Here is a 57,671-nt window from a genome sequence, read left to right as displayed (position 1 = left end):
AAATACCCGTACGTATCCACGCTCACCGAGCAGATGATATTAGTTCTGCTCTACGCTTTGCAACAGAGTTCAATCTCGATTTACGTATTGAACATTGTACAGAAGGACACTTTATTGTTGAAGAACTTTCGAAACACAATTTGAAGGTTTCAGTTGGCCCCACTCTTACACGCCGTTCTAAAATCGAACTTAAAAACAAAACATGGGATACTTACCATATATTATCGAAAAATGGTGTGGAAGTTTCTATAACAACAGATCACCCTTATACACCAATTCAATATTTAAATATTTGTGCTGCTGTCGCAGTAAGAGAAGGATTAGACGAAAAAACTGCACTAGAAGGAATCACCATATTTCCAGCACGAAATTTACGTTTAGAGGATAGAATTGGAAGCATTGAGGTCGGAAAAGACGCTGATCTTGTGTTATGGACTCATCATCCTTTCCATTATTTAGCCAAGCCTGTACTAACCATGATTGATGGAAAAATAATTTACAAAAAAAATAAAAAAAACTAGTTTATTTTTTTGACTAGATAAAGTATTATACGATTATAAACTGAATGAAACCATAATCAATTTGTGTCGTGATTATCATTTTCAAATTGATGAATGGGGAAGGCAAATGGTGCGCCACCAGCGTTAGAAACTGGTTCTAGTGGGTTCGATTCCCACCCCGAAATTTTTTAAAGATTGATATAAAAATTTCGAGGGTGGGGTGTTTTTTCGTCATGCTACCCTCGTGTGAGGAGGAGTTAGTATGTTGAAAAAACGCGACTTACACGACAGCCACGTTCTATACGAGTTAATGGTGGACCCAGCTGTCTTCCCTTTTGTGCGTCAAAAGGCTTATTCTTATGAAGAGTATTTATTTTTAACGAAACAAACGATTGAAGCTGAAGAGCGTGGGGAATTAATTTCACGCACAATTTTAGATGAATGGGGTAACCCTATCGGAACAATTACTTTATTTGATGTGCAAGAAAAAGCCGGATTTCTCGGAACATGGCTTGGCAAACCCTATCATGGAAAAGGCTATAATAAATTGGCGAAAGATTCATTTTTTAGTGAACTTTTCTATGAATTAGATATTGAAACAATCTTTATGCGTATTCGTAAAATAAACATTCGTTCTATTAAAGCTGCCGAAAAACTACAATATGTAAATCTAGCAAACGAAACAAGAAAAGCCGTTTATGATGAAATTAACGCAAATGAAGAAGTATATAACTTATATGAAATCCCAAAAGATCAATATACACTTGCTACAATGCGAGATACAACGTTCCAAGATGCTCACCAATTAAAAGAAGCATAATCTAAATTTACAGAAAAAATAATTAATCATTAACATTTTACCATATACGTATATCACCCTATGTCTTTGGAAACGATAGATAGTGACTTTAGGACACGAGGTGATTTGTAATGGATAAAAAGAAACGTGACAAAACAAAAAACACATTATCTAGTACACAAGAAGTTCTTTACCAACGAGAATTTCGCAAAGCAGATCGCGCAGCGGGTTATCGCTCGAAAAGTATTTAAAGTGAGAATGAATAATTAGAAGTTTTCCCCCCTAATTATTCATTCTCATTACATATTTTTTCTACGTGATAGAATAGACAAAAAGGTTCCTTATTTATAAGGAACCTTTTTTGTGTGGATAACGTTATCCACACAATTTATAGAATTGTGAATAAATTCAACAAATCCTTCACAAGTTTATATGTTGTAACGCATAGTAAATGTTAGAATTGTGGATAGTTTTCTAAAAATTGTGGACAATGTGGATATAGTTGTTAATATTTCGACTTTACTGTTTAATGAAAACGTAATCTTCATGTGGATAAGTTACTACTTTATCTTATAAAACAATAAAGAACCCTCTTTAAACATATAAAAGAGGGTTTCATATTAAGTAAATAATTGTGCAAGAGCAGGTGATTTAATAGGTATATGATTCGGTTCTACATGATTTTCTGTCAAAATTGTATCCACAATATGACCAGCTGGCTCCGGACGATAAATGCTTTTCATCGCTTCTTTCATTTGAAGAAGCTTCATATCATCTTGTAATAACGCCTCTGTCTTTGCAAAAACCTCACTATCATCACGAATGACAACTGCAGCTCCTTTTCTTTCAAAGTACATCGCATTTTCATTTTCTTGCCCTGGAACAGGCTTATATAAAATGACAGGTACTTGCAATGCTGCCGCTTCACTTAACGTAATACCGCCTGGCTTCGTAATCATACAAGAAGTAACACGGAATAATTCATCAATATTTTCAACATAACCAAATACTTTTAATGCATCAGGATTTTTTTCCTGTACTCCTAATAAATCCTGTTTTAACGCTTCATTCTTTCCACAAACGACAACTACTTGTAAATCAGGTAATGACATAAATGATTGGCATAGTTCTTTTACACTTCCTAATACCCCATGAGCACCTGCTACAATTAGTAAAATCTTTTTATTCTTACATAACTGATATTTATTATATATAATGTCTGGATTGATCTTCAGCTCAAAACTACTACGAATCGGAATTCCAGTTTCAACAATTTGCTCCGAGGGCACACCAATATCAACCATAATTTTTTTCACGTGATCCGTTGCTACAAAATAACGATCTACTTCCCGATGAATCCATATTTTGTGCACACAAAAATCCGTTAATACGTTATAAACAGGAATTGAAATACCTGTTTGCTTTTTTAACTCTGGTACAGCTATGATCGGAAAAGTATTAATAACAATATCCGGTTTCTCTGCTTGTAAAAGTAATTTCAAACGTTTTCTTCCAAAGTTCGCATACCAAGATGCTATTTTTTTATCATAAATTTTTTCTACGCCATAATAAAACAAGCGGTATAATTCTTTTCCTATTGTATAACTTTTTAAATATAAATATTTTGTAATATCGGTTATAACTGGATGTGATTCTCCGAACAAATCGCATACAATTACATCTTTAATTCCTTTTTGGCGAAATGTTTGTTCTAATGTTTTCGCTACTTGCACATGACCATTACCGTAATGTGCAGTTAATATTAAAACCTTGGGGTTTTTTATCAAACAAATCCACTCCTAGCTTATTGTTTCTCCATATTGCATATACGACAATAGGAAAAACATTTTCCTTAAAAATTACATAAACAGATTCTAATACTTCTCTTTCAGCTATGTACCTGTCGTGGATATGCAAAGCATATAAGATTGACCCCTTAATCCTATCTGTGCTCATATCTTTACATTATACTTTCCTATAAGAGCTTTCGCAATAACTTACAAATGTTCTCTATTCCATGATACTCACTCTTTTACTTCTTAATTCTTTTTACTATTTTGATTTCCCTTTACAATTATGTAAATTTCTCCACTTATTCCTTACAAAAATATGGATATTCTATTTTTAGTATACTCTTTTCTATATACATACTCTAGGTTTTATTGTAAAGAAAGCAAAAAGCCTAATCCAATATTTGGATTAGACTGCTTGTAAAATATGTCTTGCTTGCTCTACATTTTTTTCAGTAGGTGGTTCTACATTCGCGAGTGGATATTTATGCCCAAGTGCCTCCCATTTATATACACCAAGCTTATGATATGGTAGCACTTCAACCTTCTGAACATTAGACAGGCTTTGAATAAAGCTAGATAATTTTTGTAGATCCTCTTCATTATCCGTAACACCAGGAACTAATACGTGTCTTACCCAAATTGGTTTATTTTTATCCGATAAATAACGAGCAAATTGTAAAATATGTTCATTTGGTTTCCCTGTTAATTTACGGTGTTTCTTTGAATCAATATGTTTCAAATCCAATAAAACTAAATCTGTGTAATCCATTAAAATATCTAGCTTATTTTGGAATTCTGGTTCTTCAGAATAACAACCACCCGAAGAATCAATTGTTGTATGAATTCCAACTTCCTTACATTTCTTAAATAATTCAATTAAGAAATCTAGCTGTAATAATGGTTCACCACCACTAACTGTTATACCGCCTCCAGAAGCTTCAATAAAAGGAAGGTAACATGTCACATCCTGCATTACTTCTTCAACTGTTATTTCTTTTCCTTTACCGATCTCCCACGTATCAGCATTATGACAGTATTGACAACGTAATAAACACCCTTGTGTAAATATGACATAACGAATTCCTGGGCCATCAACAGTACCACAAGACTCTACAGAATGAATTCTTCCTTTTATCATGTTACTTCCTCCTTTATTGAAGCAGCCCCCCTCTGCTATTTATAAAAAGCAGAGGGACACTTTTTCACTTACATACTTTCATGCATTGTACGATTAATTACATCGATTTGTTGTTCACGAGTTAATTTAATAAAGTTTACAGCGTAACCAGATACGCGAATTGTTAATTGTGGATATTTCTCAGGATGTTCCATCGCATCCATTAATGTTTCACGATTAAATACGTTAATATTTAAGTGATGGCCTTCTTTTACTGCATAACCATCAAGCATTGATACTAAGTTACGTACTTGTACATCATCTTCTTTACCAAGTGCTTTTGGAATAATAGAGAATGTATTAGAAATACCATCTTGTGCATCTTCATATGGTAATTTAGCTACAGATAATAATGAAGCTAATGCACCTTTTGTATCACGACCATGCATTGGGTTCGCACCTGGTGCAAATGGTTCTCCAGTACGGCGACCATCTGGAGTGTTACCAGTTTTCTTACCGTATACAACGTTAGATGTGATTGTTAAGATCGACATTGTATGAACAGAATTTCTGTATGTTTTATGTTTACGAAGTTTATTCATAAATGTTTTTACAAGATTTACAGCGATTTCATCTACACGGTCATCATTGTTACCGTATTTAGGGAAATCTCCTTCGATTTCAAAGTCAACTGCAATACCGTTTTCATCACGAATTGGTTTTACTTTTGCGTGTTTAATTGCACTTAAAGAGTCTGCTACTACAGATAGACCCGCGATACCTGTTGCCATTGTACGAAGAACATTTGTATCATGAAGTGCCATTTCAATACGTTCGTAGCTATATTTATCATGCATGTAATGAATAACATTTAATGTGTTTAAATATAGACCTGCTAACCATTCCATTGTCATATCAAACTTACGCATAACTTCTTCATAATCTAATACTTCAGAAGTAATCGGTGCGTACTCAGGACCAACTTGTGCTTTAGATTTTTCATCTTTACCACCGTTAATCGCATATAGTAATGCTTTTGCTAAGTTTGCACGTGCGCCGAAGAACTGCATTTGTTTACCAATTCTCATTGCAGATACACAACAAGCAATTCCGTAGTCATCGCCGTAGTCAGCACGCATAATGTCATCATTTTCATATTGAATTGCTGATGTTTTAATAGACATTTTCGCACAGTAGTTTTTAAAGTTCTGCGGTAATTGTTTAGACCAAAGAACTGTTAAGTTTGGTTCTGGAGCTGGTCCTAAATTATCTAATGTATGCAAGAAACGGAATGAGTTCTTTGTTACTAATGGACGACCATCTAATGCCATACCACCGATAGACTCAGTTACCCAAGTTGGGTCACCAGAGAATAATTCATTATAATCAGGTGTTCTTGCAAATTTCACAAGACGTAATTTCATAATGAAGTGATCCACAATTTCTTGTACTTCTTCTTCTGTTAAAGTACCATTTGCTAAATCTCTTTCAATATAAATATCTAAGAATGTAGAAGTACGTCCAAGACTCATTGCAGCTCCGTTTTGCTCTTTAATTGCTGCAAGATATGCGAAGTATAACCATTGGAATGCTTCTTGTGTGTTTGTTGCTGGCTTAGAAATATCAAAGCCATGAGAAGCAGCCATTTGTTTTAACTCTTGAAGTGCACGCATTTGCTCAGATAACTCTTCGCGTAAACGCATTGTATCTTCGCTCATTACACCGCCAGTTAAATTCAAATCAGCTTTTTTCGCTTCAATTAAATGATCAATACCATATAATGCTACGCGTCGGTAGTCACCGATAATACGTCCACGTCCGTATGCATCTGGAAGACCAGTAATTACACCTGATTTACGTGCATTTCTCATTTCTGGTGTATAAGCATCGAATACACCTTGGTTATGAGTTTTTCTCCAATCTCTAAAAATACGACTAAGCTCTTTATCCATTTCGTATCCATAAGATTCACAAGCTTGTTCCGCCATACGAATACCACCATATGGTTGTAAAGAACGTTTAAATGGTTTTTCAGTTTGGAAACCGACTACTTTTTCAATATCTTTATTTAAATATCCTGGTTCATGTGATGTAATAGAAGAAACAATTTTTGTATCCATATCAAGAACGCCACCGTTTTCACGTTCTTTCGTTGTTAAATCCATTACTTGATCCCAAAGTTGTTTCGTTGCTTCAGTTGCTCCCGCTAAGAAAGATTCGTCTCCTTCGAAAACGTTTACATTATTTAAAATGAAATCGCGAACATCAATCTCTGCTTTCCATTTTTCACCTTTAAAGTTTTCCCATGCGTTTTTAACATTTTCTAATACTTGAGTCATCCTAATCTCCTCCATTTTTGATTAGTACAGGACTAAGATTTTTTATATAACAGCTTACACACTTAGAATACTACTTTTTTGCTAAAGTGAACGAAATAGTTGTGACATGTTTGTGAAATGTTGAGCAAACTACTATATGCATAGTGTTAACTTCACTTAAAAGTCTTTATAATTAACCCTTTCCTTAATTGTATTTTTTTGGTATCCTTATATACGAGTCCTATTTTGTAATATAAGAACAATACCCATTGTAGAGCTGTAATACTCTTATCTCCTAATCTGTTATAGTTTTTATAACAGAACAAAAAAGTGTACATATGTTGTACACTTTTTTTGTTACTACTCTAAAACATCTCTTTTTCTATTCCCATCATAGAATCCACCACGGCTACCTTCTAATACAATTAATTGCTCTAATCCTTCTATATGATCACCTATAATTCGCAAGACAGCTGGAGGATGACCTATTTTTGTAAAATGTTCACTGGGACGAATGCGGTTCATCTTATCGACCTCTACACGACTTACACACGCAATTTCGAATCCTGAAAGAATAGCTTTCACTTGCGCTACGCAAGGTGACAATAAAGACCTATACCCAATTGATTTCAAACACTTCTGGCTAAACGCATTAGGTACAGCGATAAGAGATCCTACTCCTAAATCTTTTCTATCACAAGCTAAATTTAATGCATATTTAAATGCAGTTACAAGATGAAGCGGTACTCTTAAATCTAAATAATGATTTAGATCATTTAATGCGACATCCATTCCATCTGCAATAGCTTTTGCAAATGGATATAGCTCACTAGCTGGAATAACAAAATCACCGTCTATAAATAATACAATTTCTCCTTTGGCGAAATAAGTCCCAAGTGAACGTCCCACATCGTTGCCAAGTGCTTCTTTATATACAATTGTTGTTGCTCCCTTGTCTTTTGCAATCGTTGCTGTTTTATCAGACGAACCATTTACAACAACGATAATTTCAAAAGGTTCAATTTTGCGGAGCTCTTCTATAACGTTTCCAATCGTCTTCTCTTCATTTTGTACAGGAATGACGACCGATAATTGCTTTCCTTTATACAATTTAGATGTAACGCCCCATCCTTGATAAAAATCTTCGAAATCTAAAGTATGATAGACACTATCTCTTTTCCTATTTCCATCACAATACCCTCCGCGCTCATCGCTACCTACTATTCGCTCCGCTACAGCTTCTATATGATCACCTATCATCCGTTTTTCAGATTGCGAAAGACCCGTGCCGTACGCAGCATGCTCGGTCGGCCGAAATTTATTTGGCGTAATAACGTCAATTGCACAATGCCGACTAATTCTCCATTCACTTTGAACGAGGCGTAAATGAGCCAAAATAGGATTAACAAAACATTCATATCCGATGCTTTGAACGACCTCTTTCGTCAGCGCATGAGGTGCATCTAATAAGGAATCAATTTTTAATTCTTCACGCTCTAACATTGCATTTAATATTTGGCGCCATACTGTCACGGCGTGCGGTTTTTGTTTCTTTAAAAATAATGCGTCCAAATTATTTAAAACGATGTCGGCCTGATCATGTAAAATCGGATTAAGGAATAATTGTAATTTTGAAGTTTGAATAGCAAAATCTCCATCTATAAATAGTAATACATCACCTATCGCGTGTTTTGCGCCAATCGCGCGGCCAACATCGTTCCCTAGTAGCTCTATATACTTGATTACTTTACACCCTAAACGATCAGCAACCTCTTCTGTACCATCGTTACAACCGTTTGCTACTACAATAATCTCTATTGGATTTAATCCTTTTGCCGATTGGATAACATCTGAAATCGTTTCAGCTTCATTACATACAGGTATAATGACCGATAGTGACTTAGCCATTATTTTCTTCACGGAACCACTTAATAGTTTCTTTCAATCCTTCTTCCCATGTTACTTCTGCTTGAAACTGAACAAGTTCTCTTAATTTCGCAACATCTGGTCTTCTATTTGGAATTTCTTCAAAGCCATGTGGGTACACCTCTTCAAAAGGAACTTGAACAATCTTTGAAGAGGATTTCGTTAGCTTTTTAATTACTTCTGCCACTTCTTTTATACTCTTTTCATTGTCAGAACCTATGTTAATAATTTCACCATTTACCTTCTCATCCATCGCTCGAATCGTTGCCTCTACCGCATCACTTACATACGTAAAACAACGTGTCTGCTCTCCATCTCCATATACGAGAATGTCTTCTCCTTGCAAAGCCGCACTAATAAATCGTGGGATTACCCCTGCATACGGACCATCTTTCGCTCTTGGACCATAAATATTAAAATAACGAACAATCGTTACCGGTAAACCTTCTAATGCGTATCCTAAACATAATGTTTCTTCTAATGTTTTACACACTGCATAACTCCAGCGTATTTTAGAAGTTGCCCCGTATAATCGATCTCCCTCTTCAGAGAAGGGTGGCTTTGCCTTACCATATACTTCTGAAGTAGAAGCAAAGACCACTTTCTTCTTTTCTTTTAGCGCTGCTTGTAAAATGTTTCTCGTTCCATCAAAATTCGTTTCAATAAGCTCTATACTCTTTTCCATTGTCGTTTTCACGCCTAAAATTGCTGCTAAATGAAACACTACATCATGTTGGTTTACTAATTCATAAATAGAATTTTTATCTAAAACACTTATTGGAATAACTCGAATTTCTTTCATTAACTCATCATGATATTTATTTTTCCCTTTATAGAAGTTATCAACGATCGTAACCCCATACCCTCTTTTCACCAGCTCTTCAGCTAAATGTGAACCAATAAATCCTGCTCCACCTGTAATTAAACATTTCTTACTCATACACTCACCTTCTTTATAATTCCACGTGTATCTATTACTCGCTTCATACCTTTAAAAAGCTTCCAATCGATATTAGAGTGATCAGTTAAAATTAATATACAACCCGCTTGTTTAACGACATGTTCATCCAAAGAAACAGATTGGTACACCTTGCCTTCAAACTTTGCAGAAGAAATATATGGATCGTGATATTCGATTTCATATCCTTCTTTTAGTAACAATTCAATAATTGGTAAAGCCGGTGATTCTCTCAAATCATTTACATCTTTCTTATATGCAATTCCTACAATTAAAACTGATGCAGGTGATTGCACCATGCCTTTTACTTTCCGGACTATTTTCTCTGGCATTTCTTCATTAATCACATGTGCAGCCTCAATTAATTGACTAATTTCCCCATTCCTTTTTATTCTCCATTGGAAATATAAAGGATCTACTGGAATACAATGTCCTCCTATTCCTGGTCCTGGCCAATATGGAGTAAATCCAAACGGTTTTGTAGATGCGGCTTCAATCGCCTCATAAAAATCAATTCCTAAACTTTCACATAGTGTGTTTAACTCATTTACTAATGAAATATTGACTAGGCGCTGAATATTTTCAAATAACTTACACATTTCCGCTACTTTCGGAGAACTAACTGGAACAACGACATCAAATGTAGTGCTATACAACTCCTGAACTTTTTGTTTACACTTTTCTGTTTGTCCACTAATAACTTTTGGAATCGTTTGAACAGAATAGTGACTATTAGCCGGATCAATTCTCTCAGGGGAATATCCGATATAGAAATCTTCTCCTACCTTTTTACCTGTTTGAGAAATAATAGGAATGATAACTTCCTCGAGTGTACCTGGATATGTGGAGCTTTCAAAAATGAAGGTTTGTCCTTTTTGAAGGTTTTGTTGTATATAATGTGAGGCTGAAATGAGGGCACTTAAGTCTGGTTCTCTTTGTTCATTAATCGGAGTCGGGACAGTAACAATAACATAATCACTATTTTGAAAATCAGCAATGCCTTGATCCGGTGTGTTCACTATTAATTTTTTTTTCACCAATAAACTTTGTAACTCTTTAGAAGAAACATCTGGAATATAGCTTTCTCCTTTTATAATTGATTCTATTTTTCTAATATCTTTATCTAACCCAAGTACTGTATGCCCTCTCTCTGCAAAATGGACTGCTAAAGGAAGGCCAACATACCCTAAGCCAATAATAGCTACTTTACTACTATTCATTTGTATTCTCTTCTTCCCTTCTCAATTGTTGAATGATATCTCTCTCTCTATCTCCATCCGTAAAGCCACCGCGTTCGTCTGTACATTGTAATAAATACGCAATCGCCTCAATTTGATCACCGAAAATACGATCAAATGCTGAAATACGCCCATTTACAAATTCGTGTTGCTCTGGACGTACTCGATTTGTTTTTATAACATCTACTAACTCTACTGCTGTAATAGAGAATCCTTCTAAAATAGCTTTCACCTGAGCTAATGGAGGAATCACAAGAGAATCATAACCAATTTTCTCTATTACTTTTTTATGCATAGCGTGTGGTACTGCTGTTAATGAGTTATTCCATAAATCTGGTCGCTTCGCTATCAAATTCACAAAATATTTTCCCATGCTAATTGGATCTGCTGGATGAAACATATCTAATAAACACTGTAAATCATTTAATGCCACATCACTTCCATCTTCAATAGCACGCAAAAATAGAATTAAATTTGTTGCTGGAATAACAAAATCACTATCAACAAATAAACAAATATCTGCCGTAGCATACATGGCCCCTATCGCCCGTGCTACATTATGCCCAAGCACTTCATCCAACTCAACAACAATAACATTCTCTAGCTTTACTTGTTTAATGGTCTTTACGGCAGCTCCATTCACAACAACTATAATTTCATCTACACCTGCTTTTTTCACTTCTTGTATAACAGACCTTATAGTTGTTTTCTCTTCTGATACTGGGATAATGGCACTATATTTCGCTTTTTTCTTTTGTAATAAAACTGGTTTATACTTTCCTACAAACTCCCTATCTTTATTGCCCTCTGAAAAACCACCGCGATTACCGTATGTTTCGATTACGTATTGTAAAGCTCGCAAATGATCACCCATAATACGACTAGTCGCTTTCGGATAAGGAGAGCCAGGTGACGTGCCCGTATGGACAGGACGAACTTTATTTGTGTAAATGACATCAACTGAAGCCATATCAGAAATATCTACTCCTCTAGACATCGCCATCGCTTGAAATAGTGCTGGATCCGCTAAATTCCACCACCCTAGTTCTTCAATCACTTCACGACTTATCGCATGTGGTATCGCAATTAAAGATCCTACAACAAATTCTTTTTTGTTCAAATAACGGTTTAACATATATTTTCCAACCGTCGTATAATGCGGTCTCATCTTCAAATAAACGGACCATGTTAAATTATTTAAAACAATCTCATGTCCTTGCTGTATTCCTTTAATAAAATTGTATAATTCTTCACTTTTCATGACGATATCGCCATCTAAAAATAAAACAATTTCACCTTTTGCTTCTCTAGCACCAATTGCCCGTCCCACATCATTACCAAGAGAATATCTATAATAAATCACACGGCAATTATGCTGTAACGCTATTTCTTTCGTACCATCTGTCGATCCATTATCTACTATGATAATTTCATATGGTTCCAACTTCCTTACTTCTACTAAAACTTTTGATAAAGTACTTGCTTCATTATGCACTGGAATAACAACTGACACTCTCATACTTGTATCACGCTTACCCTTCCAAGCGAACATAAGCAATAATCGGAATACGTACAACTACATCTTCTGGTGGTCCATAAGAAGGAGAAGTACGAACAATTACTGCCCCATCCGTCACAGATAAAAGAACGCCTGCAATGATTTCTACAGCTGTCACAACTTGCACTAGTTCACCAACATGGTTACGTAATTCATCAGTAAATAACATATATAACTCTCCTTTCTTACGCTTCTTTAATTGATATAATACTTGTAAATGGTAATAAAACTTCTGTTCCTATTCCTTCTTGCAGTGTTAAGAAATCATCACCAACTGCTACAATCACACCCGTTAACTGTCCAACTGTCACAGTAATCTCTACGTTTTTACCCAAATACTGCTCTGCAATTTCTTTAAAAGGTGATGTATTACATTCTTTTAAAATGTTACAAATAATAGATTGAAATCTACTTGATTCAATAACTTCTTCCGTAGCTTGCTTAGAGTTTCTTTGAATAAATCTCGCGAAGTTTTGTGAAAATAAAAGTCTCTCCACAGCAGGCAATAACTTATTATCTAAAAAATAATCTAATTGTCTATTAAACAATCTCGATAGCTTTTTCCAATACTTACCGAACAAACACATACACTTCTCCTCCTATTATTTTTAAAGTATAAAAACACATCCATACATCTTAATGTATACAGAGCAGGCTTTTTTTGTGATAGGTAAGGCATACATTTTTCAAAGAAACCATCTTTTCTAGTCACACAAAAAAGATAGATGGTATCCCATCTATCTTTATGTATATTTTAATTTTTAATTGTAACAATGGCAGCTGCACTATAATAAACCGCTCGTGGTAATTCTGCCTGTTCACTTATAGAAGCTGTAACAAGTGAACCACCACTTGCCGAGAAATACTTAACAGCTTCTAAAGGAATACCATCTTCTTTTACATCAATATGCGTTCCATCTCGCCAATCTATTTTCTGCATTGTTGCTGAGAAATCGCCAGCCACTTTACCAATTTCTTCACCATCTATCCCTAAAAAGGTCCATTCCCACTTTGTTAAACTTAGTACTTGTTTCAACTCTCCAATTTTCTTTCCATCTATATTAGAAAAAGTATAGAAGTTTCGTACTCCCATCTCCTTTTGAACACGCAACAATCTTTCTCCCGAATGATTATATAAATAAAATTGTTGCTTATGTAGTCCCTTTAAAAGAAAAGAAAGTACAACTTGCCATACACGTTGAATAACAAAATCATACTCTTCTTTTAAAAAACCTAATGCACTGCCATCTAATCCAAAGTACGTTATTACTTGAAATATCCCTACCTCTTTACGAACAACAAATTTTTGTCGCTCAAATAATTCAGAATTCTCTATATTATAAATTTCCTTTTTAAGTATTTTTGATCTTCGTTTTTCCATAAAGCTATATATGAATAATCCAAATGCCGGTATTACAACACTTATTAATTTCAAATTTTCTTTCTCCGAAGTGAATAGCGTCCCTTTTTTATATTCCATCACTAATACAATTGTGACAATAACCCATACAATAATAGATACAAAAAAAATGCGTTTTGCATTACGTGCGTGATGCCTATCTATACTCATACTCCTCCTCCTTTTCCATTTATCCCGCTATTCGCCGGGCAGTAAGACCCCCACTTCAAAATTCAGCGAAAGCAAAGAAGTTAGGTGGGGGATCGACTGCCCGTAAAAGCCCGATTGGTGAGGGCTAATAATCAGTGAGGGATGAAGAATCCCCCACTGATTAAAGTTTCACTTTATTTCATTATCCCATTGCCCCTACACTTCCTCAATAAAAAAAGACTATCCAATAGGATAGCCTCTTACACTTCAATATTTCGCAACATCGTATAAATGTCGTTATTCACTTTACCAAACGATTTAATATTATTTTGAATGTTAGATAATAAAACGACATACACACTTCCGTTTTTGCTAAATCCATTTAAACAATTCCATCCTGGCATTACACCGTGATTCGAATAACTTCCCGGGTCTACATACCAACCAAATCCGTAATCCTTTTTCACAGCCGTAAACATTTGATTATAACTCTCTTTTGAAATCAGCTTTCCAGAGAAGAGTGCTTCATTAAATAAATATAAATCATGTGCACTTGTATATATATCACCACAACCATATAGTTGTGACATACTTGGAATATTAGGTGTTGTCATATTGTTATTTACTATTTTATAACCTGTTGATGGGAACCTTGTTTGCTCTAACGCTTTACCGAAACCAGAATGTTTCATACCCGCAGTAGCAAAAATATGTTGTTTAATATAGTCTTCTAACGGTTGTCCACTTACCTTCTCAGCGATATAGGCGAGTATCGAATAGTTCGAATCGGAATATTTCCATTTCTCTCCTGGGCTCCCAACACGCTTTTGCTTTCCTATTCGTTTTATCAGTTCTTCATGAGAAATATCCTCTGTTCCTTGCTCATACTCTGGAATTCCTGATGTATGTGTTAGTAAATGCTTTAACTGAATCCCATTACCTTGAGGGAAATCTGGAATATACTTTGCAACCGTATCCTCTACATTTAATTTATTTTGATCCTTTAATTGCATAATAGCAGTCGCTACAAATGCCTTTGAAATAGAACCAATATAAAAAGTTGTCTCTGAATTATTCGGTACTTGTTTCTCTTTGTTCGCCATACCGTATCCTTTATTCAAAAGAACTTTTCCGTTCTTCACAATAACAGCTGTCCCGCTAAATCCTGCGTTTTGTAAATATAGATCTAATTGAGCGTTTTCATTAATTTCTTGAGGTGGTCCCTCAGCAGGCTTTTCCACAGCTTGTGCTTGCTTCACTTGTTCTTCTTGTTCTTCCTGCTCTCTTTGTTTTTGTGCTTCTTGTTTCTTTTTTTCTTCTTCTTTCTTTTTCAGCTCTTCTTGTTTCTTCATTTCTGCCGCTGCTTTTAAAGTTTCTTCTTTCTTATTATGCGCAACAATTTTTGTATACATGAAATATACAAGTGAAAATAGTAAGACGAGAATGATTGTTCTTTTTATGTATACAATCGGCCGACGTGCTTTCCCATTCGCATTATTTTTTTCCAGATCCATGATTGCTTTTTTCCCCTTACTCACCAATAATTTACTTCCTCTACTAAAGATTTATTTTAGCAGATTATGGATAATCTATTCTATATCATCCCTACTTTATCACGCACTGCACATATTACCAACCTATATGTATAAAAAAGAAAAAGAAAATTTACAAAAGTAAGATTCCCGTTAAATCGTTAACATAAAAAAGAGGATATCCTCTAAAAAAATTGATGTTATCAACCTTTTGGGATATCCTCTTATCTCATTATTTATACGTGTTTTTTCATATCATCGGCAACAGATTCAACATTTGTACCTACGATAACTTGGACACTCGTGTTACTTAATTTCATAACACCTTTTGCACCAGCACGTTTTAATGCTGCTTCGTTTACTTGACCAGCATCTTTCACTTGTAAGCGTAGACGTGTTGCACAATTATCAATAACTGTTAAGTTTTCTTTTCCACCTAAAGCTGCTACGTAAGTTTCACCAATTGAACCTGCAACAGGTGCGTCCCCCTCTTCAGCTAGCTCGTCGTCATCTTCGCGACCAGGAGTTTTTAGATCGAACTTCTTAATTAAGAAGTAAAATACAACGAAATAAATTACTGCGTAAATTAAACCGACTCCCGCCAGTAATACTGGTTTTGTTGCAATACCGAAGTTTAAGAAGTAATCGATTGCACCGGCACTAAATGTGAAACCATCGTGAATGCCAAGAGTTGTTGTAATAAATAGAGACAGACCTGTTAATACAGCATGAATACCATATAATACTGGTGATAAGAACATGAATGAGAATTCAATTGGTTCTGTAATACCAGTTAAGAATGAAGTTAATGCTAGACCACCTAACATACCTGTAACCATTTTACGTTTTTCTGGTTTAGCAGCCGCAATCATTGCGAAACATGCTGCTGGTAAACCGAACATCATAACTGGGAAGAAACCAGTCATAAACATACCCGCTGTTTTATCTCCTGCAAGGAAGCGAGCAATATCACCATTTACAACATTACCTGCTGCATTTGTAAAGTCACCAAGTACGAACCAGAAGTATGTGTTCATTACGTGGTGTAAACCGATTGGAATTAATAGACGGTTTAATAAACCAAATAGACCTGAACCAACTGCCCCTAAATTAACAATTCCATGAGCTAATGCATCGATAGCATTTTGAATTGCTGGCCAAATTTGTGCGAATAGAATTCCTAATAGTAACATCACAACCGATGTAACAATCGGAACGAAACGTTTTCCAGCAAAGAACCCTAACCATTCTGGAAGTTTAATCTTATGGAATTTATTATAAAGAAGTCCTGCTATAACACCGACAATAATACCACCTAAAACTTTCATATCCACTTTAGTCGATAATTCGGCTGCCTTAGATACCTGTGTCATTGTATCTGCAAGCTTAGATGGATCTACATTAGCGCTATTACCTATTAAATCTTGAACTTTGCCTAATTTATCTTGTAATTCTACAGTAGAATATCCCTTACTAAGTGCATCAATACTGTTTTTCATAACTAGATAACCAATTGCACCTGCAAGACCTGCTGCACCACTACCATCAACAGACAAACCGATTGCAATACCAATTGCAAAAATAAGTGCTAAATTATCAAAAACTGCTGCACCGGCCTGTGCCATAACAGGAATATCAAATACATCTGGTTGTCCTAGACGAAGCAATAATCCTGCTGCTGGTAGCACTGCGATTGGAAGCATTAACGCTTTACCAATACGTTGTAGAAACTGCAACATTTTAATTCCCCCTAATTCAATTTATGAAATCGTTATCATTATAAGTACGCCTTAGAAAACGCTTTCTATTTACATAACCATAATAACATATAGTTGTATAGATGTGTAGTTTTTATTTTTGAATTTTTTATGGATAAATCTCCTATTTCCAAACTGTTATATAAAAGGAAAATTCTCCTTTTTTAATATAGAATACTCGAAACGAAATACCTACTATAGAACATGTAACTTTCGTTTTATCATTCCACCTTTTCATGTTATTATTTATTTCCGAGCATATCGGGAAAAGTAAACGTAGTTAATTCGAAATAGGAGCGTTGGTACTATGCAGTGCATTGAAACAAACAACTTACAACAGTTGTTAGAACAAGTAAAACCATATACGAAAAAAGGAAAGCTCGCTACTTATATCCCCGAACTAGGAAATGCAAATCCAGACGATTTAGGGATTGCCATTTTCCATAAAGAAACAGAATATATCCATGCTGGCAACTCACAAACACTATTTACTCTTCAAAGTATTTCAAAAGTAATTACACTTGCACTTGCCCTTTTAGATCGTGGTGAAGAATATGTATTTTCTAAAGTTGGAATGGAACCAACTGGTGATCCATTCAACTCTATTATTAAGTTAGAAACAACAAGTCCATCCAAACCACTTAATCCAATGATTAATGCGGGAGCACTAGCTATTACAAGCATGTTAACAGGAAAAGATAATGAAAAAAAAATGGAGCGCATCCTTCATTTTTTACGTGAAATAACAGATAATCCTACCATTAATTATTCTTCTAAAGTTGCCAATTCAGAATTAGAGACAGCTTACTTAAACCGTTCACTTTGTTACTACATGAAACAAAACGGAATTATCGATTGTGACATCGAAGAACTTATGGATTTATACACTCGACAATGTGCAGTTGAAGTAAACTGTATCGATTTAGCACGTATCGGCTTAATTTTTGCGATGGATGGATATGATCCATATAAGAAAAAACAAATTATCCCTAAACATATTACAAAAATCTGTAAAACATTTATGGTTACATGTGGTATGTATAACGAGTCTGGTGAATTTGCGATCCGCGTTGGTATCCCCGCAAAAAGCGGCGTAGCTGGTGGCATTTTCGGCTGCGTAAAAGGAGAAATGGGAATTGGCATTTTCGGACCGGCTTTAGATGCAAACGGAAATAGTATCGCTGGTTTTAAAATTCTTGAACTTCTTTCTGCTCAAGAAGGTTGGAGCATTTTTTAATTCAGAGTTATCCTGCTATACTAGCAGGATTTTTTTCATTTCATAAAAACCTCAACTTTATCCGCTATCCATCCCCTTACAAAACAGTACTAAAAGTTTCTCTATATCATGCATATTTGCTCCCCCCTCCTGAATAATATAGTACAACCTAGCGCTATATGTGGAGGTGTGAAAGATGAAACTAATATTTCAAATGGAAAAACAGCCTGTTCTTGAAAAAACGATTCTTCTTTTTATATTGAGTATTGTAGAAAGCTTGAAGTTAAAAGTGGTTTCACTCGATGAAGCTCACCGATACATATTCAATTTAGAAGTACTTGAACTACTAATGGATCGGAACATCGATGATCAAGTACTTGAACTTATTCATTTCGGAATGGGACTTGAAGACATTCATCATGTGCTTCCTGAAGAACTTGAACATACTATCGAAGAATTAAAGTGGCTCTGTATTCAAGTTTTAAGTGAGTACAGTATGCATGAAGAATCGGAACAACTAATTGAAGATATACGTTGAAAAAGCACCTATGTAGGTGCTTTTAATGTTTTTTTAAACTATTTTTATACGCCTCAATATTTACTGGTAGCTCTTCCTCTTCTAAAGTATGTTCATTTACATCTTTATGAATAAACGCACCTTTAGGCGGTTGATGGTCATGCCCTTTTTTCTTATGATCAAATGCTTTTCCGCGTCCCATACGGATCACCCTTTCTTTAAAAGAAATCCGTATTAGTATGGAGAAAAGTACGTCGATATATGCAATCCTTTGCCATATTTCCAAGGAAATACTCGAACATTGTTTTCTATTCTCCTCACAATAACTGATCTATCCCAATAAGAATTAATAGCACGCCCGCAATAACAGTAGCCCATTTCCCTAAGTATTCTGCTAAAAATCGTTTTCCTACATAAGCAAAACCACTAATACAAATAAAACTAAACACCCCAGAAATAGTTGCTGTAAGCCACAGATTCAAGTTTGTGACCCCAGCGTCAAATCCACCTGCAATATTATTAATAGACAACGCAACCCCTAAAACAATTGCTTCTGAAAAACTAATTGTTTTAGAACCATCAAAATCTGCTTTTTCTGGATCACGTAAAATGCCCATAAGTACATTACCATCTTTAGAACCTACAGTATTTCTTTGCCCCAAGAAAGGCTGGCACAAAATAAACACACCGATTATACCTAAAACGATTGCTCCAATTAGGTTTGCAGTAAACTCTGAAATAAATAACGCTATCCAGTTCCCAAAAAAGCCAGCTAATAAAGTAAATAAAAAACCAAAAAATGCGATGATAAAATTGTTAAGCCACGAAATTCGAATTTTACGAATGCCATATGCAATCCCAACACCTGCATTATCTAAATTAGAAGCAATACCGATTAAAAAAATTGAAAATAGACCTGCCGTACTCATAAACAGCCACTCCTTTTTCTCACTTTTCAATGCATATTATGAAAATGTTGAGCAACTGTGCCTGTCTGTTTCATATACATGTAAGAAATGCTCAACATTTTTTCAACAATAAAAAAGGAGTGCCTTCACTATGCCTAAAGAAAACCCAAATGAGCGGCTTAGTACACTAATAAAAAAACTTTTAAAAGAACGTGCCTTATCCATGCGTCAATTAGGAATGCATACAAATATTGATCCCGCAACAATCTCAAGAATTATGAATGGTAAACAACCGCCAAAACAAAAACATCTACAAAAATTTGCAGAATGTTTGCAAGTTCCACCCCAATTGTTATTTGATGAAATGTATCCTGATTCTCCTCACATTAATAAAGAAAAGACGGATATGTACACATCTCTTGATACAATTCAGCAAACGCTGCAATCCTCTAACTTATTCGATTTTGACTATACAACAACTCGCGTAAAACAAGAACTTGAAAACTATGAACGCTATGCTCAGACAACAGAAGGTGAAAAACGTATTCATGAAAGTTTCGCGAGTAAATTAGAACAAATTGATAGCGCTGGTCCTTTTATTGAACAATTAACCGATATGTATCAACAATTTTGCAATGAAACTATCTCAAAAGAAGAGCGTGCAGTTCTTGGAGGCGCATTACTGTATTTCATTTTATCGACAGATATTATTCCCGACTATCTCTTTCCAATTGGCTATTTAGATGATGCAATTGCTGTTGAATTAGCGAAAGAAAAATTAATCGAACTAAAACGAAAAACATAGAAAAATAAAGAACTATTTCAGTTGTTTCTGTTCAACTCTGAAATAGTTCACTAAAAAATCGTACAAGTATACATACCTGTACGATTTCAACACACTAATCTATTTTTTCGTGTGACACCATTCATATATAAATGCTGTTATTACTTTTGTAAATTTAATTAACTGTTCTACTTCAACTTTCTCATTTATTGAATGAGCTTCTTCTAATGTACCTGGTCCGTAAATAACAGCTGGAATATGAAATTCACTAAACCAACCACCATCCGTTACCGTTGCAGACATATCTAAAATTGCATTTTTAGATAGAATTGATTCGTGTACTGAGCTAAGAGTTTTTACTGCTTCATGTTCACTATCTACTTCTAAAGAAGGGAAAATTTCGCCACGATCCACAATCATTGATTCTCCGCCCCACTTAAATTGTGGTGGATTTTCACTTAACCATGGATCGGCAGCCGCTACTTTCTCAATATACTCTTCAATTTCTTTTATTATTTGTTCATGTGTTTCATTCGGATAGAAGTGCACCGTTATCCATAACCGGCACTCATCCGCAATAAATGCTGCATGCCGTCCGCCTTCAATAACAGCTGGGTTAATTGTTGTTGTTCCAGATGGATAACCTTCATATGTTTTCATAACTGCCCAATGACGCTCTAATTCTTGTAAACTTTGCACAATTTTCATCATTTTTTCAATCGCACTCGCTCCGAATAAACGTCCTCCAGCATGAATCATTTGCCTGCGTGTTGCATCATGAAACGTCTGGGGGCTTTTCACAGTAATCCATCCAGTAATTACGCCGCCCTGTCCTTGCATATGTAAATCACTTGTATCCACTACGACTGCAAAATCAGCATCATAACCTCTTTTGCAGCATTGAAGTGTACCTGCTTCTCCAACTTCTTCCCCAATTACTGATTGAAAGATTAAATCTCCAGGTAATTCAATTCCAGCTTCTTGTAACAGTTGAATAGCAAATAGTGCTCCAGCCAGTCCTCCTTTCATATCCGCCGCACCACGTCCAACTAACCAACCATCTTTTATAAATGGCTCAAACGGATTGGTTTCCCACGCTTCATCTACCGATACTTCTGCTACATCCACATGTCCATTAATAATAAGACTTTTATGTGTGTCACTTTCTAGCCCTTTTCTCACCCCAACAACGTTCGGATCATTCGGATATACATCCCATTTATCAACACTAAAATTTCGTTTTTTTAGAAAATCTGCAACAAATTCTTGCGCCTCATTTGTGTTTCTCGCCGGCGGTGCTGGTGTTTCAAAACGAATTAAAATCTTTGTAAGCTCTAGTAACTCATCTTTTCGTAAATCAATCTGTTCTAATAGCTGTGAAACTTCTTGATTCATCGCTAGTTCCCCTTTGCATACATAGTATGTTTCCAGCTTTATTGTCACAAAAAAAGAGACTGTTTACAATTTTACAGTCTCTTTTTTTAGCATAAGTTTCTAATATATTTACAAACTTTCTGCCTCTGTTGTATTTGTTTTTTCAATATGTTCTACCTTACGTGCCTTATTTCTTGTCGCACGGTAAAACAGTAAACAAACAATCATAAATGGAATACCACAATATAATGCCATTCTTTGTTCTGGAATAAAAGCCATACCAACAATTACTGTTACATTTAATACTAACGCAAGCAGTGGTACGAATGGATACAGCGGTGTTTTAAATTTCAAGTCCTTCACATCCCCGCCCTGCTTAATGTATGACCTTCTAGCCAACAAGTTAGATAGAGCAATAGATGCCCAAACTAATATCGCCCCGAACCCGGCAATAGAAAGTAGCCATAAATAAACTGTATCTTCCGCATAAATACCTGATAGTAATGAAAGGCAACCTACAATTGTACTTACAATCAATGCATAAATAGGAACACCATTTTTAGATAACTTACCGAAAATTGGACTAATCATTCCTTGATTAGACATAGACCATAGCATACGAGAAGTTGCATATAATCCTGAATTCGCAACGGATAGAACCGCTGTAATAATAACGAAATTTATAATATCGGCTGCATAAGGAATACCAATTTTATCAAATACAACTACGAATGGACTTTCTATCACTCCCGCTTGCTGCCAAGGGAATAAGCCTGCAAGAATGAAAATAGATAATACAAAGAACACAAGTATACGCCAAACTGTATTATTAATTGCCTTCGGAATCGTTTTCTCTGGATTTTCACTCTCTCCAGCTGCAATACCAACTAGTTCCGTTCCTTGGAAGGAAAAATTAACTGCAATCATCGTAATTAAAATGGCTGATAATCCATTTGGAAACAACCCACCATAATCAGTAAAGCTAGAGAACATCGGTGCTGGTTCATTTCCTTTCATATCTAGAAAACCAAACATTGCTGCCCCGCCTAAAATAATAAATGCAATGATTGTAATTACTTTAATACTTGCAAACCAAAATTCAACTTCTGCAAAACTTCTTGAAGATAACGCATTGATAGCAAAGAGAAGCACCGCAAACGCTACACACCAAATCCATGACGGTACATCAGGAAACCATCGTTTCATTAAAATACTAACTGCAATCAGTTCAATACCTATCGTAGCAGACCAGTTTAGCCATGACATCCAGCCGACTACATAACCCGCTGCAGGGGAAATGTGCTTTGTAGCATACGTTTGATAAGATCCTGCGTCAGGCATCGCAACAGCTAACTCTCCAAGACAGAGCATCGTTAAATACATAACAAATCCTCCAACAAGATACGCTACAATCGCTCCTCCAGGCCCAGCTTCATGAATTGTATACCCAGATCCTAAAAAAAGACCGGTACCAATAACTCCTCCAAGTGCAATCATAAAGATGTGCCTGCTTTTCAATTCCCTTTTTAACCCTTGGTTTTGATCCATCATATAAATCCCCCCTTTTCACTTTGGAAACCCATTTCATGTAAGCGTTTTTAAAAATGTTCATAATAAGAATAATTATTGAAAAGAGCAAAATACATAGTATCAATCACTACCTGTTATTAAAAGATCATCCCTCACTGTTATTAATAACTTTTTATCAGCGATAGCTTGTCCTTCTACTACTTCTAATGATTCGATATATCCACTGATTCCTACTTTAATTTCTACTTTCTGTTTATCTATTGTTTCAATTAACGCTAATTTCTCCCACTCGTATACGTAAGAACTTTCCGTAACAAATAACTTCTCTACTTTCCCGTAACAAGGACTATACACGCCTTCTATAACCATCTTCACTTTATAAACTCCTCCTTCTTATTAATCGGTACTGAAACGTTGCATATCCCTCCTTTAGAGATTTCAACTATTATTTATGCAAAATGCGTACCAATCTCCAATTCCTATTTAAAATGAAGGTTTCTCAAAAAAAAATCTTCATAACCGCAAAATTTTTCTATCATTTGAGAAGTTTTAAAGGGAAAATAGCAAAAAAATTTTGCGATTTTATAAGAATTTTAATAAAATTATAAAAAGTCAGTCTTCATAGGGTGAAATGAGGAGAAGATAATCTATGCGTACAGAAGAAATTAATTTTAAACAGATCATTGAAATGAATATGCTATATGAAACTTTACTCAATGAGCTCGATATCGGGATTCATATTATTAATGAGGAAAGTAAAACGATTATCTATAACCGCAAAATGATGGAAATTGAATCAATGGAACGCTCAGATGTGCTATATAAAAGTCCTTTAGAAGTATTCGCATTTGAAGAAAATAAAAATAGTACTCTAATAGAGGCATTAAAATTAGGAAAAACAAACAAAAATATAAAACAAACGTATTTTAACAATAAAGGGCAAGAAATTACAACAATTAACAATACTTTCCCTATAATAGAAAACGGAAAAATTAAAGGCGCTATTGAAATTTCAACAGAGATTAGCCATTTCAAACAAACAATGAAAACGAACCTTTCTCGAAAACAAAATAATAAGTTTACCTTTGATCACATAATCGGTGATTCTAATGCTATTCAATCTGTCATTACAGAAGCAAAGAGAGTAATTCGTACATCCTCATCCATACTTCTCGTAGGAGAAACAGGGACCGGTAAAGAACTATTTGCACAAAGTATCCATAATGAAAGTCAACGTTCAACAAAACCATTTATTTCACAAAACTGTGCCGCTATACCTGATACACTCATGGAAAGCTTATTATTTGGTACGAACCGAGGTGCATTTACAGGAGCTATCGATAAAGCTGGTTTATTTGAAGAAGCAAATGGAGGAACTTTGTTATTAGATGAGATCAACTCATTAAGTCCAGCACTTCAAGCGAAGTTACTACGAGCTATACAAGAAAAAACAATACGAAGAATCGGAGGCACACAAGAAAAAGAAATTGATGTTCGTATTATAGCAACTATTAATGAAGATCCTCTTGAAGCTATTACACATAATCGATTACGGGAAGACTTATATTACCGATTAAGCGTCGTTACTTTATGTCTCCCGCCTTTACGTGAACGAAAAGAAGATATTCCTGATCTTGTGCAGCACTTTATCGAAAAGTACAACATTCAATTTGGACTTGGCGTAACGGATCTAGATGTACATGTAAGAGAATTCTTGTATGCATATGATTGGCCTGGAAACGTACGAGAATTGGAACATATCATTGAAGGTTCGATGAATTTAGTTGAAGATGAAAATATCATTACAGCGTTTCATCTTCCCGCTCGCTTTCGTGAACAAATAAAAAAAGAATTCAATATGCAACCTTCCCTAACTAATAACGAGGATGATGCACCTAAAACGTTAAAGCACACAATAGAGACAATGGAGAAGAACTACATCAATCAAATTCTGACAGAGTATCACGGTAATATCTCACAGGCTGCAAAGTTTTTAGGATTAAGTAGGCAAAACTTACAATATCGAATTAAAAAATTGCATTTACACATATGAAATGAAACTTTAATCAAATGTAGGATGAATCCGCTTCCAAGCGCAAATGAAAATTGGGAAAATATGCTGCAATAAACATATAACATACTAGAAAGGAACGATATATATGAGTAATGATAACAAATTAAAGTTATTACAATACTTAGCCTTCTTCCCTACCCTTGTATGTATGATGTTACTAGTTGATATGAATGCTTATCCTTATGCAAAACTATTAGCAACAATTAGCGGCTCCTTTGCAGCTATTATGCTTGCTGCTTTTTGGAATTTGAAGATACGTATGAAGAAAGAAAAATCTTCTTAATGCCAAAACAATAAAAAAATCGAGCTTACAAAGCTCGATTTTTTTATTGTTTATTAAAATTCAACATTGCTCGATTTTTTTATTGTTTATTAAAATTCAACATTCTCCAAATACAAACCACTCGCCTCAGCAAGACAATTAATTTGATTACGTTGTTTTTCCTCTAAAATATTTGGGATTGCGTCCGCATCTAATTGTCCTAATCCAACTTCAATTAATGCTCCAACAATTTTTCGTACCATGTTATGAAGGAATCCGTTACCACTTACTCTAATTTGTACAAATCCTGCTTCTTCCATCACTTCAAGTGTATATACTTCTCGAACCATAGACTTTTTCTTTGATTTCGCATTTGAAAAAGCAGTAAAGTCATGTGAACCAACTAAATGTTTCGCAGCTTCTTTCATGCTTTTCACATTTAATTTTTTATTCACATGCATGCTGTATTTACGCATAAATGGATTTGTATGCTCTTCATTCCAAATTTTATAAAGATATGTTTTTGCTTTAGAATTATAACGGGCATGGAAGCGATCTTGTACTTCTTCTACATTCGTAATGCTAATATCGTTGGGTAAATATTGATTTAAATATTTTTTCACTTTATGTTCCACTAACTTCTCATCACTTTGAAAGTTAGCAACTTGATTCAAAGCATGTACACCCGCATCTGTTCTACTACAACCGATAATTTCAATTTCTTTTCCGATCATTTCAGATATGACACTCTCGATTTTTCCTTGAATTGTATTATCGTTATTACCGAGACGTTGCCATCCTTTAAAACGTGCACCATCGTACTGAATCGTTAATTTATAATTATTCATTTTACTCTCCTTCATAGAAAATATTCCCTCATATCGTGAGGGAATATGAATACACTTTACTTTCTAACAAGCTTCACTACATTTTCTACATGGGCTGTATGTGGGAACATATCAACTGGTTGTACATATTCCACTTCATAACTCTTCATTAATGCTTGTACATCACGTGCTAATGAAGAAGGATTACAAGATACGTAAACAACTTGTTTTGGTTTCACTTTTAAAATTGTTTCCAGTAATTTATCATCGCAACCTGTACGAGGTGGATCGACAACAATTACATCTGGACGCCATCCTTCTTTTACCCATTTCGGTAACCATTGTTCAGCTTTACCTGCTTCATATTTCGTATTTGTAAATCCGTGACGCTTCGCATTTTTTCTTGCATCTTCAATCGCTTCTGGAATTACATCCATACCACGTACTTCCGCTGCATCATTTGCAAGCCAAAGACCGATTGTACCAACACCACAATAAGCATCTACAATTTTCTCATCGCCTGTTAAAGCAGCTGCTTTTTTCGCTTCATCGTATAAAACAACTGTTTGTTCTGGATTTAACTGGAAGAATGCACGTGCTGATAATTCAAATGATAAATCACCTAGTGTTTCTTGAATTACTTCTTTTCCAGCTAATTTAAATGTTTTATCACCGAAAATAACAGATGTTTTACGCCAGTTTACGTTTTGCATAATTGATTTAACAGCTGGCATCTGTTTTTGTACTTCTGCGATAAATTGATCTTTATTTGGTAATTCTTCTTTTGTTGTAATAAGTGTAACTTGTACTTCCCCTGTTTGAACTGCAGTACGTGTCACAATTGTGCGTACTAAACCTTTTTGTTTTTTCTCATTGTAAATAGAAACATTTAATTTTTCTAATATACGTCTTACAACTTTTGTCGCTTCATTCGTTGCTTTATGTTGAATCATACAGTGAGCAATATCAATTAACTGATGTGAATTTTGCTTATACAGCCCTGTAATAACCTTTTCGTCTTTACGTCCCACTTGTAATTGACTCTTATTACGATAATGCCATGGTTTTTCCATACCAAGCGTTGGACGAATTTTTTCTTCCAAGCTGTTGTTCATATACTTCTCGAATGCTTGTACGACGATATCACGCTTTTGATTTAATTGTTCTTTATAATCTAAATGTTGCAGCTGACAACCGCCACACTCTTCATATACCGGACATGGTGCTTTCACACGATGTGGTGAAGCTTTACGAACTTTTTTCACTTTCGCTTCAGCGAAGCCACGCTGAATTTTCGTTGTTTCAGCAACAACTTCTTCTCCTGGTAATGCCCCTGGAATGAAAACAACTTGTCTCTTAAAATAACCAACGCCTTCTCCGTTAATCCCAAGACGTTTAATTGTCACAGGAAACGTTTGACCAACTTCCAACTTACTCTCATGTTGCTTTTGTATCATTATTACACCTCTACTCTATACTTTTCCATAAATATAACGCTGCATAACTGCAGTATGGTTCACACTCTTGTTTCACTTTTTCTAAAAATGCATCATCAGGTTTATCATCTAATTGAAATACACCTTGCACTGCACGCTGAATCCCAATGTCCGCTTTCGGAAACATATTTTTCCGTCCAAGCCCGAACATTAAAAAATTTTGCACTGTCCATGTACCAATCCCCCTAATTGGTAACAATTGTGCGGAAACCTCTTCATCCGCCCTGGTTTCTATACTCGCTAAATTTAATGTACCGCTGACAATACTTCGACCTAACCCTACTATATATTCAGCCTTTCGCTGACTAAACTTCTGCTCCCTCAATTCTTCTATTGAAATATTTGCTACTATTTCTGGAGTGGGGAAAAAGAATACACCGTTCTTCTCTGTTCCATATCGTTTCACAAACTGTTCTGTTAACACAGTAGCAAATTTCAAATTTATTTGTTGATGAATGATACAGCGAAGAAGACAAGCAAAATAATCAAACTCTAAAATAATTGGAGTATAAGCATATGTTTCAAATAGTGGACGTAATGATGTGTTTAAAAAATGATTTTGTATATCTTGAAACGTTTCATTCCAATGAAAAATGGCCCTCATTCGTTTCATGACTTTCTCTTGATCTCCTGCCTGACTAGAGATCCAAAACTGTGGATTTTGAACAGTACCAATCCCTTGCAAGCGAACAACAATCTGTTCCTCTTCTATACAAAGCGGGACATAAATGACTTTCTCATCTAATTGAATGACGTTAAGAGGATCAAAAGATAAACGTTTTAATACCTCTTCAAAATGATACGGATACTCTAACGTAACATGTTCGCTCCACATACGTTTCCCCATCCTTTTTACACATCATTATAGCATGAGAAAACCGCAAGCATACATGCTTACGGTTGATTGCTTTTTACTAAGTCATCTAGACTTTTAAAATGATACCCTTTCTCGCGCAAATCATCAATGATTTTCGCAAGTGCTTCTGCATTATCTTTTGATATTGCATGAAGTAATAAAACAGATCCTGGATGAATCATCGTCATTACATTATTATGTGCATATTGCCATCCTCTTTGCTCGTCCACTTTCCAATCCAAAAATGCAAGTGACCAAAATACATTATAATAGCCCATTTCTTTCGTAAGAGCCAACGTTCTTTCACTAAATACGCCGCGCGGCGGACGTACATATTTTACTTCTTTTTGCCCAGTTACTTTTTTAATCTCTTCCGTTACACTCGTTAATTCTTCACGAAGTTTCGCATCATTTACCGTTGTAAAATCAGGATGACTCCACGAATGATTTCCAATAATATGTCCTTCATTCTTCATTCTTAATAACAAATCTTTTTGGGTTTTAATATAATGACCCGTTACAAAGAAAGTTGCCGGTACTTTTTTCTCTTTTAATACATCTAAGATTTTCCCTGTGTATCCATTCTCGTACCCATTATCGAATGTTAAATAAATATCTTTTTTCTTTGCATCCCCTAAATAAAACCCACCATTTTTTTGTAGTAAATCTGTGTATAACTTTCCTGCATCTGGTACTGTTTCATTTTTAGGACGCGGGATTCCCCAGTTATGTGGAGTATTTGTATAAGCTAATGCTGAAACTGGAACAAGTGCCATCATAATTGAAAAAATGAGACCGATATATAACCATTTATATTTCATAAATAGTCTCCTTTCCATATATAATCGTACTTGTAGTTTCTGTTGCCGTGCATTCTTTCATGCTGAACATGTTTTTCTATATATACCAAAAAAATGCATCTCGAATCATTCGAGATGCATTTTTGTTTACTTAAATACTGGCTCTTTAAAGCTAGCTAATTTTTCAAGTGATGTTTTATCAACATCTGCATGTAAGCTATTACCATGAGAATCCATCGTTACAACTGCTTTAAATCCTTCGATACGTAAATGCCACATTGCCTCTGGAATACCAAATTGTAAGAAATCAACATCTTTTACTTCTTTAATACATTCGGCATAATATTGCGCTGCACCGCCAATTGCATTTAAATATACACCACCGTGCTCTTCTAAAGCCGCTAATGTTTTTGCACCCATACCACCTTTTCCAATGACAGCGCGAATACCGAATTTCTTCATAATATCGCCTTGGTACGGTTCTTCACGAATACTTGTCGTTGGACCTGCCGCTTTAATTTGCCAGTTTTCATTTTCATCTTTCACGACAACTGGACCACAGTGATAAATAACTTGTCCTTTTAAATCTACTGGACAATCGTTATCCATTAAATGCTTATGGATTGCGTCACGACCTGTATACATCATGCCATTAATTGTTACAACATCACCAACGCGAAGTTCACGAATTTGCTCTTCTGTAATTGGTGCTTGTAATACAATCTCACGTTGCTCTGTTTTTTCTTGCGCTTCTTGCTGAAGTGTATCCTCACCTTCTTGATATAGCCAATCCATAATTTCACCTGTTTCAGGATGGATTGTTACGCCAAGGCGGCGATATGCCCAGCAATTATACGCAACAGATACGTAGAAACTAGCTGGCAGACGATTATACACGCCAATTTTACAACCAAGTAAAGTTGTTTCTCCGCCAAATCCCATCGTACCAATGCCCAGCTTATTCGCATTTTCTAATACGTACTCTTCAAGTTTTTGTAACTCTGGTACTGGATTGACATCATCTAATGTACGGAATAATTGATTTTTTGCTAATTCGTAACCTGATGTGCGGTCTCCCCCGATACCAACACCAATTACACCTGCACTACAGCCTTGACCTTGCGCTTGATATACAGCATGAAGAAGGCATTTACGAATCCCTTCTAAATCACGGCCAGCGCGTCCAAGTCCTTCTAATTCACACGGTAAGCTATACTGAATATTTTTATTCTCACAGCCACCACCCTTTAGGATTAAGCGTGCATCAATATAATCTTTTTCCCATTGTTCAAACTTAATAACCGGTGTACCTGGTCCTAAATTATTTCCACTATTGTCTCCAAAAAGAGAATCAACAGAATTGGGACGAAGTTTACCATCTTTTGTCGCCCGCTCAAGCGCATTATAGATCGCTTCCTTCAAATGTAATTGATTCACACCAACTGGTGTATAAATTTTAAACGTTGGCATCCCTGTATCTTGGCAAATTGGCGAGATGTTATCATCAGCCATTTTAATATTATTCGTAATTGTGCCAAGTGCCATCGCAGAACGAGTCCCTGCATTTTCTCGTTCTTTCGCTTGTTGAATCGCACGACGAACATCTTTCGGTAAGTTCGTTGACGTTTCAACAATTAGTTGATACATGCTTTCTTGAAGCTTTTCCATTGTTACTTCCCCCTCAATTGTGAACGCTACCAAAACGTTATGAGCTGAAAATTCCATCGTTATGCTCTTCAGCTTTTTATTTGTTTCACGCTATTAAAGCATAAATGAAATTTTTCACAACTTGATTATACCTTTTTTTCTACCGTCCTTCTATTATCCATACAGAAAAAGGCTGCCAATTTTGCATTGGCAGCCTTTTTAATATATTATTCGTCTTTTTTAAATTGCTCACATTTTAATTCTAATTCATCTAACATCGCAAGAAGACGATCTACATCTTCTAACTCTACTTCTTCAGGTTCAATTGTATCAATTACTTCAATGAACATATTTAAACGTTCTTTTAAATATACTAGTTGTGAATCTTTATCTTCAATTGCTTTTCCCATGAAGGCACTCTCCTTTTAATTCGAGATGCTTTTATTATACCGCAAAAATGATTGCTATGGGCATGAAATTTCATCAATTTTGTCACAGCCATTCATTCAAATGTAAGCCCTCTCTCTTTTTTCACAAAAAAGTTTCACTTTATAAAAAGTACATATTCTTCTATTATAGAGAATGGACAAATTGTTATTTCAATAGTCAAAGGAGTATTTCATATGACGATATCACAAAAAATGAAGCCGATTACTCCTTCTTACGATCCATGGGAAGCGTATATGGACCTTGAAGAGTACGGCAAACTACTATTAACAAACGTTGAGTTTACAACGACAACGTTATGCAATATGCGTTGCGAGCATTGTGCTGTTGGTTACACATTACAGCCGAAAGATCCAAATCCGCTTCCTATGGAACTTTTATTAAAACGATTAGATGAGATTCCTCATTTACGTTCTTTAAGTATTACTGGCGGAGAACCAATGCTTTCAAAGAAATCCGTCGACAACTATGTAACACCACTCTTAAAATACGCTCATGAACGAGGCGTTCGCACTCAAATCAACTCAAACTTAACTATAGATTTAGCACGTTACGAACAAATTATTCCTTATTTAGACGTATTGCATATATCTCATAACTGGGGAACAATTGATGACTTCGTTGAAGGTGGATTTGCAATGATGGAACGTAAACCTACTTATGAACAACGTGCAAAATTATTTGAACGAATGATTACAAATAGTAAAGCTCTATCAGATGCAGGTGTACTCGTATCAGCCGAAACGATGTTAAACAAAAGGACTCTACCGCATATTGAACATATTCATCGTCAAATTGTCGAAGAGATGGGCTGTAAACGTCATGAAGTTCATCCAATGTATCCAAGTGACTTCGCGAGTAATCTAGAGATCTTAACAAAAGCTGAAATTCGAGATGCAATTGAGCATTTACTAGAAATTCGCGATGAAAATGTATGGATGTTATTTGGAACTTTACCTTTCTACGCTTGTAGCGATGACGAGCGAGACATCGCCACATTTAAGAAATTACAAGAAAGCAAAAATGTAACAGTTCGTAACGATCCAGATGGTCGTTCTCGTTTAAACGTCAACATTTTCGATGGAAATATTATTGTAACTGATTTCGGTGACGTTCCTCTTCTAGGTAACGTACAAACAAACACACTACAAGAAGCGTATGACAAATGGAGTGCTTCAAAAACAGCACAATCATTAAGCTGTCATTGTCCTGCAGTAAAATGCCTTGGACCAAATGTTCTTGTAAAAAATAGCTACTATCCGACAGAAAACTTCTTATCAAAAACAGCAAACATAACATTTTAAAGTTCAACTTTAATCAGTGGGGGTTTTGTTCATTCCCCACTGATTATTAGTTGAACCAATTGCCCACAAATAGCGGGATAAATAAAAACGTCAGCTTATAAGCTGACGTTTTTTCATATTATTGCGAGTGAGAAGAAGAAATGAATTTAAAATACAAATGATCGTGAATTGGAATAGCAGCTCCGATTCCTTGTGAGGTAATATTTTTTACTACAAGCCTCTTTTGATTTCCTTTTAACACAAGGTACACTTCTCCAAATGTTACTTTTCCTTTTTCATTTACTGCTGGTGTATAAGCGTATAAATATCCAAGTTGACTCGGACTAATATTATACACACGCTCATGTCCAGTACCATAACCAATGGTCGTTTTAAATGAAAGTGGCAATTGTACTTTTTCAAGTGCTTTGAGAAGCATCATTTTTTTCACATCCGCAGTATTTTTCATATCTGCTGTTAAATCACCTTCAACCGTCTTTTGCGTTTCTTGCTTATAGCGTAGCGGATATAAGCGATCTCCTCCGCGATTATCGTACACATTGCGATTTACTTGTTTATATTCCCAATTAATCGACGTATCAACCGATTCATAATTTAAAGCCCATTGACCTAGATAAATCTTCGCTCGGTACCCTACCGCAAGCGGCGCATTCGAAATTGTCGTTTCATTAAACATTCGAATTAAGTCCGGATTTTCAATTTTAATATTTGCTGTTTTCAATAGTTCTTGAGCAAACTTACTCGGTTGTAAGCGCGGCAAATCTTGCGCATCATTTGGAAACGTATTGTCTTTAGAAATATTTAAAACAGATGAAGGCATTTTTGTTTCTACCGTTGTCTTTGCAAAACTCATGTTAGGAAATAATAGAATAAACGAGACCATAGTTGAAAGACATATGCTGTATACTCGTTTCACCTGTCTGGCTCCTTCCTATGTAAAGGTATATATACTACTTTGTTTATTGTTTTCTCTCAATACAATTGTTATGCCTATTTTTCATAATAAATAAAAACCAATTCCCATAATGACATACGCCGCTAATAAAGTACCGCCTTCAAACCAATTTGTATCTCCATCATTTGAAATCGCAATCGTTAAGAAAACAGCTGTAATCATAGAAACAAGTTCTGGTATTGTAAATACTAAAGGCATCCTTTGTGCAAAGAACATAGAAAGCAGTACTAATACAGGAGCAACAAACATGGCAATTTGCAACGTAGAACCGACTGCAATTTCAACTGCAATATTTACTTTATTTTTATACGCCATAATAATTGCAGATGCATGTTCCGCTGCATTCCCAACAATTGCAACGATAATAACCCCTATAAATAACTCTGACCAACCAAATGACTTTGCAACGGTCTCAAATGTATGCACAAGCGCCTCTGACACATAAGCTACCGCAATTGTCGCTATTGCTAAAATGAGTAGCGCTTTACCTTTCGACCACTCTGGTTCTTCCTCATGAGCTACTTCATCCGTTTTATGCTGATATACACCACGATGCGTAACGAGCTTAAATAGCAGTGCAGCAAGGTACATAATAATCATAATGATAGAAACACCGATACTTAATTGATACGTCTTTCCAGCATCCATCTTCATTGAAAAAATCTCTGGAATAACAAAAGCTACTACTACCGCAAAGATTAATAAAGCTGAATTATGCCTTGCATCATATACATTAAAACTTTGTCTTTTGTATTTAAGCCCTCCTATAAAGAAGGATAGCCCTCCTACTAATAATAAATTCCCAAGTACAGAACCCGTTAAAGAGGCTAATACAACCTCAATTAATCCCGCCTGAAGTGCAAAAATCGAAATAATTAGTTCAACAGCATTACCAAAAGTAGCATTTAATAATCCGCCTATTCTAGGTCCAGAGACAATTGCCAAACTTTCTGTCGCTCTCCCCATAAAACCCGCTAAGGCGATAATAGTAATGCAATACACAGCGAACATAATTGTTTGAGGCCAATGAAGCATTTTTCCAAGTACAGAAAGTGGTACCCCGATCAGCGCTACTATAAGAAATATTTTATTAAACATGCTTTTCATCCTTCCATCGTATGTATTTCTCCTCGATATTATTATTATTCTTCTCCTAACTTGTCCGATTTCATCACAATTACGTTTAAAAAATCGGATTGAAGAAAACAGTATAAAAGATATTTAAATTATCTTGTTTAAACGGAGAAAACAATAAATTATGAACAGGGGTTAAAAGCATGCATTTAAAAGAAAAAATTGAAACTATTATTTGCGGTCAACGAACTGGTGTATTATCTACTGTACGTGAAAATAAACCTCATAGTACCTTTATGATGTTTTTCCACGAAGATTTTGTGTTATATGTTGCAACAGATCGGAAATCAAAAAAGATAACAGATATCGAAAACAATCCAAATGTACATGTACTACTTGGACGTGAAGGAAAAAAATTAGATGAAGATTATATTGAAGTTGAAGGCTTAGCCTCCATCGAGGAAGACTCCACATTAAAAAACAAGTTTTGGAATAATAGCTTAAAACGCTGGTTACTTGGTCCTGAAGACCCTAATTACGTATTAATAAAAATCAATCCCGACACAATTTATTACATCGATGGTGCTGGTACGACGGAGCCCGAGTTTTTACGACTATAAAATAAAACAAGCCCCCTTTAGGTGGGCTTGTTTTGTCGAAAAGTTCTTCTGAAAAAAACAATAAAATAGGTGGAACTTTCTAAAGATTCTGTTATATAATAGCAGTAACTTAAATAAACTGTATTAAAACAGATTGAGAGGAGAAATCAAATTGATGAAAAGAGAAGAACGCAAAAACATGATTGAGTTTATTGAAAAGAAAAAAGGGATTGAGCGTGATGAATTATTGTTTATGACAGACGATGAAGTAGAACATATTTATAATGTAACGTACTTTTTGTATGAAGAAATTGCAGAGTAGTATAATAATCCCCACCTTATTAGAAATATAAGGTGGGGATTATTTCGTTATTTGCGGAGCGGTAAAATCCCACTGATTAAAGTTTCGCTTTATACGTGAGAATGGTTTTCATGTATAATAATGTAAGATTGGAGGAATTTTACTATGAGTTCATGGCTCTTATTCGCACTATTATCAGCAATCGCTGCTGCCCTTGTATCTATTTTCGGAAAGATTGGTTTAGATGGAATCGATGCCAATGTTGCAACAACGGTTCGTTCTATTATTATGGCATTATTTATGGTGGGCGTTATTATTATCCAAGGTAAATTTCAAAATATCGGCGACGTACTGCTAAATAAAAAAGCACTGCTCTTTATCACATTAAGTGGGGTTGCAGGTGCTTCGTCATGGCTATTTTATTTTCTTGCCCTCAAAACAGGGAAAGTCTCACAAGTGGCTCCTATCGATAAATTAAGCGTCGTATTTTCTATCATCCTCGCGATGATTATACTCGGTGAAAAGTTAAACTTTATGACTGGCGTTGGTGTAGTCTTTATTACAGCTGGTGTATTATTTATTGCTTTCAGCTAAAAAAACCGCTAATAGCGGTTTTTCTTTTTCTTTATATAAAACCATACAATACATGTAACAACTACTGAAATGAATAAAATCCATACTCCGTAATGATGTAGGCTATACTCAACGAAACGCCACTTCTCTCCTAACTTCCAGCCAAGTCCAATAAAAACACTTATCCAAATAAGCGCACCACCGTAAGCGTACAAACAAAAACGCCAAAGTGTTAAATTCGACATCCCAGCAAAATATGCTGTTAAATGACGTACTCCCGGGATAAAGTAACCAATCATTAAAAGAAATGGTCCATATTTTTCAAATAAAATATGCGTTTTTTCAATGTGATGTTCTTTAATTCTAATCTTCGGTCCATATTTTTTTAAAACAGGGAGTCCAAGTTTTAAACCTAATATGTAGCTTAGTGTAATACCTAACATCGCACCAGCCATCCCGCTTAAAAAAGCAGCAGTTCCTGACATAACTCCTTTAGAAACATTATAACCAACGAAGGTCAATAAAAACTCGTCTGGTATCGGTAATCCAACAATTCCACCGGCCAACGCTATAATAATTCCAAAATACCCATAATGCGCGATTAACTCGCCAATATGTTGTTCCATTCGGAAAACACATCCTATGCACGATCGTTATTCCACATTGTGCCCTTTCTATCTTTCAGACAAACATGGTATACATATTCACTATACATTGTTTTTATAATGAACTCTACTTCTATCCATTCCTTTAGCAGGAAGAAAGTGAACCATTAATCAGTGGTGATTTGTTCATCCTCACTAATTTTTAGCACACACCAATTGTGCGCCCGACTCCCTCCTACTTCCCTTGTATTCACCGCTTTTTAAAGTGCTAGTCTTATTATCTGTAAATAGTGGGATTAAAAAATAAAAATTCATATGCTTGTTTTTTTGTTACAATAAAGGAAAGTTACTTTTCGCAACGGTTTAACTCTCAGGAAAAATGATATATCTAGCAAAAACATAGTTTGGTCGATATAATGCAACTTCTACCTATTAAAAGAACATACACCCTTTACATACAACATCATTTTTCTAAATTATACAGGGGGAACGAACATGACCATTGAAAATCAATTTATCCAAAAGGTTTACTATAAAACATTTTTAACAGAAGAAACTTCTACTCCAGTATCAGAAGTACTCGGTGAAGCATATATAAATGAATCTACAAATGAATTCTCCAACATTTCTAATATCCGCTTTGCTCAAGGTGAATTTTATTACCAAAATAAAGACTTTGAAGCAGCGATATTTAAATGGGAGAAAGTAAATAACGAACTTGCACTTTGGGCAACCAAAAATATTGCAGATTCTTATTTTGAACTAGGATTCTTGCCAAAAGCAGAAGAGATTTATCAATCTATTCAAACGGAAGATACAACTCTTACAATGGAAGTTTCCTTACAACTTCTTTCTCTGTACATCGAACAAGATCGTTTAGGTCTAGCATTTAAGACGATTAGTGAGGCCGTTGCATTTCAACCTGACTATCCTAATATTACTGCAATTGCTCGCTCATTCTATGAAAAACAAGAAGATTGGAATAATGCTATTGAACTTGCCGTTCAAGAAGGAATTCGAACAAAATCGTTACACTGGTTCGATACTTTAATCAATTATGTGAATCAAGGATTCACGAAACAAATCAAACCAGAATATTTCTATGAATCTTTAAAAGCATTATATGCAATTGATCAAGTCCAATTTAAAGAACTTGTTATTGCGCTTTGGAACAGCTATCAAAATGAAAACTTGCATCTACCTTGGATTCAAACAATAAATCATTTATTCTTACATATTGAAACAGACAACAATGACGATTGGCATGAAATTGTTGAACGCTATCAAGATACGTACTTTGAGTTAATTACTGGTGAGCATTTCATGCATGAAATGCAGGGACTTGTACCAGATTTATTAACCAATTGGTTTAGTTTAACGAAAGCAAAAGATGCCCTATTTGTCTCTGCTGCAGTGTTAGCATGGAATGAAGTTTCACCTACAACTTTAGAGTCATTACTCGTAAAAAGTGCGGGAGCCCTACTTTCTAATTCAACAGCTGAAACAAATGTAAATATGGAAACAGTTTCTCATTTATTCGAAACAATTGCTGTATGGGCTGAAAAAAACGATGTGGATTTAAGTCATCAATTTACGTTACTCGTTCACGAACTGTGTGATTTAAATGTTACACAATTACTAATAGCGGGAACTAGTGACCAGGATAAATCATCATTCATCAATTCTATACTAGGAGAGAACATCTTAACTGAGACTGTAACAACTCCTATTCTATTTAAAGATGATAGCCAAACTGAAATAACAGAATTCACTGCGTTAGATGTACACAATATACCTAGCTTTGATGAATTCCATCAAAGAATGGCTACACCTTCCGAATCAGAACTTGAGAAAAAATGTATAGAAATTAAGTTACCAAGTAGATTTTTAAGAAAAAATAAATTTGCATTTCTTGTTACGCCACCTGTTCAAGGGCAAGTGGATAAAAACAGCTCATATTTTGAATACTTACAAGCAGCAGATAGCCTTATTTACGTATTAAATTCTTCTTCACCATTACATGGTGAAGAACTTGATACATTACTTTATTTACGTGAACAAGTGCCAAATTTACAAATTCATTTCGTATTACACACAAATAATACGACCAATAACGAAAAACTAATGAGTAAAATTAAAGTCCATTTCCCAAATGCACAGTTCTTCCCATACTCTCCTTCACAAGAGAGTAGCCAGCAACTTGGAGACGTGACAGAGTCTATTCTTTCTAATCTAGCAGAACGTAACATGGAACAAGAACGTATAGAAAAACTAATATGGTTTACTCAAAAGACAATCGCATACCTTGTAAATGAACGTGTGGAGTTAGAAAATACATTAGTGAAATCCGTACGCTGGAATAAACATATCTCAGTTAAATTAAATGGATTTATTAACAACCTTACTGCTCTTGAAAAAGATAAAATTCGTTCTATTACAGAATCTTATCTTTTAACAAAAGAAGAAATCACACGAGATATCCATTCTCAAATTCCTGAATTATTACAGAGTTGTTCTGACCTCGTTCAAGAAGATAGCGACTTCAAATTAGTTCATGAAGAATTAAATACTGCGATGAACGAACGAGTTCAAAAACATGTACAACAAGTGCTTCTTCCTAAATTTACTGGTTCTATTCAGGAATGGATTGAAACAGCTCATAATGAATTTATTCAAGCTCAATCTTATTTAGATGAAATGAGTGAAACGTTTAATAAATTATATAAAGAAGAACGCATGAAACTTCCTTGTGATTTCAAATTACTAGATGACTGGCATCGAGATGTTGTACGCATGACAAATAGAATTACAGTAACGAACATCAATATTTTATTACGCTTTACACCGATACAATTTTTCTTAAAAAGTGCGGGAAAACTATTTGGTAACATGCAAAAAAATCAGTCTATGCTCGCAAACAAATATAAACAATACATTGAAACGGAAGACTATACGGAAATTGCTCAAACAATCTCAAAACAATTCTTCCTTCAATTTGAAGTATTTGAAGGCGCATTAGAACGAGATATCATGATGTTCTTTAAAGATCCACTTAGCATATTGAAACAAAATGTAGAAGCAGCTCAACTTGAAATACAGGAAGACGAGCAAACATTAGCAACATTAAGAAGCAACCCAGAAACTTATCACGATCCGTTAGCATTCTTTAAACTGCAACTATTGCAACACAAATTCGTTTTAAGTACAAACAAAAACAATGAAGACGTCTATGAATTTAATGAGTCTCCTACGATTTAACATAAAAAACCAAGCAAATTTCAGTTTGCTTGGTTTTTTACTTTAATTCATTATTTTCATATGTTCAAATGGATAATAAATTGCCGCTAATTCTCCTAATACATCTTCTCTATCAATAAGTCCTAAACCATTTCTACTATCTCTGCTTATTAAGCGATTATCTCCCATAACAAAAATCTTATTTTTAGGAATTGTAATCGGTCCAAAGTCCTCTGTTAAATTCATAAGTTTTTTTTCAGCTTGTTTTTTATTACTATACAAATACGCTTCCTGTGTCACTTCATGATTCACATATAATTGATCATTTCTCACCTCGATTACATCGCCAGGCAAACCAATAACCCTTTTCACATAAAAATTATCCGTCTTCACAACAATAATATCTTCTCTCCCATAACTTTCAAACTGCTTTGCTAACTTATTAACAATCAGCTTATCCCCATCTTGTAACGTCGGCTTCATGGACGCTCCTTTTACAGTCGTAGGAAAAAACACAAAAATTTTCGCTAAAAACACTAACAAACATGCAATTGCAATTGTTCCAAAGAATTCACGCAAACGTTTTTTCTTTTGCATCATTCCACCATCTCATCATCTTTTTACTTTTATTATAAGGAATTCAACTGTAAAATTTCCACAAAATTCTTAATTATAAAATTGTAATATTACAAACTTAAAAATAACATCCTCATAAATTTATTATTTTTATATACCATAATCTATATTTATCTCACTATTTGCGAACCGTAAAAAAGATACCCTCAAAATAGTCTATCCACTATTTTGAGAGTATCTTTTTATATTCCCACATATACAATACACATTTGAGCCGCTACATATGTAAACCAAATCCAAAGTGGTTCATACTTTAATTTGCGTCCTCCAATATCTGTCACGCCTATAATAAAATCAGAAATCACAAATAGTAAACCACCAAAAGCCGGTATCCACCATATTCCTATATTCTCATAGTATAGGGCGAATGCAAAGCAAGCCATTCCTCCAACCCACAATCCGTAAATTAGAGCTCCTATCGTAAACAATTTATCTTGTTTATCATTTCGTATAAAAAAGAACCATCCTATAATTAGAAAGAGTCCGTATACGAGTAAACCAATCCAAAAACCATTCCATGAGATGCCTGTTTGCAAAAATGCTTTTACATAAAAACAATGCGCAAGGGCAAAAGTAATCATACCTCCAATTAATCGATGACCAATTGGAATCAAACCTGCCATAAATAAATCTCCTACAGTTGATAACGTCATACCTAGTGCAACCCACGTACTATACTCTACTGATGGATCTTGTAACCATATCCAAATTGCACTTGCTGTTAAAGAAAAACTAAGAATAAGACGCACCGCTAAAGGTAACGGCATATTATTTCTTGTTTTTTTTGTCTGTCCTATTGCGTACATTGCACCAATTAAAAAAAGAATGATTTGTCCAATTAACACCATGTAAAATAGATTCATAACATGTTCTCCTCAATAAATGCTTTTTGTATCTTTTTTCGTTACACCTAGTCTATTATCCTTTTTCTATATAAAAAAAGAAGAACAGTACTGTTCTTCCATTGTAATCGTTTTCCTGTTATCTATGCTACTTGTTTTTCGTTCGCCCTTTTCTGCTTAGCTGTCGTTCGATTCACCACGATAATTCCCGCGGCTACACATGCTAAACCGAATAATACAAATGAATGAATTGCTTCTCCTAAAATCATGCTCGATAATAACACACCAAATACGGGTATAAAGAACATGTACATTGATACTTTTCCAACCTTGTTATACTTCATAATTATATTCCAAATGCAAAAGCCTGCTGCGGATAAGAAAGATAAGTAGAGAAGCATAAGTATTGCATGTACACTAAATGTAAATGGCATGGCTCCAACTTGCAAAGCCCCTATACATAATAGCCCGATAGAACCAAAAATCATTTGGTATGCTGTCATATAGCCAACATCTAATGTTTTGCTACCTTCTTTCGCCAATATGTTTCCATATGAATACAACATTGCTGCACTAAGAAGTAATAAGCTACCGATTCCGAAATGGAATGACAAACTACCATCACTCGGTACATTTACTAAAATGACACCACAAAAGCCGATAGAGACCCCAATTATTTTTCTCATATTGAGAGCGTCATCTTTATATAAAAAATGAGCGAGTAAAATTTGAAAGAATGATGATGTTCCTGAAATGATAGCTCCTTCAATGCCAGAACTATAACTCATTCCAATATAAAAACATATATATTGAAGAAATGTTTGAAATAAACCAATTTGTACTAACTGTTTCCCCGTTCCTTTTTTGAAGCTCATATCTTTTCCTAATACTTTAAAGAATAATAAGAGCATGACTCCAGATAAAAAGAAACGATAACCAGCAAATAATATTTGCTCCCCAACTTCTTGTGGCTGAATTCCAAGTTCAGCATAACTTAATTTAATAAATGGGAATGCGCTCCCCCATAAAAAGGTCGCTACTATTGCAGCAATAAATACGCCAATCGGATGGGTAAAAAATTTCTCTGTCTTCACTTGTTGTCTTCCTTTCCGATCTTTTTATGAACAATATTCATATATACCAAAGGTATTGCGAAAACACAAGTTTTCCGTTTATACTTGAAACAAAACTGTGCCATCTTATAAAAAGATATGATATACTATAGAATAATTACAACATAATAACTATTAAAATCAGATTCAACAGAAATGCTGCTATCCATTATGGATGGCAGCTTTCGTCGTTTTATAGGGGTTTCGATTTTGATTCTTTTTCTCAATAAGAATTTGGAAGGAGCGAGTAGAATGAACTCAGAAGTAAAAACATTACAAGTACAAAAGTCTATTTCTCATCCCTCTTTATGGGATACATTAAAGAAACATTATGAACTTATATTTGCAATCGCATCTGGTATTTTCATTTTAGCTGGTTGGTTATTCACAAAGAACGATGCAGTGAATGTAGGCATTACTTGCTATATCCTTGCTTATATAGTTGGTGGATATGCAAAAGCGAAAGAAGGTATTGAAGATACAATTGAAGAGAAAGAGCTAAATGTCGAAATGCTCATGCTCTTTGCTGCTATCGGTGCTGCAATCATTGGCTACTGGGCAGAAGGCGCGATTTTAATCTTTATCTTTGCACTGAGCGGTGCGATGGAGTCTTATACATTAAGTAAAAGTCAAAAAGAAATTTCAGCGCTTCTTGATTTACAACCTGAAGAAGCATTACGTATTTCAAATGGAACCGAAGAACGTGTTCCTGTTGGACGATTACAAATTAACGACATTATTTTAATTAAGCCAGGTGAGCGCGTTCCTGCTGACGGTACGATTCATAACGGTGAAACAAATATCGATGAAGCAGCAATTACTGGAGAACCTATTCCAAATGAAAAAAAATATGGCGATGAAGTATTTGCCGGTACTGTAAATTTACGCGGTGCTATCGAAGTTAAAATTACGAAGCCGAGCGATCAAACATTATTCCAAAAGATTATCCGTCTCGTCCAAAGTGCACAAAGTGAAAAATCACCATCACAACTATTTATCGAAAAGTTTGAAGGAACATACGTAAAAGGTGTACTACTCGTTGTTGCGCTTATGATGTTCGTCCCTCATTTCTTACTTGACTGGAGCTGGAATGAAACGTTTTATCGCGCTATGATCTTACTTGTAGTCGCATCTCCTTGTGCACTCGTTGCTGCCATTACACCAGCAACATTATCTGCAATTTCTAACGGAGCAAGAAATGGAATTCTCTTTAAAGGTGGCATACATTTAGAACGCCTCGCTTCAGTAAAAGCGATCGCCTTTGATAAAACAGGAACATTAACACAAGGAAAACCTACCGTAACAGATGTATATGTTCGAGAAAGTATGACAGAAAAAGAAGTACTTTCTATTACAGCATCAATTGAAAGTCACTCTACACACCCTTTAGCTGAATCTATTGTTAAATATGCACAACATGCGTATGACATTGCATTAAAAAAACCAGAAAATGTTGAAGATGTAACTGGTTTTGGACTCAAAGGAATATTTGAAAACAAAGCTTATAAAATAGGTAAAGCTGACTTTATCGGTGAAGAAACAAAGACATTTCATAATGGTATTTCTGCCTCACTTGAAAAAGAAGGTAAAACTGTCGTTTATATTAGTGATGAAGAAGGCATTCTTGGACTTATCGCTTTAAAAGATACACTTCGCCAAGAAACTATAGCTGCTATTCGCGAATTACAAAGCATCGGTGTCGAGGCAATTATGATTACTGGAGATAATGAAGAAACGGCAAAAGCTATTGCCTCTGAAAGTAATATAAAAGAATATTACGCATCATGCTTACCAGAAACAAAAGTTGAAACGATTAAAAAGCTAAAGGAAAAATACGGGACAGTAGCAATGGTCGGAGATGGTATAAATGATGCCCCTGCACTCGCTACTGCTAGCATTGGTGTAGCAATGGGAGAAGGAACAGACGTAGCTTTAGAAACTGCAGACGTTGTACTTATGAAAAACGAATTATCTCGACTTTCTCAAGCGATCCGCTTATCAAAACGAATGAATCGTATTGTAAAGCAAAACGTAATCTTTTCACTAGCTGTAATTGCAATGCTGATTTGTTCAAACTTCTTGCAATTTTTAGCTCTTCCATTCGGTGTTATTGGGCATGAAGGAAGTACAATTCTTGTCATTTTGAATGGCTTACGATTATTAAAAGGAAACAAATAAGAAACGGGTCCCTCATAGAGGACCCGTTTCTTTTAATGGTAGCTATTATGCCCGTTCGCACTCCCACTCGTTTTATGCTTTGGATGCGAACTACTCTTTTGTTTATTGTTATTTTTATTGTTGTGATTCTTTTTATTATTACTCATGAAATATCCCCCCTGTTCCCTATTATTATGGAACAAGAGCTCACTTTTCATTACGGGAATTATTGTCACCCGTCCTATAATGATGGAGTAAACCATTAATTTCACCGCCAAGTAAAATGACCCATCCAGTCAAATAAAACCATAACATTAAAATAATAATACCACCGAGACCACCATATGTATTGGCGTAATTCGCAAACTTATCTACATAATAAGCAAATGAGTACGATACCACAATCCATCCTACAGTAGCAAATGTTGCTCCTGAAATGACTTCTCTTCTTTTTAACTTTCGATCTGGTGCAAATGTATATAAAAAACTAAACAATGCAAATAGCACGAAAAAACTCGCTACTAATCGCGTAATACTCCACACGTAAGAAAAACTATCCGATAACCCAATTGCTTTAAATACCGCTGCTCCAATGACTTGTCCAAACACTGGAACAATTAGCGCAAACACAATCATAAAAATAATCGCTAATGTAAACACAATGGATAAAGCTCTCGTTTTAATAAAGGAACGTGTTTCTGTTACATCATACGCACGATTAAAAGCATTCATAACCGCATTTACCCCGTTTGAAGCAAACCATAGCATTGATAATAAACCAAATGATAATAAACCACCATTTTGCTCATTTACAACTTTATCAACGTTTACTTCAATTAAAGACATTGCATCTTCGGGTACGTACGGTTCTAATAAGTTGAGCACACTTTCTGTTTGAAGGTCAATGAATCCAAGAAGCGTAATTAAGAAAACAAGCCCAGGAAAAATCGCAAGCAAGAAGAAATAAGCGAGCTGTGCTGCCAAGCCCGCTACATCATCGCGCATCGTCCGGTCATACAAATCTTTACCAAACGAATAAGTACGATTTCTTCTCACCTTTTCTAAAATTTTTCTCATATATGTTTAAACGCTTTTCTTCTCTTCTTTATCTTGCTTCAACTCAATGTACGCTTCAGTTTTTTTTTCCTCTACATTTGAGTCTTTCATAAATAGTTCACGCGCTTCTTTCATACCGCCCTCTTCAGCAACTATTGGCTCTTCTTCTGCTTTCAACTCATCTACCTTTGAAGATACAGCTTGAATTTCAATCGTTTCTGGCTTCTCTGCTGGCTCAACCTTTTTCTTACTAAAAATTTCTTTCGTTTCTTTTAACGTCTCTACAACAGACGGCGTCAATTTTTTAATTTCTGCTACTTTCGCTTTTACTACATTGAAGTCAGCGAGTTCGCGTCCTTTATCTGTAACAGTTTGCATTTTTTCTTTTATCTTCGCATTTTCACCGATTTCAATCATCTTTGTTTTTGCTTTTTCCGCAGTATTTTTTACTTTTTCACGGTTTTCCTTCTTCAACATAGATACAGCCACACCTGCAGCTACACCAATCGCAATGTTTCGAGCAATATTATTTTTCTTTGCCATATTCCTTCACCCTTTCATTTCTTATGTTAGAAAGTATTTCTTTCTAAGCTTCCTCATATTCCTTGTTCATTTCGAATGAAAGCTAATAGCTTTGCACACCCTTCTGTTACAAGGTCATATACTTCTTGGAAATTCCCTGTATAGTAAGGGTCAGGAACGTCTGTCCAGCCACCGTCTGGAACAAAATCGGACAGTCTACCAATATAGCCTCCAGTTTTACCTAAACTTTTTAAATCTGCTATATTCTTGTTGTCCATGGCAATAATATAATCGAACTTTGTTAAGTCTTCTTTTTCTACTTGCCTTGCTTTAATTCCTTCAAAAGTGACTGCATTTTCTTTTAAAATTTTTTGTGTTCCTTTATGTGGCGGATGGCCAACATGCCAATCTCCAGTTCCTGCAGAATCAATGACAATTTTCTCCTCGAGTCCCTCTTTTACGACAAGATCTCGAAAAATTGCTTCTGCCATCGGTGAACGGCAAATGTTCCCAAGACAAACAAACAATACTTGAACCATATTTTTGTTCTTCCCTTCTTGGTGCATTTCTTTATATATACTTATAGTATAAACAACCAATTATTAATTATAAAGGAAATCCCTACTAATTTAATAGGATTGAAAAGATTCATTAACGAAAATGATAAAAAATGTTAAGATATCCTTATGTTATTTTAAAGGGGGACACTTCGGTGGATTTATCCGTAAAGTCAGAAGAAAACGTTGAATATATGGTCGAAGCTATTAAAGAAAAATTACGTATGGTTAATGCTGGAGCGATGAGAGCTGCTAGCTTTAATGAAGAAATGTACGAAGACTTACGTGACATTTATGAGCATGTTATGAAACGTGAAACATTCAGCATCAGTGAAATGCAAGCTATTACAGAAGAATTAGGTACATTAATTAAAAAGTAAAAAAAGCCTCGTTTATATGAGGCTTTTTTTTATTTCCAACAAATTCATGACAACTCTTCTCTTTCCCTCAACCAACTGTAAAATACTGTACAATGGAAGTAGAACCTCACCTTAGATTTTTTCTCCATACATACTACTCACAAATAATAGCAACACTACCATTGCTAACTGTTTTTACTGGAGGTGCTTACTTATGAGCAATTGGTACAGTAAGACGAAAGATCAAACATTAATCGACTTAGAAACAAACGAACAACACGGTTTAACAGATGAAATCGTAAATGAACGTTTAAAGCAATACGGTTCTAATGAATTAGCTACAAAACAAAAACGCACGTTATGGCAGCGTATTTTCGCCCAAATTAATGACGTCCTCGTATATGTCCTTATTATTGCTGCCCTTATTTCTGCCTTTGTAGGTGAATGGGCTGATGCAAGTATTATCGCGCTCGTTGTAGTTTTAAACGCTGTTATCGGTGTCATCCAAGAATCGAAAGCAGAACAAGCTTTAGAGGCATTGAAAAAGATGGCGACACCTAAAGCTATCGTCAAGCGAGATGGTGAACTAAAAGAAATTCCATCTGAACAAGTCGTTCCAGGTGATATTGTCATGCTGGATGCAGGACGTTATATCCCATGTGATTTACGGCTTATCGAAACCGCAAATTTGAAAGTTGAAGAATCTGCTCTAACTGGTGAATCCGTCCCTGTTGATAAAGATGCAATTTACCACCCTTCTATGCAAAGCGATGAGCAAGTACCACTGGGCGATCAAAAAAATATGGCCTTTATGTCGACACTAGTAACATATGGGCGCGGAGTCGGTGTCGCTGTTGAAACGGGAATGAACTCACAAATTGGTAAGATTGCTACCCTTTTACATGAAGCCGACGATGATATGACACCACTTCAAAAGAGCTTAGCACAAGTCGGAAAGTATTTAGGCTTTGTCGCTGTATCTATTTGCGTCATTATGTTTATCATCGGTTTTTTACAAGGACGAGATACTTTAGAAATGTTTATGACTGCTATTAGTTTAGCCGTTGCAGCTATTCCAGAAGGCTTGCCGGCTATCGTTTCCATCGTTCTTGCAATTGGTGTGCAACGAATGATTAAACAAAATGTTATCATTCGTAAACTACCAGCTGTCGAAGCTCTCGGTTCTGTCACAATTATTTGTTCAGATAAAACAGGTACGTTAACGCAAAATAAAATGACCGTTACTCACTTTTATAGCGATAACACATACGACCACTTAGAAAACTTAAATGTAAATAATGATGTACAACGTCTATTGTTAGAAAATATGGTGCTATGCAACGATGCGTCTTACGGTTCCGATTCACAAACAGGGGACCCTACAGAAATCGCCCTTCTTGTTGCCGGAAACACTTTTAACATGCAAAAAGATCATTTAGAAAAGATACATGAACGCGTTAACGAGCTGCCTTTCGATTCAGATCGTAAAATGATGTCAACCGTTCATACATACGATGAAAGCTACTATAGCATGACAAAAGGTGCTATTGATAAACTCTTACCTCGATGTACCCACATATTTAAAAACGGTAAAATCGAGGTTCTAACAGATGCTGATAAAAATCAAATATTAGAAGCTGCCGGGGCAATGTCTCAAGAGGCTTTAAGAGTACTTTCATTCGCATTTAAACAATACAATTCAAACGATGTGGTTATAGATCATCTTGAAGAAAATCTCATCTTTATTGGTCTTGTCGGTATGATTGATCCACCGCGAACTGAAGTAAAAGATTCCATTACAGAATGTAAAAAAGCCGGTATTCGCACAGTTATGATTACTGGTGACCATAAAGATACCGCCTTTGCAATTGCCAAAGAACTTGGTATTGCTGAAGACATATCTGAAATTATGATTGGAACTGAATTAGATAACATTTCAGATACAGAGCTAGCAAGCAAAATTGATCACTTAAATGTATTCGCTAGGGTCTCTCCAGAGCATAAAGTAAAGATTGTAAAAGCATTACGTGCAAAAGGAAATATCGTTTCTATGACTGGTGATGGTGTCAATGATGCTCCATCTTTAAAGCAGGCTGATGTTGGCGTAGCGATGGGCATTACAGGAACAGACGTTGCAAAAGGGGCAGCGGATGTAGTGTTAACAGATGATAATTTCTCATCTATAGTGAAAGCTGTTGAGGAAGGTAGAAATATTTATCGTAACATAAAAAAATCAATTCTCTTCCTACTCTCTTGTAACTTTGGAGAAATTATCGCTTTATTTTTAGCTATTTTACTCGGTTGGGCAACACCACTACGACCTATTCACATTTTGTGGGTCAATTTGATTACAGATACACTGCCTGCATTATCACTTGGGGTTGACCCTGAAGATCCAGATGTGATGAAGGAAAAACCACGACATGCGAAAGAAAGCTTATTTAGTGGTAGCGTTCCTTTTCTTATTTTCAATGGAGTTGTCATTGGACTTTTAACGCTAACAGCCTTTATCATCGGGGCAAAATTCTATACCGGAGATACAAATTTATTTCCTCTTTTCCCAGAGAAAATTGATGAAGATGCTCTATTACACGCTCAAACAATGGCATTTGTCGTTCTTAGTTTTTCTCAGCTCGTTCATTCATTTAACTTGCGTTCAAGAACGAAATCCATTTTTTCAATTGGGATCTTTACAAATAAATATTTAGTCTTCTCCCTTCTTATCGGTGTTCTTATGCAAGTGTGTATTATCTCCATCCCACCTCTTGCAAATATATTCGGTGTACATGCATTAACGATGCGAGATTGGGGATTTGTTCTCTTCTTAAGTATCATTCCACTTGTTGTGAATGAGATCATTAAATTAGTAAAGAGAAACTAAAAGGCAATGAGGATTATTCCTCATTGCCTTTTCATTTATTTCACTATTTGTGGGAGATGTCCCCGCTGATTAAAGTTTCACTTTACCCTTGTAATTCTTTTTTTATGTTCTCAGTTAATGTAGCCATACGTTTGCGGCTTTCTTCACGCTCACGTTTATTTTGTTCTTCAATTTGTTGCGTTTCTTGCATACCTCTTGAAATAATGTTCCAAGTTTCCTCAAGTGTTTCCATCTTAATACTAGAAGAACCTGATAATCTCGCTACTTCCACACTTTGCGTTGCGATATTTTGTGCATTTTTCTTAAGTAATTCATTTGTGCGGCGATCAAGTTCAGCCATAGAATCTGCAACAAGCTTTTGACGTTTCGCATTTACCGCTTGAATAATACCATTTTTAAAGATAGGAATCGTTGTAATAAATGCTGTATTGATTTTACCAATTAATTTATTATTACCACGTTGAACCATACGAATTTGTGGTGCTGTAAGTAGCGCAACCATACGTGCTTTTTCTAAATCATCAATACGCTGCTCTAAAATTTCAACAGAGTTTTTCAGTGATTCTAATTCAATACCTGCTAATTGGTCATTGTTACGCACACGCTCTTCGTACATTGGAACCAACTCTGTATTTAAACGCTCTAATAACATTTCCCCTGCTACTACATACTTTTCTAAGTCTAAATAATATTTCAAATTTTGCTCATATAAACCATCTAACGTACCGATTGATTTTTTCATTTCATCTTGATACTTTGTAATTTCTACGTATACTTTATCCATTTCGCGACCCATTGTTTGGTACTTACTAAAGATCTGTTCAATCATTTTATCAGCTTTTTTGAACATACGTGAGAAGAAACCGCTTTTCTCTTCCGCAAAGTCTTTGCTATCGAATCTGTCCATAATTTTACCAAGCTGTTTTAATAATTCTCCAGAGTCTTCTATTTTTGATAAAGACATTGTATGTAAAATTTGATCAGCGAAACGTGAAATTTCCATAGATGGTTCTTTTCCAAGCTCGATTAATTCTAACTGATCTTTAATATCTACTGCATTATAAATACGTTGTACTTCTGCATCTTGTCTAAGTTGTAAACGAACATCTTGTGCCGTTTGCTCATTTAATTCTGTTTTCGAATCTAGTATGACTGGGTTATTCATATGGTATTCTCCCTTTCCTTATAAAAATGGACGAAATAGTCCTTTTATTGTTTGTGATAAATTTTTATAGGCTGATGAACCATGAAACTCAAGATCGAAATTAACTTCTTCAAGCCAATGGGAATCAAATGCTCCTGCTTCAATATACGGTTCGATATCGTTTCTTCCCGTTGGATTGAAATGGAATACATCTACTCCAATTTGATTTAAAAATAGTAATAAAACAGCATCTGAACGGCTTAATTCTCCGCTCTTCTCATTATTAAATATAACAATTTTCGGTACTTCTTGCGAGTAATCAAATTTCTCAAGTTGCTCTAAAATGTTCGGCGGTATTTGAGAAAGCTGTGCGAAAACATACAGTGCTACATCTTGTTTCGTCTCTTTCGCAATGGGTTTACACATTTCACTTTCGCACGTATGGATGATCGCCTCTGCAATACCATGTTGCAATCCTTCTGGCAAACGTTTATGTGGCCACCAATGACTGTTCATAATTAAATCAGGGTGTAATTTCCCCCCGCGGTCTAACGCATCTCGGTAATGATATTGGAAATTCGCTTTTTGTTCTTTCGTAAACGGAAATGTATTAATTAATAAACTGTTATCAAATGATGTAATAGCCTTTAATCGCTGAAAATATTCTTTATCATTTTTTGAGACACCTGATATTTTCGCAAATAAAGAAGGGATATAAATGTGTTTATTTTCAACAAAGAATGTTGGACGCACAAATGCCTTTTCTTTCGTAATTAAAAAGAGTTCATCATACGTTGTTTTGAGCGTACGAGCTACAGGCGTATAGGAACGAAATTGCCATGGCTTGTACAGCAGTGAGTTATCGTGGTGAAGTACTTGTTCAATTTCTTTTGAAGCCTGATACGCTACTGTCGCAACTCGCTCACGGCGGCGATCTGGAAATGGCTCAAGAGAAATGCGACCTGGATGAGACACAACAAAACTTCTTCCTTCCTCATCAACATTCTCAAATCCATCTTTTCCTTCTGGGTGATAATAAAGTACATCGCAACCGAGCATAATAAGAAAGTATAAGAAATATATACGGCTTTCCTGTGCATCACCGTACCAAATAATGCGCGGCATTTGTTTCTTATAATTAATCGTAGAGAACCACTTCGCTACGTAATTGTCACTTAACTTAATCATATCGATTAAGAAACGACGGAACCCTTCTGTTTTTAATGATTGGTTATGTTGTTTTTCATACAATTTCAATACAGAAATAAACGTCGTATGTATATAATGCTGTAAGTCAGGATTGTCTACTTGTGGTAATAGTTGTTTTCCAGACAGATGGGCGACAAGCCTATTTACTGTAAGGCCATTCGGTGCTTCTTGATGTAATGTAAAAACCTCTTGAATATGGCGCAGTTTTTCGGGATCAATCACCTTATTTAAATTTTGTTCATGCAAAACCACGATCCCTCTCACTTCGCTATAATCAAATAGCTCATTGAAATATTCATCTACATCATTAGGAACACCAAGAATACGAGTTGCTATATAACTAAACTTCATCTCATTCTCTGTCAGTTCATATTGTGGGCGTTTTTCTAAAAGCGCTTCAAATTGCTTTAAATCTGATTCGTCTTTTAATGCACATGGTTGAAGTGTAAAACGTGAAAACACAGCAGTTCACCTCCAAAAACATTTACTTTTTTTATAAAGTCTCTCTTCTATTATAAACTATTTTTAGTTATAAAAAATGGGCGCTCGCATAACGAGCAAACCCATTTCAATTATTTATGATTATTTTTAGTAGCTGCAACTTCTTCTTTAGCTTGTCCAGAATTCTTCATGTAGTGAAGTATAAACGTTGCTCCAAATGCTACAACTAAAATGATAAAGAATAGCATATGACTTATTTCAATATGAATAACAGACAGTAACATTTTTGCTGCAATAATTAAGATTAAAATATATGCTGTCGTTTCAAGTTCTGGAATACGCTCTAACAATTTTAAGAATACACCAGCGATACCACGCATCATTAAAATACCGAGCATTCCACCTAATAATAGAATCCAAACTTCATTTGATACACCAAATGCAGCAAGTACGCTATCTACAGAGAACGCGATATCCATTAATTCAACCATCGCAACTGTTCCCCAGAAGACACCAAACATTCTGAAGAGAATACTGTTTTGGTTCATACCATGAGCTTCCTCTTCTTCTGCATTACCTTTTCTTTTATCAATGAAGTATTTAATTGAAAGCCAAGCTAAGTAAAGTGCACCTAACACTTTTACCCAAGCTAATTTAATTAAGAACATTCCAATTCCAATCGCAATAAATCGGAATACATAAGCTCCAATAAGTCCATAGAATAATGCCTTTTTACGTTTTTCTTCCGGAAGGTGTTTTACCATTACTGCTAATACAAGTGCATTATCAGCAGATAACAAACCTTCAAGTACAACAAGTGTACCTATTAATCCCCAAGATACTGGATCTTGCAACACTTTAATCCACATGTCCAAGTCGAAAAACTGAGCATACGTATCAAGGATCCCTTGCAAAATACTCATCTTACCTTTATCCCCTATTCTTTGCTAGATTTATAGAAAGGTCAAAAAAAGGAAACGAATATCGTTTCCCTTCTTATGCATCCAAGCCATACGCTCTTACAAGCGCACCTAAGCCACCTTGGAAACCGCTTCCTACTGCATTAAACTTCCACTGTCCATTATGACGGTATAATTCACAAAAGACAACTGCTGTTTCAATGGAGAAATCTTCCCCTAAATCAAAACGAAGAACTTCTTCACTAGTTTCTTCATTCGCTAAACGAACGAATGCGTTTCCAACTTGTCCAAAGTTTTGATTACGGCCTTCTCCATCATAAATTGTAACTGTAATAGCAATTTTGTGCACATCTGCCGGAACTTTCTTTAAGTCCACAACAAGTTGTTCATCATCGCCTTCACCTTCACCTGTCCGGTTATCCCCTGTATGCAGAACAGATCCACAAGGAGACTGTAAATTATTATAGAAAATAAAATCGGTTTCCTTCGTACATTTTCCGTTCGCATCTAATAGGAATGCTGATGCATCTAAATCGAAATCTGATCCACCGTCATAAGATTTAATATCCCATCCAAGACCAATTACTGCTTTTGTTAAGCCAGGGCTTGTCTTACCTAAATCAATCTTCTGTCCTTTTTGCAATTGAATAACCATTTATATTCACCTCTATATTTTATATCTTTAAAAATATATCCATCAGTAAACACCTGTTTCACCGATGGATATATAAAATCTATTACTCTACATCTAAACCGAAATTATTACATAGAGATGCTAATCCGCCCTGGAACCCACTTCCGATTGCATTGAACTTCCAGTCACCTGCATGACGGTATAATTCCCCTACTACAACAGCTGTTTCAATAGAGAAATCTTCTCCTAAATCGTAACGAATTAACTCTGCATTCTTTTCTTCATCTAAAATACGTACGAAAGAGTTAGAAACTTGTCCGAAGTTTTGGCTACGACCTTCTCCATCGTAAATTGTGATTGAGAAACAAATACGTTCGATATGTGCAGGTACATTTTTTAAATCTACTTTAATCGATTCGTCATCGCCTTCACCTTCACCAGTTCGGTTATCTCCTAAATGCTCGACAGCACCATTCGCACCTTTTGGATTATTATAGAAGACGAAATCCTCTGCACCTGAAACTTTACCGTTAGCACCTACTAAGAAAATACTAACATCTAAATCGAAATCGTTTTGTCCGTCATAACGATTCGTATCCCAACCAAGTCCTACAAGAACTTTTGAAAGACCTGGATTTGTTTTTGTTAAGTCTACCTTTTGTCCTTTTTTCAATGAAATTGATGCCATATTCAATTCCTCCTCGGTTTATTTTATTAATAACGTGATACAATCTCACTTAAGTTTTTATCTTGTGTGCCTTCTCCAACAGCTGAAAACTTCCATTCACTTCCGTGGCGATACATTTCACCTGCAATTAGAGTCGTTTTGCCAGCATAATTATCCGATAAATTATAGCGTGCTAATTCTTCACCAGTTTGCGGGTTTTGAATACGAATATATGCATTACGAATCATCCCGAAATCTTGACGACGATTTACACAGTCATAAATATTTACAACGAATACTAAACGATTAATACGGCTTGGAACTTTATGTAATTCTACGAAAATTGTTTCGTCGTCACCAGCGCCTTCACCTGTTAAATTATCTCCTGAATGAATAATACTACCACAAGTAGAAAGTTTGTTTCCGAAGTAAACTAAATCGTTTTTGTTTAAAAAGCGATCCCCTTCTAACATAACAACAGATGCATCACAATCTACATTTGGTTTACTTCCAAATAATGAAGACAGAAACCCACCTGATTGTCCAATTGGATCCCAGCCTAAGCCAACCTGTAGTTTTGCTACTTTTGGTTGTCCTTTCGTTAAATCGATCTTTTGACCTTTTTCTAAAATAATAGGCATGCAGTTTCTTCCTTTCTACAAAGCATTTTCCAAATCGGAAAATATTGTATTCTCCCCTTATATTGTAGCATTATTTACCTAGTGATAAAAAGGATAAATTCTCAGTTATATGAAAACATTCATATAACTTATTTATGCTAATGTAAGAAGTGGTAAATAGCACCAACCATTCCTGCGCAATTTCCGTTTTGTGCAAGTTCAATCTCACAATTATTATAAATCTCTTTATTTAAATATTTTTCTACCTCTCCTTTTACTTCTTTTAAGAACTGCTTTCCCCTATCAGTAATTCCTCCACCTATAACAATCATTTCTGGATTAAAAATATAAGCAAGGTTACTAATTCCAATCGCTAAATGTTTAAAGAAAACCTCAACTGCTTGCGTAACTTCTCTATCTCCTTTATCATACAGTTCGAAAATCGTTTTTCCATTCCAATCACTTTCACCTTTATATTTTCGCACAAGACAAATTAACCCTGAAATGGAAGCGACCTCTTCAAACGGCCTTCCTTCTATCAACATATTTCCCCATTCGCCAGCACTAAACGAATGCCCTCTATATAAATCTCCATCTATAAAAATTGCTCCTCCAATACCAGTTCCAAGAGTAAGCATAATAAAGTTTCTTTTTCGGTTTCCAATACCTTTCCATTTCTCTCCCAAAGCTGCACAATTCACATCATTTTCAATGGACACAGGAACTTGTAATACCCTTTGCAATCTATCAATAATAGGAATAGTCGCGTAGTTCGGAATATGCTCCACCCCTCCCGTTACAACCCCTTTATGAATATTAACAATTCCCGCAGTACTAATACCAATTCCCGAAATCGTATGCTCATTCATTAATTTTTTGGATAGAAGAATAAGTTTTTGAATGATTTGTTCCCCGCCCAAATGAATTTCTGTTGAAACTGTTTTATGCTTTAATACCGTCCCTGTTTCTGAAACAATCCCATATTTAATTTGCGTACCACCAATATCAAATGCAATATATTCTTTCATCTGCTGTCACTTCCTCTACTGTAATGAGTGTAAAATTCCCACCACTCTACTATTATAAAGAATTTACACTAACTCTTTTCTCTCTTCAGAAATACACCACCTTTTTCTATATATAGTTTTTTTTGCATAAAACTCTTTTTCCTATGAAATATTACAAAGGGATGTATTTTAGATGGAATATTAATTTTCAGGAGGAAATCAATGACAAAAATCTTCATTTTAGCATCAACTCTTTCTTTATCTTTTTTTAGTGGTTTAAATATCGGTAATGCAGCAACAGACAACTTCTCTCCAGTAACAAATGCGATTGTACAAAATAACGATCATTTAGCAGAAGGCAACTCAAAAGATAATAATAAACCACCAGGAAACAATGGTTCTCAGGACGATAGTGGTTCTGGCGGCAATGACTCGGGTGGCAACGGTTCGGGTGGCAATGGCTCGGGTGGCAACGG

At 35.3% G+C, this 57,671-nt stretch carries 56 protein-coding genes and 1 pseudogene (1 of these 57 running past the window's edge); 17 read left to right on the top strand and 40 right to left on the bottom strand.

Going from position 1 to position 57,671, the window contains the following annotated elements:
* The 3 genes from DM800_RS10235 to DM800_RS10225 all read left to right on the top strand — a co-directional run.
* Positions 1-521: the 3' portion of an amidohydrolase gene (locus DM800_RS10235; RefSeq protein WP_000698306.1), read on the top strand. Its footprint begins 610 nt before the window's first position; the window shows 521 of its 1,131 coding nt (coding positions 611-1,131); its start codon lies off the left edge, out of view; its stop codon occupies positions 519-521.
* 241 nt (positions 522-762) lie between these two features.
* Positions 763-1,320: a GNAT family N-acetyltransferase gene (locus DM800_RS10230; protein WP_000914737.1), complete on the top strand. Its 558-nt coding sequence runs from the start codon at positions 763-765 to the stop codon at positions 1,318-1,320.
* Positions 1,321-1,430: 110 nt separating this feature from the next.
* Positions 1,431-1,550, top strand: a complete 120-nt coding sequence (locus DM800_RS10225; protein ID WP_000358487.1) for a YfhE family protein — start codon at positions 1,431-1,433, stop codon at positions 1,548-1,550.
* Positions 1,551-1,919: 369 nt separating this feature from the next.
* Here DM800_RS10225 and DM800_RS10220 read toward each other — a convergent pair whose 3' ends face one another.
* The 13 genes from DM800_RS10220 to DM800_RS29885 all read right to left on the bottom strand — a co-directional run bounded on the left by DM800_RS10220 (position 1,920) and on the right by DM800_RS29885 (position 17,283).
* Entirely contained in the window at positions 1,920-3,086 is a 1,167-nt protein-coding gene (locus tag DM800_RS10220) for a diglucosyl diacylglycerol synthase (RefSeq protein WP_000594705.1), read from the bottom strand.
* 412 nt (positions 3,087-3,498) lie between these two features.
* Positions 3,499-4,230: a pyruvate formate-lyase-activating protein gene (pflA, locus tag DM800_RS10215; RefSeq protein ID WP_000589742.1), complete on the bottom strand. Its 732-nt coding sequence runs from the start codon at positions 4,228-4,230 to the stop codon at positions 3,499-3,501.
* A gap of 68 nt (positions 4,231-4,298) precedes the next feature.
* Positions 4,299-6,548, bottom strand: coding sequence for a formate C-acetyltransferase (gene pflB, locus DM800_RS10210; RefSeq protein ID WP_088609562.1), 2,250 nt, complete (start codon positions 6,546-6,548; stop codon positions 4,299-4,301).
* Positions 6,549-6,887: 339 nt separating this feature from the next.
* The gene (locus DM800_RS10205; RefSeq protein WP_147786822.1) at positions 6,888-8,435 is read right to left on the bottom strand and encodes a glycosyltransferase family 2 protein; all 1,548 of its coding nucleotides are present in this window, start codon (positions 8,433-8,435) and stop codon (positions 6,888-6,890) included.
* Entirely contained in the window at positions 8,428-9,393 is a 966-nt protein-coding gene (locus DM800_RS10200; protein ID WP_060486943.1) for an NAD-dependent epimerase/dehydratase family protein, read from the bottom strand. Before DM800_RS10200 ends, DM800_RS10205 begins: the two co-directional genes overlap by 8 nt.
* A complete protein-coding gene (locus DM800_RS10195; protein ID WP_075313226.1) occupies positions 9,390-10,631 on the bottom strand; it encodes a nucleotide sugar dehydrogenase in 1,242 nt (413 codons plus the stop codon). The genes DM800_RS10200 and DM800_RS10195 overlap by 4 nt, the downstream gene beginning before the upstream one ends.
* Positions 10,624-12,168: a glycosyltransferase family 2 protein gene (locus DM800_RS10190; RefSeq protein ID WP_147786817.1), complete on the bottom strand. Its 1,545-nt coding sequence runs from the start codon at positions 12,166-12,168 to the stop codon at positions 10,624-10,626. Before DM800_RS10190 ends, DM800_RS10195 begins: the two co-directional genes overlap by 8 nt.
* 13 nt (positions 12,169-12,181) lie before the next feature.
* A complete protein-coding gene (locus DM800_RS10185) occupies positions 12,182-12,376 on the bottom strand; it encodes an LSm family protein (RefSeq protein ID WP_000899469.1) in 195 nt (64 codons plus the stop codon).
* A gap of 16 nt (positions 12,377-12,392) precedes the next feature.
* Positions 12,393-12,794, bottom strand: coding sequence for an LSm family protein (locus DM800_RS10180; protein WP_046953685.1), 402 nt, complete (start codon positions 12,792-12,794; stop codon positions 12,393-12,395).
* Between the two features lie 167 nt (positions 12,795-12,961).
* Positions 12,962-13,777, bottom strand: coding sequence for a sugar ABC transporter ATP-binding protein (locus tag DM800_RS10175; RefSeq protein WP_088121220.1), 816 nt, complete (start codon positions 13,775-13,777; stop codon positions 12,962-12,964).
* A 239-nt stretch (positions 13,778-14,016) separates the two neighbouring features.
* The gene (locus tag DM800_RS10170; RefSeq protein WP_147786816.1) at positions 14,017-15,270 is read right to left on the bottom strand and encodes a serine hydrolase domain-containing protein; all 1,254 of its coding nucleotides are present in this window, start codon (positions 15,268-15,270) and stop codon (positions 14,017-14,019) included.
* Positions 15,271-15,524: 254 nt separating this feature from the next.
* Positions 15,525-17,027 carry an N-acetylglucosamine-specific PTS transporter subunit IIBC gene (gene nagE, locus DM800_RS10165; protein WP_048567302.1) on the bottom strand — a complete coding sequence of 501 codons (1,503 nt, stop codon included), beginning with the start codon at positions 17,025-17,027 and terminating at the stop codon, positions 15,525-15,527.
* Between the two features lie 142 nt (positions 17,028-17,169).
* Positions 17,170-17,283 carry a transcriptional regulator gene (locus DM800_RS29885; protein ID WP_074651593.1) on the bottom strand — a complete coding sequence of 38 codons (114 nt, stop codon included), beginning with the start codon at positions 17,281-17,283 and terminating at the stop codon, positions 17,170-17,172.
* A gap of 69 nt (positions 17,284-17,352) precedes the next feature.
* On the opposite strand from DM800_RS29885, the gene glsA reads away from it, so the two are divergent.
* Both glsA and DM800_RS10150 read left to right on the top strand, forming a co-directional pair.
* The gene (glsA, locus tag DM800_RS10155) at positions 17,353-18,282 is read left to right on the top strand and encodes a glutaminase A (protein WP_147786815.1); all 930 of its coding nucleotides are present in this window, start codon (positions 17,353-17,355) and stop codon (positions 18,280-18,282) included.
* Positions 18,283-18,457: 175 nt separating this feature from the next.
* A complete protein-coding gene (locus DM800_RS10150; RefSeq protein WP_000766602.1) occupies positions 18,458-18,799 on the top strand; it encodes a DUF3969 family protein in 342 nt (113 codons plus the stop codon).
* A 22-nt stretch (positions 18,800-18,821) separates the two neighbouring features.
* On the opposite strand, the gene DM800_RS29135 is transcribed toward DM800_RS10150, so the two are convergent.
* A complete protein-coding gene (locus tag DM800_RS29135; protein WP_000532409.1) occupies positions 18,822-18,980 on the bottom strand; it encodes a hypothetical protein in 159 nt (52 codons plus the stop codon).
* Between the two features lie 115 nt (positions 18,981-19,095).
* Complete coding sequence (locus tag DM800_RS10145; RefSeq protein WP_000100745.1) at positions 19,096-19,707, bottom strand: manganese efflux pump; 612 nt, start codon at positions 19,705-19,707, stop codon at positions 19,096-19,098.
* A 130-nt stretch (positions 19,708-19,837) separates the two neighbouring features.
* Between DM800_RS10145 and DM800_RS10140 the strand changes: the two genes are divergently transcribed.
* Positions 19,838-20,491 carry a DUF1232 domain-containing protein gene (locus DM800_RS10140; protein ID WP_001123723.1) on the top strand — a complete coding sequence of 218 codons (654 nt, stop codon included), beginning with the start codon at positions 19,838-19,840 and terminating at the stop codon, positions 20,489-20,491.
* Positions 20,492-20,590: 99 nt separating this feature from the next.
* Here the strand turns inward: DM800_RS10140 and DM800_RS10135 are convergent, their stop codons facing one another.
* The 3 genes from DM800_RS10135 to DM800_RS10125 form a co-directional block, all read right to left on the bottom strand.
* Positions 20,591-21,913 carry an acetylornithine deacetylase gene (locus DM800_RS10135; protein ID WP_142343587.1) on the bottom strand — a complete coding sequence of 441 codons (1,323 nt, stop codon included), beginning with the start codon at positions 21,911-21,913 and terminating at the stop codon, positions 20,591-20,593.
* 60 nt (positions 21,914-21,973) lie between these two features.
* Complete coding sequence (locus tag DM800_RS10130) at positions 21,974-23,395, bottom strand: amino acid permease (protein WP_000969239.1); 1,422 nt, start codon at positions 23,393-23,395, stop codon at positions 21,974-21,976.
* A 99-nt stretch (positions 23,396-23,494) separates the two neighbouring features.
* On the bottom strand, positions 23,495-23,749 hold the full coding sequence (locus DM800_RS10125; protein WP_000784766.1) for a biotin/lipoyl-containing protein: 255 nt from the start codon (positions 23,747-23,749) through the stop codon (positions 23,495-23,497).
* 274 nt (positions 23,750-24,023) lie between these two features.
* Between DM800_RS10125 and DM800_RS10120 the strand changes: the two genes are divergently transcribed.
* Together DM800_RS10120 and DM800_RS10115 are read left to right on the top strand one after the other, a co-directional pair.
* On the top strand, positions 24,024-25,427 hold the full coding sequence (locus DM800_RS10120; protein WP_088061645.1) for a sigma-54 interaction domain-containing protein: 1,404 nt from the start codon (positions 24,024-24,026) through the stop codon (positions 25,425-25,427).
* A gap of 106 nt (positions 25,428-25,533) precedes the next feature.
* Positions 25,534-25,731, top strand: coding sequence for a hypothetical protein (locus DM800_RS10115; protein WP_000063921.1), 198 nt, complete (start codon positions 25,534-25,536; stop codon positions 25,729-25,731).
* 89 nt (positions 25,732-25,820) lie between these two features.
* Here DM800_RS10115 and truA read toward each other — a convergent pair whose 3' ends face one another.
* From truA to DM800_RS10085, 6 genes are all read right to left on the bottom strand, one after another.
* A complete protein-coding gene (gene truA, locus DM800_RS10110) occupies positions 25,821-26,558 on the bottom strand; it encodes a tRNA pseudouridine(38-40) synthase TruA (RefSeq protein WP_075313210.1) in 738 nt (245 codons plus the stop codon).
* 56 nt (positions 26,559-26,614) lie between these two features.
* Positions 26,615-27,994, bottom strand: coding sequence for a 23S rRNA (uracil(1939)-C(5))-methyltransferase RlmD (gene rlmD / locus DM800_RS10105; RefSeq protein ID WP_147786813.1), 1,380 nt, complete (start codon positions 27,992-27,994; stop codon positions 26,615-26,617).
* 10 nt (positions 27,995-28,004) lie between these two features.
* Positions 28,005-28,868, bottom strand: coding sequence for a DNA-3-methyladenine glycosylase family protein (locus DM800_RS10100; RefSeq protein ID WP_147786812.1), 864 nt, complete (start codon positions 28,866-28,868; stop codon positions 28,005-28,007).
* A 59-nt stretch (positions 28,869-28,927) separates the two neighbouring features.
* Positions 28,928-29,710 carry a delta-lactam-biosynthetic de-N-acetylase gene (gene pdaA, locus DM800_RS10095; RefSeq protein WP_060486931.1) on the bottom strand — a complete coding sequence of 261 codons (783 nt, stop codon included), beginning with the start codon at positions 29,708-29,710 and terminating at the stop codon, positions 28,928-28,930.
* 126 nt (positions 29,711-29,836) lie between these two features.
* Positions 29,837-31,357, bottom strand: a complete 1,521-nt coding sequence (gene fumA, locus DM800_RS10090; RefSeq protein WP_000413499.1) for a class I fumarate hydratase — start codon at positions 31,355-31,357, stop codon at positions 29,837-29,839.
* A gap of 206 nt (positions 31,358-31,563) precedes the next feature.
* Positions 31,564-31,746: an SE1561 family protein gene (locus tag DM800_RS10085; protein WP_000513547.1), complete on the bottom strand. Its 183-nt coding sequence runs from the start codon at positions 31,744-31,746 to the stop codon at positions 31,564-31,566.
* 213 nt (positions 31,747-31,959) lie between these two features.
* On the opposite strand from DM800_RS10085, the gene yfkAB reads away from it, so the two are divergent.
* On the top strand, positions 31,960-33,087 hold the full coding sequence (yfkAB, locus tag DM800_RS10080) for a radical SAM/CxCxxxxC motif protein YfkAB (RefSeq protein ID WP_147786811.1): 1,128 nt from the start codon (positions 31,960-31,962) through the stop codon (positions 33,085-33,087).
* 118 nt (positions 33,088-33,205) lie between these two features.
* Here the strand turns inward: yfkAB and DM800_RS10075 are convergent, their stop codons facing one another.
* A complete protein-coding gene (locus tag DM800_RS10075) occupies positions 33,206-34,003 on the bottom strand; it encodes a YfkD famly protein (protein ID WP_033662157.1) in 798 nt (265 codons plus the stop codon).
* An 81-nt stretch (positions 34,004-34,084) separates the two neighbouring features.
* On the bottom strand, positions 34,085-35,140 hold the full coding sequence (gene cax / locus DM800_RS10070; RefSeq protein WP_000482128.1) for a calcium/proton exchanger: 1,056 nt from the start codon (positions 35,138-35,140) through the stop codon (positions 34,085-34,087).
* A 179-nt stretch (positions 35,141-35,319) separates the two neighbouring features.
* Here cax and DM800_RS10065 point away from each other — a divergent pair, with 179 nt between their 5' ends.
* The 3 genes from DM800_RS10065 (at position 35,320) to DM800_RS10055 (ending at position 36,610) form a co-directional block, all read left to right on the top strand.
* On the top strand, positions 35,320-35,736 hold the full coding sequence (locus DM800_RS10065) for a pyridoxamine 5'-phosphate oxidase family protein (RefSeq protein ID WP_000550224.1): 417 nt from the start codon (positions 35,320-35,322) through the stop codon (positions 35,734-35,736).
* 154 nt (positions 35,737-35,890) lie between these two features.
* A complete protein-coding gene (locus tag DM800_RS10060) occupies positions 35,891-36,037 on the top strand; it encodes a BH0509 family protein (protein WP_000817786.1) in 147 nt (48 codons plus the stop codon).
* A 144-nt stretch (positions 36,038-36,181) separates the two neighbouring features.
* Positions 36,182-36,610 (top strand): EamA family transporter, encoded by a 429-nt coding sequence (locus tag DM800_RS10055; protein WP_000100305.1) that lies wholly within the window; start codon positions 36,182-36,184, stop codon positions 36,608-36,610.
* Between the two features lie 8 nt (positions 36,611-36,618).
* On the opposite strand, the gene DM800_RS10050 is transcribed toward DM800_RS10055, so the two are convergent.
* On the bottom strand, positions 36,619-37,215 hold the full coding sequence (locus DM800_RS10050) for a DedA family protein (RefSeq protein WP_046953695.1): 597 nt from the start codon (positions 37,213-37,215) through the stop codon (positions 36,619-36,621).
* 474 nt (positions 37,216-37,689) lie between these two features.
* On the opposite strand from DM800_RS10050, the gene DM800_RS10045 reads away from it, so the two are divergent.
* Positions 37,690-40,452, top strand: coding sequence for a tetratricopeptide repeat protein (locus tag DM800_RS10045; RefSeq protein WP_147786810.1), 2,763 nt, complete (start codon positions 37,690-37,692; stop codon positions 40,450-40,452).
* 42 nt (positions 40,453-40,494) lie between these two features.
* Here DM800_RS10045 and lepB read toward each other — a convergent pair whose 3' ends face one another.
* From lepB to DM800_RS10030, 3 genes are all read right to left on the bottom strand, one after another.
* Positions 40,495-41,031, bottom strand: coding sequence for a signal peptidase I (lepB, locus tag DM800_RS10040; protein ID WP_087982334.1), 537 nt, complete (start codon positions 41,029-41,031; stop codon positions 40,495-40,497).
* Positions 41,032-41,249: 218 nt separating this feature from the next.
* Positions 41,250-41,930: a lysoplasmalogenase gene (locus DM800_RS10035; protein ID WP_088061635.1), complete on the bottom strand. Its 681-nt coding sequence runs from the start codon at positions 41,928-41,930 to the stop codon at positions 41,250-41,252.
* A gap of 122 nt (positions 41,931-42,052) precedes the next feature.
* On the bottom strand, positions 42,053-43,003 hold the full coding sequence (locus DM800_RS10030; protein WP_147786809.1) for a DMT family transporter: 951 nt from the start codon (positions 43,001-43,003) through the stop codon (positions 42,053-42,055).
* A gap of 270 nt (positions 43,004-43,273) precedes the next feature.
* Between DM800_RS10030 and DM800_RS10025 the strand changes: the two genes are divergently transcribed.
* Positions 43,274-45,199, top strand: coding sequence for a heavy metal translocating P-type ATPase (locus DM800_RS10025; RefSeq protein WP_147786808.1), 1,926 nt, complete (start codon positions 43,274-43,276; stop codon positions 45,197-45,199).
* A 186-nt stretch (positions 45,200-45,385) separates the two neighbouring features.
* On the opposite strand, the gene DM800_RS10020 is transcribed toward DM800_RS10025, so the two are convergent.
* The 3 genes from DM800_RS10020 to DM800_RS10010 are packed head-to-tail and all read right to left on the bottom strand — an operon-like array spanning position 45,386 to position 47,295.
* Positions 45,386-46,255 carry a YihY/virulence factor BrkB family protein gene (locus DM800_RS10020; RefSeq protein WP_001226530.1) on the bottom strand — a complete coding sequence of 290 codons (870 nt, stop codon included), beginning with the start codon at positions 46,253-46,255 and terminating at the stop codon, positions 45,386-45,388.
* Positions 46,256-46,261: 6 nt separating this feature from the next.
* A complete protein-coding gene (locus DM800_RS10015; protein ID WP_147786807.1) occupies positions 46,262-46,777 on the bottom strand; it encodes a DUF4075 domain-containing protein in 516 nt (171 codons plus the stop codon).
* Between the two features lie 53 nt (positions 46,778-46,830).
* Complete coding sequence (locus DM800_RS10010; RefSeq protein ID WP_000250910.1) at positions 46,831-47,295, bottom strand: low molecular weight protein-tyrosine-phosphatase; 465 nt, start codon at positions 47,293-47,295, stop codon at positions 46,831-46,833.
* 173 nt (positions 47,296-47,468) lie between these two features.
* On the opposite strand from DM800_RS10010, the gene DM800_RS10005 reads away from it, so the two are divergent.
* Both DM800_RS10005 and DM800_RS10000 read left to right on the top strand, forming a co-directional pair.
* Positions 47,469-47,693 (top strand): DUF1128 domain-containing protein, encoded by a 225-nt coding sequence (locus DM800_RS10005; RefSeq protein ID WP_000366197.1) that lies wholly within the window; start codon positions 47,469-47,471, stop codon positions 47,691-47,693.
* Between the two features lie 193 nt (positions 47,694-47,886).
* Positions 47,887-50,553: a cation-translocating P-type ATPase gene (locus DM800_RS10000; RefSeq protein ID WP_147786806.1), complete on the top strand. Its 2,667-nt coding sequence runs from the start codon at positions 47,887-47,889 to the stop codon at positions 50,551-50,553.
* 82 nt (positions 50,554-50,635) lie between these two features.
* Here the strand turns inward: DM800_RS10000 and DM800_RS09995 are convergent, their stop codons facing one another.
* The 7 genes from DM800_RS09995 to DM800_RS09965 form a co-directional block, all read right to left on the bottom strand.
* Positions 50,636-51,718 carry a toxic anion resistance protein gene (locus DM800_RS09995; RefSeq protein WP_001064402.1) on the bottom strand — a complete coding sequence of 361 codons (1,083 nt, stop codon included), beginning with the start codon at positions 51,716-51,718 and terminating at the stop codon, positions 50,636-50,638.
* Between the two features lie 18 nt (positions 51,719-51,736).
* Positions 51,737-53,368, bottom strand: a complete 1,632-nt coding sequence (locus DM800_RS09990; protein WP_147786805.1) for a YceG family protein — start codon at positions 53,366-53,368, stop codon at positions 51,737-51,739.
* Positions 53,369-53,478: 110 nt separating this feature from the next.
* A complete protein-coding gene (locus DM800_RS09985) occupies positions 53,479-54,270 on the bottom strand; it encodes a TerC family protein (protein ID WP_000025692.1) in 792 nt (263 codons plus the stop codon).
* A 73-nt stretch (positions 54,271-54,343) separates the two neighbouring features.
* Positions 54,344-54,922, bottom strand: coding sequence for a TerD family protein (locus DM800_RS09980; protein WP_000236650.1), 579 nt, complete (start codon positions 54,920-54,922; stop codon positions 54,344-54,346).
* 82 nt (positions 54,923-55,004) lie between these two features.
* Complete coding sequence (locus DM800_RS09975; protein ID WP_000146727.1) at positions 55,005-55,589, bottom strand: TerD family protein; 585 nt, start codon at positions 55,587-55,589, stop codon at positions 55,005-55,007.
* Positions 55,590-55,615: 26 nt separating this feature from the next.
* Positions 55,616-56,209 carry a TerD family protein gene (locus tag DM800_RS09970; protein ID WP_001121585.1) on the bottom strand — a complete coding sequence of 198 codons (594 nt, stop codon included), beginning with the start codon at positions 56,207-56,209 and terminating at the stop codon, positions 55,616-55,618.
* Positions 56,210-56,346: 137 nt separating this feature from the next.
* Complete coding sequence (locus DM800_RS09965; RefSeq protein WP_088609560.1) at positions 56,347-57,216, bottom strand: ROK family protein; 870 nt, start codon at positions 57,214-57,216, stop codon at positions 56,347-56,349.
* A 201-nt stretch (positions 57,217-57,417) separates the two neighbouring features.
* On the opposite strand from DM800_RS09965, the pseudogene DM800_RS09960 reads away from it, so the two are divergent.
* Positions 57,418-57,671, top strand: a pseudogene (locus DM800_RS09960) (cell wall anchor protein); the annotation flags it as partial.

The organism is Bacillus sp. AY18-3, from assembly GCF_008042305.1.
GTDB lineage: Bacteria > Bacillota > Bacilli > Bacillales > Bacillaceae_G > Bacillus_A > Bacillus_A wiedmannii.
Note: the sequence above shows the minus strand (reverse complement) of the source record. Positions and strands in the feature narration are given on the sequence as shown.

Coding starts and splice junctions, on each gene's coding strand:
- DM800_RS10230 (WP_000914737.1), top strand. CDS start 763: ATGTTGAAAAAACGCGACTTACACGACAGCCACGTTCTATACGAGTTA.
- DM800_RS10140 (WP_001123723.1), top strand. CDS start 19,838: ATGCCTAAAGAAAACCCAAATGAGCGGCTTAGTACACTAATAAAAAAA.
- pdaA (WP_060486931.1), bottom strand. CDS start 29,710: ATGAAATATAAATGGTTATATATCGGTCTCATTTTTTCAATTATGATG.
- pflA (WP_000589742.1), bottom strand. CDS start 4,230: ATGATAAAAGGAAGAATTCATTCTGTAGAGTCTTGTGGTACTGTTGAT.
- DM800_RS10085 (WP_000513547.1), bottom strand. CDS start 31,746: ATGGGAAAAGCAATTGAAGATAAAGATTCACAACTAGTATATTTAAAA.
- DM800_RS10020 (WP_001226530.1), bottom strand. CDS start 46,255: ATGAGAAAAATTTTAGAAAAGGTGAGAAGAAATCGTACTTATTCGTTT.
- DM800_RS10000 (WP_147786806.1), top strand. CDS start 47,887: ATGAGCAATTGGTACAGTAAGACGAAAGATCAAACATTAATCGACTTA.
- DM800_RS10180 (WP_046953685.1), bottom strand. CDS start 12,794: ATGTGTTTGTTCGGTAAGTATTGGAAAAAGCTATCGAGATTGTTTAAT.
- DM800_RS09985 (WP_000025692.1), bottom strand. CDS start 54,270: ATGAGTATTTTGCAAGGGATCCTTGATACGTATGCTCAGTTTTTCGAC.
- DM800_RS10045 (WP_147786810.1), top strand. CDS start 37,690: ATGACCATTGAAAATCAATTTATCCAAAAGGTTTACTATAAAACATTT.
- DM800_RS10010 (WP_000250910.1), bottom strand. CDS start 47,295: ATGGTTCAAGTATTGTTTGTTTGTCTTGGGAACATTTGCCGTTCACCG.
- DM800_RS09970 (WP_001121585.1), bottom strand. CDS start 56,209: ATGCCTATTATTTTAGAAAAAGGTCAAAAGATCGATTTAACGAAAGGA.
- DM800_RS09980 (WP_000236650.1), bottom strand. CDS start 54,922: ATGGTTATTCAATTGCAAAAAGGACAGAAGATTGATTTAGGTAAGACA.
- yfkAB (WP_147786811.1), top strand. CDS start 31,960: ATGACGATATCACAAAAAATGAAGCCGATTACTCCTTCTTACGATCCA.
- DM800_RS09965 (WP_088609560.1), bottom strand. CDS start 57,216: ATGAAAGAATATATTGCATTTGATATTGGTGGTACGCAAATTAAATAT.
- DM800_RS10190 (WP_147786817.1), bottom strand. CDS start 12,168: ATGAGAGTGTCAGTTGTTATTCCAGTGCATAATGAAGCAAGTACTTTA.
- pflB (WP_088609562.1), bottom strand. CDS start 6,548: ATGACTCAAGTATTAGAAAATGTTAAAAACGCATGGGAAAACTTTAAA.
- DM800_RS10225 (WP_000358487.1), top strand. CDS start 1,431: ATGGATAAAAAGAAACGTGACAAAACAAAAAACACATTATCTAGTACA.
- cax (WP_000482128.1), bottom strand. CDS start 35,140: ATGTTTAATAAAATATTTCTTATAGTAGCGCTGATCGGGGTACCACTT.
- DM800_RS09975 (WP_000146727.1), bottom strand. CDS start 55,589: ATGGCATCAATTTCATTGAAAAAAGGACAAAAGGTAGACTTAACAAAA.
- DM800_RS09995 (WP_001064402.1), bottom strand. CDS start 51,718: ATGAATAACCCAGTCATACTAGATTCGAAAACAGAATTAAATGAGCAA.
- DM800_RS10170 (WP_147786816.1), bottom strand. CDS start 15,270: ATGGATCTGGAAAAAAATAATGCGAATGGGAAAGCACGTCGGCCGATT.
- DM800_RS10150 (WP_000766602.1), top strand. CDS start 18,458: ATGAAACTAATATTTCAAATGGAAAAACAGCCTGTTCTTGAAAAAACG.
- DM800_RS10025 (WP_147786808.1), top strand. CDS start 43,274: ATGAACTCAGAAGTAAAAACATTACAAGTACAAAAGTCTATTTCTCAT.
- DM800_RS29135 (WP_000532409.1), bottom strand. CDS start 18,980: ATGGGACGCGGAAAAGCATTTGATCATAAGAAAAAAGGGCATGACCAT.
- DM800_RS10185 (WP_000899469.1), bottom strand. CDS start 12,376: ATGTTATTTACTGATGAATTACGTAACCATGTTGGTGAACTAGTGCAA.
- DM800_RS10055 (WP_000100305.1), top strand. CDS start 36,182: ATGAGTTCATGGCTCTTATTCGCACTATTATCAGCAATCGCTGCTGCC.
- lepB (WP_087982334.1), bottom strand. CDS start 41,031: ATGATGCAAAAGAAAAAACGTTTGCGTGAATTCTTTGGAACAATTGCA.
- DM800_RS10200 (WP_060486943.1), bottom strand. CDS start 9,393: ATGAGTAAGAAATGTTTAATTACAGGTGGAGCAGGATTTATTGGTTCA.
- DM800_RS10130 (WP_000969239.1), bottom strand. CDS start 23,395: ATGATGGATCAAAACCAAGGGTTAAAAAGGGAATTGAAAAGCAGGCAC.
- DM800_RS10195 (WP_075313226.1), bottom strand. CDS start 10,631: ATGAATAGTAGTAAAGTAGCTATTATTGGCTTAGGGTATGTTGGCCTT.
- DM800_RS10205 (WP_147786822.1), bottom strand. CDS start 8,435: ATGGCTAAGTCACTATCGGTCATTATACCTGTATGTAATGAAGCTGAA.
- DM800_RS29885 (WP_074651593.1), bottom strand. CDS start 17,283: ATGAAAAGGTGGAATGATAAAACGAAAGTTACATGTTCTATAGTAGGT.
- DM800_RS10175 (WP_088121220.1), bottom strand. CDS start 13,777: ATGAGTATAGATAGGCATCACGCACGTAATGCAAAACGCATTTTTTTT.
- DM800_RS10050 (WP_046953695.1), bottom strand. CDS start 37,215: ATGGAACAACATATTGGCGAGTTAATCGCGCATTATGGGTATTTTGGA.
- DM800_RS10065 (WP_000550224.1), top strand. CDS start 35,320: ATGCATTTAAAAGAAAAAATTGAAACTATTATTTGCGGTCAACGAACT.
- rlmD (WP_147786813.1), bottom strand. CDS start 27,994: ATGATACAAAAGCAACATGAGAGTAAGTTGGAAGTTGGTCAAACGTTT.
- DM800_RS10015 (WP_147786807.1), bottom strand. CDS start 46,777: ATGGCAAAGAAAAATAATATTGCTCGAAACATTGCGATTGGTGTAGCT.
- DM800_RS10145 (WP_000100745.1), bottom strand. CDS start 19,707: ATGAGTACGGCAGGTCTATTTTCAATTTTTTTAATCGGTATTGCTTCT.
- nagE (WP_048567302.1), bottom strand. CDS start 17,027: ATGTTGCAGTTTCTACAACGTATTGGTAAAGCGTTAATGCTTCCAATC.
- DM800_RS10120 (WP_088061645.1), top strand. CDS start 24,024: ATGCGTACAGAAGAAATTAATTTTAAACAGATCATTGAAATGAATATG.
- glsA (WP_147786815.1), top strand. CDS start 17,353: ATGCAGTGCATTGAAACAAACAACTTACAACAGTTGTTAGAACAAGTA.
- DM800_RS10100 (WP_147786812.1), bottom strand. CDS start 28,868: ATGTGGAGCGAACATGTTACGTTAGAGTATCCGTATCATTTTGAAGAG.
- DM800_RS10115 (WP_000063921.1), top strand. CDS start 25,534: ATGAGTAATGATAACAAATTAAAGTTATTACAATACTTAGCCTTCTTC.
- fumA (WP_000413499.1), bottom strand. CDS start 31,357: ATGGAAAAGCTTCAAGAAAGCATGTATCAACTAATTGTTGAAACGTCA.
- DM800_RS10035 (WP_088061635.1), bottom strand. CDS start 41,930: ATGAATCTATTTTACATGGTGTTAATTGGACAAATCATTCTTTTTTTA.
- DM800_RS10060 (WP_000817786.1), top strand. CDS start 35,891: ATGAAAAGAGAAGAACGCAAAAACATGATTGAGTTTATTGAAAAGAAA.
- truA (WP_075313210.1), bottom strand. CDS start 26,558: ATGAATAATTATAAATTAACGATTCAGTACGATGGTGCACGTTTTAAA.